Genomic DNA, 57,671 nt, shown 5'->3' with positions numbered 1-57,671 from the left:
GTGCTGACCTTCACCGCGCCCCGGACGGCACCCGGCCTCGGGCTCGGCGGGTCGATCGCCGTCAACGGCGTGTGCCTCACGGCCGTTGCCCTGGATGGCAGCCGGGTCAGCGTGGACGTGATGGGCGAGACGCTGACCCGCACCACCACCGGCTCGCTCCAGCCGGGGCAGACCGTCAACCTGGAACGCTGCGTGCCGGCCGGCGGGCGGTTGGACGGCCACGTGGTCCAAGGTCATGTGGACGGGGTGGGCGCGCTGGCTGAACGCGAGGACCTGGGCGACTGGGAACGGCTGCGCTTCACCGTTCCGCTGGAGCTGGCCCGCTACATCGCGGAGAAAGGGTCCATCGCCGTCGACGGCGTCTCGCTGACGGTCACCTCGGTCAGCGATGCCGCGGCGGAGACGCAGTTCTTCGAAGTCGGCCTGATTCCCACCACGCTGGCCGACACCGGACTGGGCGCCAAGCAGCCCGGCGACACGGTGAACCTGGAAGTGGATGTCCTGGCCAAGTACGCCGAGCGGCTGCTGGCCTTTACCCCGGGAGCCCGCTCATGAGCGCCGCGGTGGAGCCGCGGATCGCGCTGGACACCATCGAAGCAGCCGTGGCGGCGATCGCCGCGGGCCGCGCCGTCGTGGTTGTTGATGACGAGGACCGGGAAAACGAAGGCGACATCATCTTCGCCGCAGACGCCGCCACCCCGGAGCTGATGGGCTGGACCATCCGCTACACGTCGGGTGTCATCTGCGTGCCGCTCGCGGCGGCCCGCGCCGACGCACTCGGGCTGCCGCCGATGGTTGAGGTCAACCAGGACGCCAAGGGCACGGCCTACACGGTGTCCTGCGATGCCGCCGCCGGCGTGACCACCGGGATTAGTTCCGCGGACCGTGCACGCACCGCGTCGGTGCTCGCTGCGGCGGACAGCACCGCCGCGGACTTGACCCGGCCCGGCCATGTTTTTCCCCTGCGCGCGGTCGACGGCGGAGTGCTGGCGCGGCGCGGCCACACCGAGGCGGCCGTGGACCTGTGCCGCCTGGGCGGGCGGGCGCCGGTCGGTGTCATCGCCGAGCTGGTGCACGACGAGGGAGACATGATGCGGCTGCCGGCCCTGCGGGCATTCGCCGACGAGCACAACTGTCCGCTGGTCTCGATTGAGGACCTCGCGAACTACCTGTCCGCGGCACCGGCCCGGACGTCCCTCTCGAAGGCGGAGCACCGTGGCCACTGACGACATCCGCGAAAAGGCGCCGGCGGCAACGGTCGAGGCCGGCCCGTCGGTTCAGCTGCCCACCGGCTTCGGCAACTTCATGGCGCAGGCCTGGACGGATGCCGCCACCGGCGTGGAGCACCTGAGCATCACCTCCCCGGTCCGGCCGGCGGCCGAGCCGCTGGTCCGGTTGCACTCCGAATGCCTGACCGGGGATGTGTTCGCGTCCTACCGCTGCGACTGCGGCGAACAATTGGAACAGGCGCTGGCGCTGATCGGCGAACAAGGTGGAACCGTCCTGTACCTGCGCGGCCAGGAGGGGCGCGGCATCGGACTGGCCAACAAAATGCGGGCCTATGCCCTGCAGGAGGCCGGCGCCGACACCGTGGAGGCCAATGAGCAGTTGGGTCTGCCCGTGGATGCGCGGGACTATTCGGCCGCGGCCGCCATCCTGCGCGCCATGGGCATCGGCGCCATCCGGCTGCTGAGCAACAACCCGGCCAAGAGCGTGACGCTGGCAGCCCTGGGCATCGAGGTGGTGGAGATGGTGACCGCCGAAGTTCCCTTCCGCGAGCAGAACCGCCGCTACCTGGAGACCAAGCGGGACCGGATGGACCACCGGCTGGCCGTCCTGCAGACCACACCGGTGCAGCAGAGCTGACGCCTGCGCCCCGGCCACACATTCATTACCGACAAGACATTCACGAAGGAAGAACATGAGCGGACACGGAGCCCCAGTCATCGACATCACCGGCTTGCAGGAGGCGACCGGCGGGCTGAAGCTCGCCATCGTCGCAGCCAGCTGGCACACCCAGATCATGGACGGTCTGGTCGACGGCGCGCTGCGCGCGGCCGCCGAGGCGGGGATCGAGGACCCTGCCGTGGTCCGCGTGCCCGGCGCGTTCGAGCTGCCCGTGGCGGCCGCCCGCCTGGCTCCGCACTTTGACGCAGTGGTGGCGCTCGGCGTCGTGATCCGCGGGGGCACGCCGCACTTCGAGTACGTGTGCCAGGCCGCCACGGAGGGCCTGACCAATGTCAGCGTCCGGACCGGCAAGCCGGTGGGCTTCGGCGTGCTTACCTGCGATACGGAGCAGCAGGGCCTGGACCGTGCCGGCCTGGAGGACTCCACCGAGGACAAAGGGCACGAAGCGGTCACCGCGGCCCTGGCAACCGCGGCCACCCTCCGGGGCCTCGGCGTTTGAGCGGGAACTTTGAGCGGACGGCCCGGCGCGCCGGAGGGGTTCGTCACAATGGGGACGGCGGTTTGTCGCCGTCCCGCGCTCCTGACGTAGGCTAAAGGGCGTGAAATCCTTCGAATCCCTGTTTGCGGAACTGAGCGACAAGGCGCAGCAGCGCCCGGAGGGCTCCCGTACGGTAGCCGAGCTGGATTCCGGCATCCACGGGATCGGAAAAAAGGTCGTCGAAGAGGCCGCCGAAGTGTGGATGGCAGCCGAATACGAATCCGACGAAGCCGCCGCCGAGGAAATCTCCCAGCTGCTGTACCACCTGCAGGTCCTGATGATCGCCAAGGGACTGCAGCTGGAGGACGTCTACAAGCATCTGTAGCGGGACGCCGCCCTCGTCGGCGCCCCGCCCGGACCCAGGCCGAATCCATCCTTGAAGGCCGCGCTGCGGCCGAGCCGATTCCAGAAAGACTTTCACATGATCCGTGTAGCTGTTCCCAACAAGGGATCCCTGTCCGAGGCCGCCTCCGCCATGCTGGGGGAAGCCGGTTACCGCCAGCGCCGCGACACCCGCGAACTGGTCATGACCGACCCGGACAACGATATTGAGTTCTTTTTCCTGCGTCCCCGCGACATCGCCGTGTATGTGGGGTCCGGCACCCTGGACGTCGGCATCACCGGCCGCGACCTGTTCCTGGATGCCCAGGTGGAAGCCGTGGAGCTGATGAACCTCGGGTTCGGGACCTCCACGTTCCGCTTCGCCGGCCCGGTGGGGGAGTTCTCCCGCGCCGAGCAACTGAACGGCAAGCGCCTGGCCACCAGCTACGACGGGCTGCTGCGCAGCTACCTGTCCGAGCGCGGCATCGAAGCCTCCGTGGTCCGATTGGACGGAGCGGTTGAATCCTCCGTTCGCCTGGGCGTTGCCGATGCCATTGCCGATGTTGTGGAAACCGGCAACACCCTGCGCGCCGCAGGCATGGAGATCTTCGGCGACCCCATCCTGAAATCCGAGGCCGTGCTGATTGGCCGCTCCGGCGAGAACCCTCCGCCCGGACTGGACGTGCTGATGCGCCGGCTCCGCGGCGTCATTGTGGCCCGCGAATACGTGATGATGGACTACGACATCCGCAAGGACCTGGTGGATGCCGCCGCGACGCTGACCCCCGGCCTGGAATCGCCCACGGTCTCGCCGCTGCGCGACACCGGCTGGGTGGCCGTGCGTTCCATGGTCCGCCGGACCCAGACCAACCGGATCATGGACGAGCTCTATGATCTCGGCGCCCGGGCCATTCTGGTCAGCACCATCCACGCCTGCCGCATCTGACTGCTCCGGAGTAAGCCATGACTGTTGCCATCCGCGTGATCCCCTGCCTCGACGTCGACGCCGGACGTGTGGTCAAGGGAGTTAATTTCGAAGGCCTGCGCGACGCCGGTGATCCGGTGGAGCTGGCGCACCGGTACGACCTTGCCGGCGCCGACGAGCTGACGTTCCTGGACGTCACCGCTTCCTCCGGCAACCGCGAGACGACGTTCGACGTCGTGGCCCGCACCGCCGAGGAAGTCTTCATCCCGCTGACCGTGGGCGGCGGCGTGCGGGAAGTCGCCGACGTGGACAAGCTGCTGCGGTACGGAGCCGACAAGGCCGCGATCAATACCGCCGCGGTGGCCCGGCCCGACGTGATTGACGAAATCACCCGCCATTTTGGCTCCCAGGTGCTGGTGCTCTCGCTTGATGCCCGCCGCACCGACAACCCCTCGGTAGCCTCCGGGTTCGAAGTCACCACACACGGCGGCCGCAGGGGCACCGGGATCGACGCGGTGCAGTGGGCGAAGGAAGCAGCGGAGCGCGGCGTGGGGGAGTTGCTGCTCAACTCGATCGACGCCGACGGCACCAAGGACGGGTTCGACCTGGAAATGATCCGCGCCGTCCGCGCCGCCGTGAAAGTCCCGCTGATCGCTTCGGGCGGCGCCGGCAAGCCGGAGCATTTCCCGCCAGCCGTGGCCGCCGGAGCCGACGCCGTGCTGGCCGCCTCGGTGTTCCACTTTGGCCCCGACGACGCGATTGCCCAGGTCAAGCAGGCCATCCGGGACGCGGGCTACCCGGTCCGTTGAGACTTATCCGCTGAGTCTTAGAGGCCGATTTCGGCGCTCTCCAGCAGGGCCAACGCATCGGGCTGGCCCTCAAAGGTGACCAGGGCGTGCTTGGTGCGGCCGAAGGCATGCATCAGCAGTTCGCTCGGCTCTCCGACGATGGCCACCGAAACCGGCGCGCGCTTGGCCACGTGCCGCGGTCCGTCCGGACGCACCAGCACAATGCCCAGATCCACGCCCCGGTACAACAGCGCGGCACGCTTGACCAGGTCGTCCCACAGTGCCGATGAATAATCCTCGTCCAGGGCGCGCGGCGCCCAGCGGTCGGTGGCGCGGCGCACGTCCTCGGTATGGACGAAAAATTCCACCAGATTGGCCACGTTGTCCACGGCCGGGACTTTGAGCGGCGACATGGCCGGCGGCCCGGCGCGAAAGGCTTCCACCAGTTTGGCGTAGCCAGCTGTTGCCCGGGCCTTGTCCGCCGTCTTCCTGGTGGCGTCGTCGGAAATCTTGGCGAGCGGCTTAAAGGCCAGGCCGAGTGCGGCAGCCATCCGGTGTTCACGGATATACAGGTGTGCGGCCAGTTCCGCCGTTTTCCATCCCGCGCACAGGGTGGGCGAATCCGGCCCGGCAGCCAGCAAGGTCTCGGCCAGGACTTCACGGGACGGATTTACGTAATGCATCACTTCTGAACCTAGCACGAAGCCGCCGGTTTCGGGCCGCAAATCCTGTCCCTCCAAGCCGTCCTGGCGCGGGCAGGGGCCACCGGGACTTGGCACTAGACTTGTAGGGATGTCTTCCCAGCCTGAATCCCCGAATGCTATGCCGCCCGCCGCGGGTCCGGCGGCCCTCGAACCTGCCGTCGCCCAGCGGCTTAAGCGCGACTCCGCCGGCCTGGTGGCCGCGGTGGTCCAGCAGTTCGATTCGGGCGAGGTGCTGATGCTCGGCTGGATGGACGATGAGGCTCTGCACCGCACGTTAACCAGCGGCCGTGTGACGTTCTACTCACGCTCGCGGCAGGAATACTGGCGCAAGGGTGATACTTCCGGGCACGTGCAGTTCGTGAAGTCGGTGGCCCTGGACTGCGACGGCGATGCCCTGCTGGTCCGGGTGGACCAAGTGGGGGCGGCCTGCCACACCGGCACCCGCACCTGCTTTGACGGCCGCGACCTTGGTGCGGTTGCCGGTCACCGTCCGTCATCGGACGACGGACCAGCGCTGGACAGCTAAGAAGCTGCCGGCACCTTTCCCCAACCCCAGCTTGATCAGCGACTGAAGCGAAAGACGGATAACGCATGCAGGACCTCGGAGTCATCAGCCCCAGCCTGGAGGAATTCCGCACCTTGGCGCGGGACCGACGGGTGATCCCGGTGTCCGTCAAGGTGCTCGCCGATGACCAGACCCCGATTTCGATCTACCGCAAACTTGCGGCCGAGCGGCCGGGCACCTTCCTGCTGGAATCCGCCGCCGTGGGCGGCGTCTGGTCGCGCTATTCGTTTATCGGGGCCCATTCCCGGGCGACGCTGACCACCAAGGACGGGCAGGCGCACTGGCTGGGCGAGCCGCCGGTGGGCGTGCCGCGGGATGGCAATCCGGTGGAGGCGCTTCGGGCAACGGTGGAAGCGTTGCGCACCGAACGCTTCGAAGCGCTGCCGCCGCTGACCTCCGGGCTGGTCGGCTTTGTCGGCTGGGAAGCCGTGCGCCACTGGGAGAAGCTGACCTCTCCGCCGGAGGACGATCTGAACCTGCCCGAACTGGCCATGAATCTGGTCACCGATTTGGCCGTGCATGACAACGCCGAAGGCACGGTCACGCTGATAGCGAATGCGATCAACTTCGACAACCGCGACGAGCGCGTCGACGAGGCATGGCTGGATGCGGTCAAGCGGGCCAAGCACATGCTGGCCCAGCTGGCCGAGCCGCTGGCGCAGCAGGTGTCCGTGCTGGAAGACTCCGCGCTGGCGACCGATGACCTGATGAACAGCGTCACCCACCGCTGGGCCCGCGAAAAGTATCTGGCAGCCGTGGACCGCGGCAAGGAAGCAATTGTCGACGGCGAAGTGTTTCAGGTAGTGATCTCCCGCCGGTTCGAGGCCGACTGCTCGGCCTCGGCGCTGGACGTCTACCGGGTGCTGCGTCACCTCAACCCCAGCCCCTACATGTACCTATTCAGCCTGGAAGACTCCGACGGCGTGGGCTACTCGATCGTGGGGTCCTCTCCGGAAGCGCTGGTCACCGTGACCGGCGACGAAGTCATCACGCACCCGATCGCCGGATCGCGGCCGCGCGGGCACAGCGTGGAACATGACAAGGAACTGGCCGAGGAACTGTTGGCGGATAAGAAGGAACGCGCCGAGCACCTGATGCTGGTCGACCTGGCCCGCAACGACATCTCCAAGGTCTGCGAACCCGGCAGCGTCGACGTCACGCAGTTCATGGAAGTGGAAAAATTCAGCCACATCATGCACCTGGTCTCCACCGTGGTGGGCCGGCTGTCTCCGGACAAGACCGCCTACGACGTGCTGGCCGCGACGTTCCCGGCCGGGACGCTCTCCGGCGCCCCCAAACCGCGCGCGCTGCGGCTGCTGGATGAACTGGAACCACACCGCCGCGGCATCTACGGCGGCGTGGTGGGCTACCTGGACTTTGCCGGGGACATGGACATGGCCATCGCCATCCGGTCCGCGCTGCTGCGCGGCGGCACCGCCTATGTCCAGTCCGGAGGCGGGATCGTGGCCGACTCCCAGCCGGAGGCCGAGGCGCTCGAGACCGTTAACAAGGCGGCAGCTCCGCTACGGGCGGTGACGCTGGCGGCGCGGCTGCACCAGGCCAACCCGGCGCACGTGCCGGTGAAGGGGCAGCAATGAGCGAGGACAAGACCACGCCGGCCAAGGGCCAGGAACCGGAGCGGAGGACGGGCGGCTCGCGCTGGCAGCGCAAGGGTATGGTGGTGCTCGCCGCGGTGGCGGTCGCGCTGGCTGCCTTCGGGACAACGACGCAAACGTGGCTCACCGCCCACCTCCCGGGAACCAGGGTCCAGACACCGGACGTCAGCGTGGCCGGCAGCGACGCCGCCACCGCCGTGACGGCCCTGGCCCTGGTGGCGCTGGCCTCAGCATTGGCCGCGTCCATTGCCGGCAGGATTGCGCGCATCGTGATCGCCGTGCTGCTCGCAGCGGCCGGCATCGGCATTGCCGCAGCGAGCCTGGCCGTGATCGCCAATCCCGCAGCCGCCGCCTCGGCCGCGATCGGCGAGGCAACCGGCCAGATCGGGGGAGAGGCCGACGTCGTCGTCACTGTCTTTCCCTACCTCGCGGCCGTGGCCGGGATTTTGCTGGTGGCGACGGCCATCTGGCTGGTGCTGGCCGGCCGGTCATGGGCCGCATCGAAGAAGTACGTGCCGGCTGCTGAGCGACAGGCCGACGGCATGCCCTCCGACCGGGCCGGCAGTGTCGACGAAATCGACAGCTGGGACCAGCTCAGCCGCGGCGAGGATCCGACCGACTGAACCGCCGGAACCGGCTCCGGACGGAAGGCCGGGCCGCCGGTCAGCGTGTCACACTGGCCTGCCATGCCGCCAAACAATGGCAGAATGAAGTAGCAGAACCGTTTAGAGGGAGAAACATCATGGTCAACCACGCCACCGCCACCGAAACCGCAATGAAGACGGATCCGGCAGGCAGCATCCACGACGAAGTCATCGGCCACGGCAACAGCCCCGCCGCCTGGACCTGCGTGTTCATCATGATCGCCGGCTCCATCGTGTCCGGCATCGGTTTCGCCATGGCCTCGAACGTGGTTTTCTGGGCCGGCGTGGTGGTGATGTTCCTCGGCCTGATCGCCGGCTGGATCATGAAGAAGGCCGGCTACGGCGTGGACGGCAGCAAGATCCAGGGCAGCGGACACTAAGCGTGACCGTTCTCGACGACATCATCGTTGGGGTCCGGGAAGACCTCGAATCCCGGCGCGCCCAGGTGCCGCTCGCGGAGATCAAGCGACTGGCCGCCGAAGCGCCTGCAGCGCGTGACGCCTACGCTGCCTTGGGCGGCAACGATTCCCCCCGTGCCGCACTGAAGGTGATCGCCGAGGTCAAGCGCAAGAGCCCGTCGAAGGGAGAGCTTGCCTCGATCGCCGACCCCGCCGAACTCGGCGCCGCTTACGAACGCGGCGGCGCCGCCGTCATCAGCGTCTTGACCGAGCAGCGCAGGTTCAACGGCTCGCTGGCCGACTTCGACGCCGTGCGCGCCGTGGTTGACCTACCGCTGCTGCGCAAGGACTTCAACGTTGAGGAATACCAGATCTTCGAGGCCCGCGCCCACGGTGCAGACCTGGTGCTGCTGATCGTCGCCGCCTTGGACGATACCGATCTGAAAGCCTTGCTGGCCCTCACGCACGAACTGGGCATGAACGCCTTGGTGGAGACGCACACCGCCGAGGAAATCGACCGGGCCGTGGCCGTTGGCGCACGCATCATCGGAGTCAACGTCCGCAACCTCAAGACGCTGGACGTGGACCGCTCACTGTTCGCGGAGCTTGCGGGCAGGATCCCGGCCGGCGCAGTGGTGGTGGCGGAATCGGGTGTCCGATCGGTGGCAGATGTCCGCGACTACGCAAGCCAGGGTGCCAACGCCGTCCTGGTGGGCGAAGCGCTGGTCACGATGGGTGATCCGGAAGCAACCGTTGCCGAGTTCGGCGCGGCCGGCTCCGAAGCCGTTGCCGCCCGCCGCTGAGGCAACGGCCCGTACGACATAAGAATCCTTCAGGGGCAGGCAGCGGCCATCCGTGGCTCCGCGGCCTGCCCCCAGTACTAGACAGGACCGCCATGACGCAGAGCCCCGACACCCCGGCCGAGTCCGGAAACCCACAGGAAGCAGTCGACGCTTTCCTCGCCGGAAGCAGCCTGCGCCATGCCCCCGGGCCGTACTTCGGCGCCTTCGGCGGGCGCTGGATGCCCGAATCCCTGATTGCGGCGCTGGACGAACTGGAAGACACCTTCGAAAAGGCAAAAGCCGACCCCGAGTTCATCGCCCAGGTCGCCGAGCTGAACAAGAACTACTCGGGGCGGCCCTCGCTGCTGACCGAAGCCAAGCGCTTCTCCCAGCATGCCGGCGGCGCCCGGATCTTCCTCAAGCGCGAGGACCTGAACCACACCGGCTCGCACAAGATCAACAACGTGTTGGGCCAGGCCCTGTTGGCGCAGCGCATGGGCAAGACCCGGATCATCGCGGAGACCGGGGCCGGCCAGCACGGCGTGGCCAGCGCCACCGCGGCCGCCCTGCTCGGCTTGGAGTGCGTGGTCTACATGGGTGCGGAAGACACCCGCCGGCAGGCCCTGAATGTGGCCCGGATGGAACTGCTCGGAGCTACCGTCGTTCCGGTCACCGCCGGGTCGCAGACGCTCAAGGACGCGATTAACGAAGCCCTGCGTGACTGGGTAGCCAACGTGCACAACACCCACTACCTGCTGGGCACCGCGGCCGGTGCCCATCCCTTCCCCGCGCTGGTGCGCTACTTCCATGAGGTCATCGGCGAGGAGGCCCGCGCCCAGATCCTGGATCAAACCGGACGCCTGCCGGACGCAGTCTGTGCCTGCATCGGTGGCGGCTCCAACGCCATCGGCATCTTCCATGGCTTCCTGGACGACCGCCAGGTGGCGCTGTACGGCTTCGAAGCCGGCGGCGACGGTGTGGACACCGGCCGCCATGCCGCAACCATCACGTTGGGCCGGCCCGGTGTGCTGCACGGCGCACGCTCCTACCTGATGCAGGACGAGGACGGCCAGACCATCGAGTCGCATTCAATCTCCGCCGGACTCGATTACCCAGGCGTCGGACCCGAGCACTCCTACCTGGCGGACATTGGCAGGGCCAGTTACGAACCGGTCACCGACACCGAAGCCATGGATGCCTTCCGTCTGCTGTGCCGGACCGAGGGGATCATCCCCGCGATCGAATCGTCGCATGCCCTGGCCGGTGCGCTGCGGGTGGGCAAGCGCCTGACCGAGGGCAAAGACAATCCGCAGGACGTCATCATCGTGGTGAACCTGTCGGGCCGGGGCGACAAGGACGTGGCCACCGCCGCCGAGTGGTTCGGCCTGCTGCCGCAGGAATCACCCGAGGCCGGAATCGGCTCCGAAGGAGAGCAACTGTGAACAATACCGCTACCGCCAGCAAGTCGGCGGCCGCCATCGACCGCGCCCTGGCCGCGGGCCGGACCGCCCTGGTGGGCTACCTGCCCGCAGGGTACCCGGACGTCCAGACCACCATCGATGCCGCCGTCGCGCTGGCGGAGAACGGCACCGATGTCATCGAGATCGGCATTCCGTACTCCGACCCGGTGATGGACGGTGCGGTCATCCAGGCCGCCACGGTCCAGGCGCTGAAGGACGGCTTCCGGGTCAGCCAGGTGTTCGAGATTGTCGCCGGCATCACCGCCCGCTGCGACGCCGCCGTGCTGGTGATGACGTACTGGAACCCAGTCATGCGGATGGGAGTTGACGAATTCTCCCGCCGGTTGGCAGAGGCCGGCGGCGCCGGGCTGATCACGCCGGACCTGATTCCGGACGAGGCCGCCGAATGGTTCGAGGCTTCGGACAAGTACGGGTTGGACCGGGTGTTCCTGGTTGCTCCCTCGTCCTCGCCGGAACGGATGGCCATGACGGTTAAGGCCAGCCGCGGCTTTGTCTACGCGGTGTCGATCATGGGCGTCACCGGCGCCCGCGAGAATGTCTCCAGCGCAGCCGAGCAGGTGGTCAAGGCCGCCCACGAGGCCGGCGCCGAACGGGTGTGCGTCGGCCTGGGTGTCTCCAGCGCCGAGCACGTGCGGGAGATCGGCGCTTACGCCGAGGGCGCCATCGTGGGTACGGCGCTGGTGGCCGAACTCGGCCACTCCGGTGTGCAAGCACTGGGCGCACTGGCGGCGCGGCTGAGCGAAGGCACAGCCCGCGCCTGACAGAATGACCGGTGGGTCAGCGGCTCGCCCGCGGCCACGCCCCGACCTGCAAACTTCGGCCTAGAGGACGAATCTGGTGTACAGCACGACTATTGCAATGGCCGTCCCGGCATCCATCCCCAGCCCCGGCTGGTCCGGATTCAGCATCGGCCCGCTCACGATCCACGCTTATGCGCTGTGCATCCTGCTGGGCATTGTGGCGGCGCTGTGGCTCACCAGCCGCCGCTGGAAGGCCCGCGGCGGACCCGACGAATTCATCTGGGACGCGGCCATCTGGGCCATCCCGTTCGGCATCATCGGCGGCCGCCTCTACCACGTCTTCTCTTCGCCCGATGCGTACTTTGGGCCGAACGGCGACCTGGCCCTCATTCCGCAGATCTGGCGCGGCGGGCTGGGCATTTGGGGTGCGGTGGCCTTCGGCCTGCTGGGCGCCTGGATCGCGTGCCGCAGGGCCGGGATCAAGCTGCCGGCCTTCATGGACGCGGCCGCCCCCGGCGTGCTGCTGGCCCAGGCCATCGGGCGCTGGGGCAACTGGTTCAACCAGGAGCTCTTTGGCGCGCCCACCACGCTGCCCTGGGGTCTTCAGGTCGACGCGGACAGCCCCAACTTCCCGGCCGACGCGGCGCCGGGAACCTTGTTCCACCCCACCTTCCTGTATGAGTCGCTGTGGAACCTGGCCGGCGTGGCACTGCTGCTGCTGCTGGACAAACGCTTCAAGTTCCGCCGCGGCATGCTGTTCTGGTTGTACGTCGCGTTCTACACACTCGGCCGGATCTGGATCGAAATGCTGCGCATCGACGATGCAGAGATGATCACGATCCTGGGCATCACCCAGCGCCTGAACGTCTGGACATCGCTACTGCTGCTGGTCGCCGCCGTGGTGATCTTCATCGTGCTCGCGCGGCAGCCGCGCACCGCGGAGACCGATTCGGTGTACCTGCCGGGCCGGGCACCGACTGGCGACGCGAACAGCGTGGAACCGGCTGCGGAAACGGCCGAGGTGCGCCAGGACGCTTCCACGGACGACGACGGTGTCCCTGCCTCCCGTGACGATGCTGTTCCTGCCTCGCACGGCGAGGCCGCCACTGCCTCCCCTGGCGACGCCGAGTCCTCCCCGGCAGCGGGGGAGAAGAGCGGCGAAGCGCCCGCGGCGGAACCCGGCTCGGACAGCGAGCAGCCCGCCGCCGCAGACGCCCAGGGCACCACGAATCCGTTGAGGGCCGAAGGGGCGGAGAACAAGCGGGGCCAAGACTAGCGAGCCCGTGAAGCCGCCGGAACGAATGCACCCGCGTTCGTTCCGGCGGCTTTGTGCTTTCGTCTCAACGCACTGCTCAGAATCCGCTGTTAACAATCTGGAAAACCCTCGTTAAAAATCCGGAAAAATCTGGGTTACAGGGCGCCCGTCGTGCTATCGTCGCTCTACCGTAGAACTGACAGGTTCTGCGGATCGGTCGGCCCTCATCGGCAGACCGGAACGAACAGGTGCGCACCATCCCGGACTACCGCCCGGAGGCAGAAATGCAGCGTGCCGACCACACTGACGTGGATAATCCGCCGGTCAAGGCGCACCACCAGTGCGGTCCCCGGCGGTCGTGGCTGATCGACCGCACCGTTTATCCTTGCGGCCCCATCCGAACCCTGAACATCGAATGCGCTGTTCCGGGGGAGTATGCCACGGATTCCTCAGTGCATCACGGGCCGGCTTGTCCGCAAGCTGAACCGGGCGGGGCCAGTGCCGTCCCCTTCTCACGCACATCTAGGAGAAGGAAGTTCAGATGACTCCTCCATTCAAGGGGTCGAGTACCCCACGCATCCTCGGCGGCGGACACGGGCACCAGCACAGCACAGTGCAATCGCCGTTCAGTCGTTTCGCCGCCTACCCGGAACAGACCGGGCTGTACGATCCCGCTAACGAAAAGGATGCCTGCGGCCTGGCCGTGATCGCCACCCTCAGGGGCGAACCCGGGCATGACATTGTCGATTCGGCGCTGACGGCGCTGCGCAATCTGGAACACCGAGGCGCGGTCGGCGCCGACGAAGGAACCGGTGATGGCGCCGGGCTGCTCACCCAAATCCCCGACGAATTCTTCCGGGCAGTGGTGGGCTTCGAACTGCCCGAGCCGGGCCACTACGCGGCCGGAACCGCCTTCCTGCCCAGCGACGACGCCGAAGCCGCGGTAGCGCGGGACGGCGTGGAATCCCTGGCCGCCTCCGAAGGCCTCACCGTACTTGGCTGGCGCGAAGTGCCCGTGGTCGCCGAATTGGTCGGCGCCATGGCCCGGTCCTGCATGCCCCACTTTGTCCAGGTGTTCCTGGGGCTCGACGCCGGCAATGCCGGCGGAAACGATCTGGACGCCCGCGTTTTCCGGGTGCGCAAGCGCGCCCAAAACAAGTACGGGGTGTACTTCCCGTCGCTGTCATCGAAGACCATCGTGTACAAGGGCATGCTGACCACGGCCCAGCTGGAACCCTTCTACCCGGACCTCTCCGACCCCCGGTTCAAGACCAAGCTCGGCATTGTCCACTCCCGCTTCTCCACCAACACTTTCCCCTCCTGGCCGCTGGCCCAGCCGTTCCGCACCATCGCGCACAACGGCGAGATCAACACGGTCAAGGGCAACCGCAACTGGATGCGCGCCCGGCAGTCGCAGCTGAAGAGCCCGCTGCTGGGGGATACGCCGGAAGAGCTTTTCCCCATCTGCACCCCGGGTGCTTCCGACTCCGCCTCATTCGACGAAGTCGCTGAACTGCTGATGCTCTCCGGCCGGCCGATCACGCACGCCATCATGATGATGATCCCCGAGGCGTGGGAAAACCACGCCACGATGGATCCGGAGCGGCGCGCTTTCTACCAGTACCACTCCATGCTGATGGAGCCGTGGGACGGCCCCGCGGCCGTGTCCTTCACCGATGGCAAGCTCGTCGGGGCGGTGCTGGATCGCAACGGCCTGCGCCCGGCCCGTTACTGGGTGACCGATGACGGGCTGGTCGTGCTGGCCTCAGAAGTCGGCGTCGTCAACGTTGACCCGGCCAAGGTGGTCCGGAAGGGCCGGGTCTCGCCGGGCAAGATGTTCCTGGTGGACACCGAGGCAGGACGGCTGGTCGAAGACCAGGAAGTCAAGGCCGAGGTCGCGACGGCCAACCCGTGGGGCGAATGGCTCAAGGAGAACATGATCGGGCTGGAGGACCTGCCGGAGCGCGAGCACGTCGTGCATACCACGGCATCGGTGAACCGACGCCAGCAGACGTTCGGCTACACGCACGAGGAACTGCGCATCCTGCTGGGCCCGATGGCCCGCACCGGAGCCGAACCGCTGGGCGCCATGGGCACCGATACCCCGATCGCGGTGCTATCCAAGCGGCCCCGGCTGCTGTTCGACTACTTCGTGCAGTCTTTCGCCCAGGTGACCAACCCTCCGCTGGACGCAATCCGCGAGGAACTGGTGACGTCGCTGCGTTCATCGATCGGCCCGAACGGCAACCTGCTGGCCACCGGGCAAGTACGCACCACCCAGGTGGCCTTGAAGTTCCCGGTGGTCAATAACGACGAACTGGCCAAGATCACGGCGATGGAAGACGACGAGGGGAACCGCGTCACGCTGAAGGTGCGCGGCCTCTACCGGCCCGACGGCGGCGCTTCGGAACTGGCGGCCAGGCTGCAGGAAATCTGCGAAAAGGTTTCCGGCGCCGTCAACCGCGGCGTGAAATTCATTGTGCTCTCCGACCGGGACTCGAACGCCCAGTGGGCACCCATCCCGACGCTGCTGCTGACCAGCGCAGTGCACCACCACCTGCTCAAGAGTGCCAATCGGACCAAGATCTCGCTGCTGGTGGAAGCCGGCGACGTACGCGAGGTCCACCACGTTGCCGTGCTCATCGGGTTCGGCGCCTCCGCGGTGAACCCGTATTTGGCGATGGAAAGCTGCGAGGAACTGGTGCGCAACGGCCACCTCCAAGGCGTGACCGAGGCCCAGGCCGTGCAGAACCTGATCAAGGGCCTGGGCAAGGGCGTGCTGAAGATCATGTCCAAGATGGGCATCTCCACCGTCTCCTCCTACTGCGGCGCCCAGACGTTCGAAGCGATCGGCTTGTCCCAGTCGCTGGTGGACCAGTACTTCGCCGGAACGCAGTCCCTGTTGAGCGGCGTCGGCCTGGACGTGATCGCCGCAGAAGCCGCGGCCCGCCATGCCCAGGCGTACCCGTCCGACGGCATCGAGGACCCGCACCGGACGCTGGAGGCCGGCGGCGAGTACCAGTGGCGCCGGGAAGGACCGCCGCATCTGTTCAACCCGGAGACCGTGTTCCGGCTCCAGCATTCCACCCGGGAACGCCGCTACGACGTCTTCAAGGCCTATACCCGCGGCGTTGACGACCAGGCCAAGGAACTGATGACGCTGCGCGGCCTGCTGAAGTTCTCCTCCGGCGGCCGCCCGGCGGTTCCGCTGGAGGAGGTCGAGCCGGTTTCCAGCATCGTCAAACGGTTCTCCACCGGGGCGATGAGCTACGGCTCCATCTCGCAGGAGGCGCACGAGACACTGGCCATTGCCATGAACCGGCTCGGCGCCAAGTCGAATACCGGCGAAGGCGGCGAAGATGTGGATCGGTTGCTCGACCCGGAGCGCCGGTCGGCGACCAAGCAGGTGGCCTCCGGCCGGTTCGGCGTCACCAGCCTGTATCTGACGAACGCCACGGACATCCAGATCAAGATGGCCCAAGGTGCCAAGCCCGGCGAGGGCGGCCAGTTGATGAGCCAGAAGGTCTACCCCTGGGTGGCCCGGACCCGGCACTCAACGCCCGGGGTGGGCCTCATCTCGCCGCCGCCGCACCACGACATTTACTCGATTGAGGACTTGGCGCAGCTGATCTACGACCTGAAGCGCTCGAACCCTTCGGCACGCGTGCACGTGAAGCTGGTCTCCGAAGTCGGAATCGGCACCGTGGCTGCCGGCGTGACCAAGGCGAAGGCCGACGTCGTCCTCGTATCGGGGCACGACGGCGGAACCGGTGCCAGCCCGCTGAACTCGCTCAAGCATGCCGGCGCCCCCTGGGAAGTGGGGCTGGCCGAGACCCAGCAGACGCTGATCCTCAACGGTCTGCGCGACCGGGTGGTGGTGCAGGTGGACGGCCAGCTGAAGACCGGCCGCGACGTGATGATCGCAGCCCTGCTGGGCGGCGAGGAGTTCGGCTTCGCCACCGCGCCGCTGGTGGTTTCCGGCTGCATCATGATGCGCGTCTGCCACCTGGATACCTGCCCGGTGGGTGTTGCCACGCAGAACCCCGAGCTGCGCCGGCGTTTCACCGGCAAGCCCGAGTTTGTGGTGAATTTCTTCGAGTTCATCGCGGAGGAAGTGCGCGAGCTGCTGGCGGAACTGGGCTTCCGCAGCCTGGAAGAAGCCATCGGCCATGCCGAGCTGCTGGATACCCGCGAAGCGGTCGACCATTGGAAGGCCGACGACCTTGACCTGGCGCCGATCCTGCGCGGCTACGGCTCCGACGCCGATGTACCGCTGCGGAACCTGACCACGCAGAACCATGAACTGGACAAGCATTTCGACAACCAGCTGATCGCGATGAGCGCCGACGCGCTGACCCGGCGCGAGCCGGTCCGGATCAGCCTGGAAGTCATCAACACGGACCGGTCCGTGGGCACCATGCTGGGCCACGAAGTGACCAAGCGCTTCGGCATTCAGTCGCTGGCGGACGACACCATCGACGTCACGCTGACCGGCCAGGCCGGACAGTCGCTGGGCGCCTTTTTGCCGGCCGGTATCACCCTGCGGCTGCTGGGCGACTCCAACGACTATGTGGGCAAGGGGCTCTCCGGCGGCCGGATCATTGTGCGGCCGGACCGGGCCAACGCGTTCGCGTCCGAGCAGAACGTGATTGCGGGCAACGTCATCGGATACGGCGCCACCAGCGGGGAAATGTTCCTGCGCGGCCAGGTGGGCGAGCGGTTCCTTGTGCGGAACTCGGGCGCCACCGCCGTCGTCGAGGGAATCGGCGACCACGGCTGCGAGTACATGACCGGCGGCGTGGCCCTGGTCCTGGGCCCGACCGGCCGCAACTTCGGCGCGGGCATGTCCGGCGGCGTGGCCTACGTGCTGGATTTGGATCCCGCCCGGTTGAACACGCAGGGCGTGGACAGCGGGGAGCTGCAACTGCTGCGGCCGGACGCCGTGGACCAACAGTCCGTCGCCGCGCTGCTCAAGAAGCAGGCAGAGGAGACCGGTTCCCAGATGGCTGCCCAGCTACTTGAGGACCTCGAAGACACCCTGACCCGCATCACCAAGGTGCTGCCGCGCGATTACGCGGCCGTTCTGCAAGCCCGGGCGAACGCCGAAACCGAGGGGCTGGACCCCGACGGCGACGTTGTCTGGACCCGAATCCTGGAGGTAACCGGTGGCTGATCCACGCGGATTTTTGAAAGTACGTGAACGGGAGACCCAGCCGCGCCGTCCCGTCCCCGTGCGCATCATGGACTGGAAAGAAGTCTACGAGGCGCAGGAGAAGGGCGTGCTCCGCAGCCAGGCGGGCCGCTGCATGGACTGTGGCATCCCGTTCTGCCATCAGGGCTGCCCGCTGGGCAACCTGATCCCGGAGTGGAACGATCTGACCTGGCGCGACATGGGCCAGGAAGCGATTGAACGGCTGCACGCCACCAACAACTTCCCGGAATTCACCGGCCGGCTGTGCCCGGCACCCTGCGAGGCGTCCTGCGTACTGGGTATCAACCAGCCGGCAGTGACGATCAAGCAGGTGGAAGTCTCGGTGATCGAGGAAGCCTTCGACCAGGGCTGGGTCACGCCGCATGCCCCGGAACGGTTGAGCGGCCACACCATCGCCGTCGTCGGATCCGGTCCCGCAGGGCTCGCTGTGGCGCAGCAATTGACGCGGGCCGGCCACACCGTAGCGGTCTATGAACGCGACGACAAGATCGGCGGCTTGCTGCGTTACGGCATCCCGGACTTCAAGATGGAGAAGCAATATCTGGACCGCCGGCTGGACCAGATGCGCGCCGAGGGCACACGCTTCCGTACCGGGATCGAAGCGGGCAAGGACATCAGCTGGGATCAGCTGCGCCGCCGCTACGACGCCGTGGTGATCGCCACCGGCGCCACCGTGCCGCGAGACCTGCCGTTGCCCGGCCGTGAGCTGTCGGGCGTGCACTTCGCCATGGATTACCTGGTTCAGGCCAACCGGGTGGTGGCCGGGGAATCGATCCCCGATCAGATCGACGCGCGGGGAAAGCACGTGGTGATCCTCGGCGGCGGTGACACCGGCGCCGACTGCCTGGGCACGGCGCACCGACAGCAGGCCGCCTCGGTGACCACACTGGCCATTGGCAAGCAGCCGCCGGCCGAGCGTGCCGCACATCAGCCATGGCCGACGTTCCCCACGCTGTTCGAAGTGGCCAGCGCGCATGAGGAGGGCGGCGAACGGACCTACCTTGCCTCCACCGTTGAGTACGTGGGCGAGAACGGCGTGGTCACTGCCCTGAAGGTAGCCGAAACCGAGTACGTGGACGGCGGGCGGGTGCCCAAGCCCGGCACCGAACGGGAAATCCCGGCAGACCTGGTGCTCTTGTCGCTGGGCTTCACCGGGCCGGAGCAAACCGAGCTGGGCGAGCAGGTCGACGCGGCCTTCGACCAGCGCGGAAATGTCGGCCGGGACGGCAGATACATGACCAGTGCCGAGGGCATCTTTGTAGCCGGCGACGCCGGCCGCGGACAGTCCCTGATCGTGTGGGCCATCGCCGAAGGCCGCGCCTGTGCCGCTGCCGTCGACGAATGGCTGACCGGCACCACCCGGCTGCACGCCCCGGTTGCTCCGGAAGACCGGCCGATCGCGGTGCTGCCTTAGCATGCCATTGCCTGCGCGCCCGCCGCATTCTGATTAGGGTAGGGATATGAGACGCGCAAAAATCGTTGCAACCTTCGGCCCTGCCATCGCCAGCTATGAGAGCACCCTGGCCGTCCTGAAGGCCGGGGTGGACGTGGCCCGGATGAACATGAGCCATGGCGACTATGGCGTGCATCAGCAGACCTACGACAACGTCCGCAGGGCATCGGCCGAGCTGGGCAGGCCGGTGGGGATCTTCGCGGACCTGCAGGGCCCTAAGATCCGGCTGGGCAGGTTCGTGGACGGCCCCCACCACCTGGCGGTGGGGGACCGGTTCACCATCACCACCGAGGACGTGGAAGGAACCGCCGAAATCTGCTCGACGACGCACAAGGGCTTGCCCGGCGACGTCAAGGTGGGCGACTCCTTGCTGATCGACGACGGCAAGGTGGCGCTGAAGGCGATTGAAGTGGACGACGTCAAGGTGGTCACTGAAGTGACTGTGGCGGGCGCGGTGTCCAACAACAAGGGCATCAACCTGCCCGGCGTGGCCGTCAACGTCCCTGCCTTGAGCGAGAAGGACGAGGACGATCTGCGCTGGTCCCTCAAGACCGGCGTCGACATGGTGGCGTTGTCCTTTGTGCGCAACGCCGCCGACGTCCAGCGGGTCCACGAGATCATGGACGAAGAGGGCCGGCGGGTGCCGGTGATCGCCAAGATCGAGAAGCCGCAGGCAGTGGATGCGATCGAGGAGATCATCGACGCGTTCGATGCCATCATGGTGGCCCGCGGTGATCTGGGCGTGGAGTTGCCGCTCGAGGACGTGCCGCTGGTGCAGAAGCGCGCGATTGAACTTGCCCGCCGCTGGGCCAAGCCGGTGATTGTTGCCACCCAGGTGCTCGAATCGATGATCGACAACCCCCGGCCCACGCGGGCGGAAGCCTCGGACTGCGCCAACGCCGTACTCGACGGGGCCGACGCCGTCATGCTCTCCGGCGAAACCAGCGTGGGCAAGTACCCGCTGGAAACGGTCCAGACCATGGCGCGGATTATCGAGTCCACCGAGCAGCACGGCCTGGACCGCGTGCCGCCGCTGGGCAGCCAGCCAAAGACCCGCGGCGGCGCCATCACCCGGGCGGCCGTGCAGATTGCCGACCAGCTGGATGCCAAGTACATCTGTACCTTCACCCAGTCCGGCGACTCGGCGCGGCGGTTGAGCCGGCTGCGTCCCGGCCGGCCGGTGTACGCCTTCACCCCGCTGCAATCCACGCTGAACGTGCTCTCGCTGACGTGGGGGATCCAGCCGCTCGTCGTCGAATTCGTGGAGCACACCGATCAAATGACCGCCCAAGTGGACAGGATCCTGTACGAACGCGGCCTAGTGGAGATCGACGATCTGGTGGTCATCGCCGCCGGTTCGCCTCCCGGCAAGGCCGGCTCCACCAACTCGCTCAAGGTCCACCGGGTGGGAGACCTGGCCGATGCCGGCGAAGTGCTCAACGGACACTCGCACCCGCGCCCCGAAAAGGTCGGACCGTGGCCGGTCTCCTAGCTGCTCCATAGAGAAACGGGCTCCGGAAGATTTCCGGAGCCCGCCCGTTCACATCGGTGGTCAACCATGGCCGCCCGTTCACATCGGTGGTCGACCAAGGCCGCTCGTTCACATCGGTGGTCGACCAAGGCCGCCCGTTCACATCGGTGGTCGACCAAGGCCGCTCGCGGCCGCGTGGAGACCCGGCTAGTTCACCTGGTTGATAATCGTCTCGGCGACTTCGCGCATGCTCAGGCGGCGGTCCATCGACGTCTTCTGGATCCACCGGAACGCCTCCGGCTCGGTCAGACCCATCTTGGTGATCAGCAGGCTCTTAGCGCGTTCTACCAGCTTCCGAGTCTCGAACTGTTCCTGCAGGTCGGACACCTCGGATTCCAGCGCCGTGATTTCCTCGTGCCGGGACAGCGCGATCTCGATGGCCGGAATCAGATCAGCCGGCGTGAAGGGCTTCACCACGTAGGCCATGGCACCGGCGTCGCGGGCACGCTCCACCAGTTCCTTCTGGCTGAACGCGGTCAGCAGCACCACCGGGGCAATACGGGCCTTGACGATCTGCTCCGCGGCCGTGATCCCGTCCATCACCGGCATCTTCACATCCATCAGGACCAAGTCCGGCTTCAGCTCCTGGGCCAGTTCAACGGCCTTTTCGCCATTGTCGGCTTCGGCAACGACGTCGTAACCCTCACCGCGGAGGATCTCGACGATGTCCAAGCGGATCAGTGTCTCGTCCTCCGCTACGACGACGCGGCGAGCGGGGGCAGACTCGGTTTGTTCAGGCACTGGCGCTCCTAGACTGTTTCGTTGCCATTCACCATGGCGTCGGTTCCGTGAAATAGCCTATCTGCATGTAGAGTAGATTCGCGCACCAAGCAGCATGACGGTTTTCACAGTGTGGACGATCGACTTTTGCATCCGGTGCATGCCCGAGTGGCGGAACGGCAGACGCACCGCACTCAAAATGCGGCGGGGAAACTCGTGTGGGTTCGAATCCCACCTCGGGCACGTATTGTCTTTGTCTGGGCCCCATGGGGCCCATTTTTGTTGGCGGCCGCGGCTGTTGCCGCCCGGCCCTTCCACAGCTCCAAAAGCTTCGCCAGCGGCGGCCAAGAACGACACACCCGTGCTGGATCAGCTCGCCCGGCCACGTCGCCGCCAATCGACCTCGACGCGGCAGTGCATGAGTTCATTCAGTTCGACGTCCGCGCAGGCCGCCGGTGATTTTCCCTTCGATTTCACCCGCTTCGGGTGAAGGCAGCCACAAACCGGAACCGCTAGCTTGGCGAACAGGCCGACTGACCAGCCTCACTCGCGCGTGAGATCTGACTAACGGCTCCTGCCCTCTAGCGGACGGCCAGCGGAAGAAGAAGTGATGCTCAACTGTTCCCGGGGGCACACGGAAACCGTTCCCTCAGTCGTCTGCGCCCATTCGGCCCGAACCGGAGGGAGGACGCTCGGGGTGACCCGGATCGTCACTGGCGTGCCAGGGTGTCGGGCGTGAGCGAGCCAGCCGCGTCGCCGTCCGGTCTGGACCCGATGGTCGTGATTCGGTCCAGGCCGTACATTGCTGCGCTCGTGCTGGCGGCGGTCTTGGGTGTTCCCATCTCGGTCCTTGCGTACGGTTTTCTCGCTTTGGTCGCCGCAGTCCAGCAGTTCGTCTTCGTCGGGCTGCCAAATCAAGTCTTCGGGGGTCCGGCTCCCGCGTGGTGGCCGGTTCCGTGGTTGGTGCTGTGTGGGCTGTTGACCGCGTTGACCATCCGGTATCTGCCGGGAACCGGGGGCCACTCACCTGCCTTCGGATTTAAGACGGGCGGGAGCCCGCCCAGCGGGCGTGAGCTCGTGGGCATCGTCCTCGCGGCGCTGACCACGCTCAGCCTGGGCGCGGTGCTCGGGCCCGAGGGGCCGCTGATCGCGATAGGTGGTGGCCTCGGGGCGTTGGCGGTGCACCTGGTGAAGAAGGACGCCCCTCCGATGGCACTGACGATCATGGCGTCGGCTGGCAGTTTCGCGGCGATCAGTACCCTGCTCGGGTCTCCCGTGCTCGGCGCATTCCTGATCATGGAGGCCGCAGGGATCGGGGGAATGACGCTGAGCCTGATGGCCCTGCCCGGCCTGCTCGCATCCGGCGTCGGGGCACTGGTGTTCGTCGGCCTGGACGGCTGGACCGGGTTGGGCAGCTTCTCGCTGGCGCTGCCCGTGGTGCCGCCTGCGGTGCCGCCGACAGTGGCCACGTTGGGCTGGGCGGTGGTCATGGGCGCCGCCGGCGCGCTGTTGGGATGGCTGATCCGATGGGTCGGGCTGTCGCTTCGTCCTCTCGTGCACCTAAACCGGGTGTTGGTGACGTCTGCGCTCGGCTTGCTGATCGGACTGACCGCGATGGCGTACCAGTTGATCTCCGGGCAAAGCTTCACGCAGGTGCTGTTCTCCGGGCAGGACGCGCTTCCGGAACTGGTCGAACACGCCGCGGGCTACTCGCTTGCTGTGCTGGTCCTGCTGGTCGTTTGTAAGGCTTTGGTCTACGGGCTCTCGCTGAGTGCATTTCGTGGTGGGCCCGTGTTCCCTTCAATGTTCATCGGTGCGGCACTTGGTATTGCTGCGAGTGGGTTGCCCGGAATGAATCTCGCGGCAGGGATCGGCATGGGTATGGGAGCCATGTGCGCAGCCATGCTGCGGCTGCCATTGACGGCGACGCTGCTGGCCACGCTACTCCTGGGAGTGGACGGGGTGGCCGTAACACCCCAGGTGGTGGTTGCGGTGGCGGTGGCCTTCGTGATCACCAATGTGCTCCCGGTCCCGGCGCCGGGCTCGACGACGTCCGTTGTGCCTGGCGACGTAGGCAGCGTCCAACATCGGGATCCCTCGAGGGCCGACCATCCAACTGACAGCTCGAAGGCTGACCATTCGGCCCGGCGGGGCCGGTGGATCGCCTGGTTGTTCATCATCGGCTCAAGCCTGTTCGCCTTGGGGGCGGTGCCGTCATACGCCGAGGCCGTGGGCTTGCGCATGGGTGCAGCCACGTTTTTTGTCGGTTCGCTGTTCTTCACCAGCGCGGCGTTCCTGCAGTACCGCGAAGCCGTTGACGGGCTCCCGGCCCTGGATGCCGCGCGGCATTCGTTGTGGGTTTGGGCGCCGCGGAATCTCGGCTGGCTCGCTGGCGCGGTTCAACTCGCCGGCACGTTGTGGTTCAACTGGAGTACGGCAAACGCAATGTGGGTCAATCTCGGTGCGGAGCTGACCGACCAACGGGTGTGGCGACCCGACGCCTTGGGTTCAGCCGCCTTCCTCGTTGCAAGCGGCGTGGCGTTGCGGGATGCCGGTCGCGGCGCCCTTTCCGGCGGTCACAGGACTCGCGCATGGAAGATCGGGGTGATCAACATGGCCGGCTCTGTTGCGTTCGGCATCTCGGCGGCCGCGGCCTACGTCATACCGTCGAGCGGCGATATCTGGAACGCCCAGCTGTCCAATCTCGGCACACTCGTGGGAGCCCTCTGCTTCCTTACCGGCGCGATTTTGCTGCTGAACCCTGAATCCACCGACGCCTCGGTCCCGGCGGCCCGGAGAACTCCTCCGTAGCCGCGCTTCAACATCTGAAGGAGAAGATGATGTCAGCAAATTCCCAGCCGACGAACACCATCGTCGCCGGGCCCGGCCATTGACCAGTGCCACGGTGACGCACCCGCTCCGACTGCGTTTCCTTTGATGGTCTACGGTTTGGGCCGTTGTACCGTGGATCAACCGCAAGAACGCTCGTTGGTCCAAGACATCTCTTCAGGGGGAGCCATGCCGCATGTTGTCGACTTTAAGAACGTTTCTACTGTGGGGCTGGAATCGTCTCCGGTCGCCGAGGCACTTGCAGGGTTGCGTGCCAACGAGGCCCGCTACTACGGCAACAAGTACGACCATGTTTTCACGGTCAGCCCGGCAAACGAGGCTCCGGAGGTGATCGACCGGGTCAGCCGCATCCTCAAGGAAGAGCGCGACATCGTCATCGGCTCGCGCGTGCTCGAAGCAACTGGCTTCGAAGTCGACGGACTGCGGATGGATTACGTGTTCTACGAGTCGGGGCTCTCGATCAACGTCATGTACAGCATCGAGGACGGCGGGAAGCGAGCCGTCGGATTCAAACTGGCGGAAGGCATGGAAATTCCAGAGGAGCTCTCAGGGTTCAAGTTCGCCCGACAGAAATCAAAGCTGGCAGGCGTTATCCGCGGCTGCTACTTCGTGATCAAGGGCGAATACTGATCAGCTGACGTTCCGCACCACGTGCCTTGGCGTGCACCGGTGGCGCCGACTTGTGCGCCCATCCAAAGGTCGCCGAAGCCGCGGTTGTCGGCGCCCTGGACGAGACCACCGGGCAGGCCATCGCGCGGCCGCGGCAGATCATGTGGTGGCCGAGCTGCCTAAAACCCGTTCCGGCAAGATCATGCGCCGGCTCCTCAAGGACGTGGCGCAGGACAGGCCGATCGGAGATGTCACCACCCTGGCGGACTCGTCCGTCATGGAGCTGATCGAGGCTGGCATGCCGGGCGGCGCCGGTGGGCTGCTCTAGCCGGCGGCAGCGAAAAGCCTCGGCGCTGGCACCCGGCGCCCACTTGTTTGCACAGCGAAGCGGTCCAACCCTTGCCGCTGAACCCCTTCGTGGTGTCGAATCAGTTACAGCACGCGAGTGTGCAGGGACGAGGATGCCTACGACGCCAGGAGGCGCTCATGTCGGGGAAATCCGCCAACGGTTTGGCAAAGGGATCGGCGCGGAGCACCGATCTGCGGCGCGCGGAGGGTTCTGCCTCGGCCACGGTCTCCCGGCCCGAGCAAATCCGCAACGTGGTGTTGGTAGGGCACTCCGGGTCCGGCAAAACAATGCTCGCCGAGGCCATGCTCGTGGCAACGGCCGCCACCAACCGGATGGGCTCGATTCTGGAGGGCACCACCGTCAGCGATTCGGATCCGTCAGAGATCCACCAGCAGCGTTCCGTGGTGCTGTCCGTTCTCCCTTTTATGTACGACGACGTCAAGATCAACCTCCTCGACACCCCAGGCTACTCGGACTTCACGGGTGAACTGCGGGCCGGTCTCCGCGCCGCTGACGGCGCGCTGTTCGTGGTGTCCGCCGTCGATCGCATCGATGCGGCGACCGTCGCGCTGTGGGAAGAATGCTCCGCCGTCGGGATGCCGAGGGCTGTGACGATCAGCCGACTGGACCACCCACGTGCCAACTTCGAAGCGGCGCTGGCCGACTGCCGCCGCGCGTTCGGCGAGTCGGTGCAACCGCTGTACCTGCCGGTGCGGAGCGGGGCTGCGGTTTCCGGGCTGCATGGGCTGCTTTCCGGAACCGTGTCGGAGTACCCGGAAGGGGAACGTCAACCGGTCTTCCGCCCCGCAGACGCTGGGGAGTTGGCGGCTGCCGAGGAGGCCCGCAGCGCGCTGATCGAAGGCATCATCGCGGAGAGCGAAGACGAGTCCCTGATGGACCGCTATCTCGGCGGCGAGGACATTGGGCTTGATGTTCTCTTGTCCGACGTGGAGACTGCCGTCGCCCGAGGCTCGTTCTACCCGGTGCTGGCCACCTCATCGGAAACGGGACTGGGCGTTGCCGAATTGCTGGAGATGCTCCGGCGGGCCTTCCCATCCCCGCTGGAACGTCCCGCGCCGCCAGTGACGGGCCTTTACGGTTCGCCAAGCACCCCGCTGCGCTGTGATCCGGACGGACCGCTCGCCGGCGAAATCGTACGCACCAGCACAGATCCATTCCTGGGCCGGGTATCCCTAGTGCGGGTGTTCTCCGGAACCCTGCGGGATGATTCGGCCATCCACGTCTCCGGGCATGGGCTCGCCGACCGCGGCCATGCCGACCATGACAGTGACGAGAGGGTCACCCATCTGCACGCCCCGGCCGCCGCGACCTTGCGGGCGGTGTCCTGCTGCGTCGCCGGAGACATCTGCGCGTTGACGAAGATCGGCACCGCCGAGACCGGGGACACCGTGTCCGGGAGAGATCACCCGATGCTGATCCAGCCGTGGGCGATGCCGGAGCCGCTGTTGCCCGTGGCGGTCGAGGCTGCCACACGCAACGATGAAGCCGCGTTGGCAAAGAGCCTGGCCAAGGTGTCCGCGGGTGATCCGACGCTGCGGGTGGAGCGCCACGCGGAGACGCACCAGCTCATCCTGTGGTGCATGGGCGAATCCCACGCCGAGGTGGTGCTCGACCGGCTGCGCGGACAGGGCGTGAAGGTGCAGACGGTAGACGTGGTCACGCCGCTGCGGGAAACGTTCGCGGCGGCGGCCCCCGGGCACGGACGCTACGTCAAGCAATCCGGCGGGCACGGCCAGTTCGCCATCTGCGACATCGAGGTCGAACCGCTCCGCCAGGGTGGCGGGTTCGAGTTCGTGAACAAGATCGTCGGGGGAGTGATCCCCGGCCAGTACATCGCAGCGGTAGAAAAAGGTGTGCGGTCGCAGATGGAAAAGGGTGTCTGGGCAGGGTTCCCCGTGGTCGACATCCGCGTGACGCTGGTGGGTGGCAAGACCCACAGCGTCGATTCCTCCGACGCTGCCTTCCAGTCTGCCGGGGCCCTGGCTTTGCGCGAGGCCGCTGCTGCGGCGCGCATCCAGTTGCTCGAGCCGGTTTCCGCCGTGACCATCACGGTTCCCGACGACTATGTGGGGACGGTCATGAGCGACCTGTCCGCGCGGCGCGGCCGGTTGACCGGATCGGACTCAGCGGACGGGGAGGGCACCGAAATCAGCGCCGAGGTTCCCGAGCAGGAGTTGCTGCGCTACGCCATCGAGCTTCGGGCGCTGACCGGCGGCACCGGACGTTTCCGGCGCGACTACCTGCGCCACGACCCGGTGCCCTCAAGTGCCACGGGCGAGAAGTCGCAACGGTAGGGCGCAGCCGGAAGGGATTACGCGCCGGAGCGGACGGCCTGCGCGAGCTTCCCGAGGGCGTCCGTCCAGCCGGCCCGATGCAGGGCGATCCGTTCGTCGGTTGCGAATTCGCCCTGGGCGAGTCTGATCCACGTGTGGCCGCCCCGGGGGTCAAGGGAAAGCGTGACGATCGTTTCTCGGTCGTCGGGCGCTGGTTCCTCCCACCGGAAGGTGTAGACGAGGCGGCGCGGCGGATCGATCTCGAGGAACTCACCGGCGAGGTGGAACGGCTCGCCGTCGGGCGGCTGCATGGTCAGGCGGTAGCTGCCGCCTGGTCGTGGGTCGAGCGTGGCCTCGGGCGTGGTGAAGCCCTCGGGTCCCCACCATTTCGCCAGCTCGGCCGGTTCCGTCAGCATGCGGAAGACCCGCTCGCATGGTGCTTCCAGCATGGTTTCCAACTCCAGCGTGTGTCCGCTGCTTCGCTCGGTCATCGGAACCTTCCTCAGGGACACGCTGCGCCAAGGGACCGAAGGCATCGCGCCCTCTGCCTGCCCAGCGTAGTCCCCGGACTAGGCCCCGGCTAGGAGACCTGCTTCGGCCGTGCGCTCGCCGAGCGTGCGGGGAAGACCATCCGGATTGGCGTTCCGCCGCTGGCAGCGAGGCGCCTCATCGGCGGAGGCAGCATCCGCGCCGGAGTGATGGGCGTGTCTGGGTGGCCGGTGAGACCATGACCGTGTCAACGGCCCACCAGCGCCGACGGCCTTGGGCCGGAGGCGCTAGCTGTACTGACCAGAGACGTTGGTTAAGCGGCTGATGGGTGGCTGGTTCCCGGTTGCGGTGTGGGGCCGATGATGATTGTACTCATGGATCCACGTCGGCAGGGCCTCGCGGCGGACGGTCTCGCTGCCGTAGAACTTGGCGTAGGCCCATCCGTCGTTCAGGGTCCGGTGGAATCGCTCGATCTTGCCGTTGGTTTGGGGCCGGTAGGGCCGGGTCCGCTTGGGTGTGAGCCCAGCTCGGTGCAGGCATCGCGCCAGGCATGGGAGCGATAAGCGGACCCGTTATCGCTCAAAACCCGCTCCACGGTGGCGTCCCTGGCCGCGAACCAGGCCACGGCTCGCTCGAGCACGGCGATGGCCGTCAATGACTTCTCGTCGTCGTGGATCTCGGCGTAGGCGACACGCGAGTGGTCATCGATCACTGTGTGCACGAAGGCGGTGCCCATCTTCGGGTTGTGGTGGGCGCTGCGGGGTTTCCCGGGTGTCGCCACACGGTTCTTTTCCCCCTGCTCCCGGCCGACGAACCGGTGGCCGCCGCCGTCGGGGATGTTGCCGAACTTGGTGACATCCACGTGGATCATCGCCCCGGGATAAGGATGTTCGTAGCGGCGGATCGGCTCGCCAGTGACGCGGTCGATGTAGCGCAGCCGGTTGATCCGGCACCGCACCAGCACCGCGTGCACGGTTGACGCGGGCAGACCGAGACGGTAGGCGATCTGGACCGGGCCCAGGCGCTTGCGCCAGCGCAGGGCCACGATCTTCTTGACCACGGCCTGTGGGGTGCGGTTTGGGCTGGTGCGGGGCCGGCTGGGCCTGTCGGCCATGCCGTCCTTGCCGTGGGCGCGGTAGCGCTCTGCCCAGCGTTTGGCCGTGGGCCAGGAGACCATGTACTGCTTTGCCGCGGTAGCCACGCTCCATCCCTGGTCGACGATGAGCCTGGCGAGTTTCAAACGTGCTTTAGGGGTCAATGCTGCATTAGCGTGGGACATGAAGGCCTCCTGTTTGTGAAGCGGTTTCTTAGACAGCTCCACTCCACATCAGGGGGCCTTCGTCATCCCATCAATTCAGATCGTGTCGTCACACGAATTCAACCAACCTGCCTGGTCAGTACAGCTAGTAGGAGGAATCATGTCTTGGTCCGGTCTTGATCCGATCGTTGAGCGCTACCATCACGCCTTGGATGCGTTCGTCCGGGGGGACCCTGCGCTCCAGGAGGAACTGTTTTCGAGCCAGGACGACGTGACGCTCGCAAATCCGCTTGGCCCTCCCGCCCGGGGCAGGGACCAGATCGAGCAGACCATGGAGCGTGCGGCTTCCTTGCTCAGGGAGGGCGAACCCAACCGGTTCGAGCGGGTGACCGCGTACGCCGGGACGGACTTGGCCTACATGGTGGAAATCGAGCGGACCCGCGCGAAGGTCGGCGGCTCCGGGGATATGCTCCCGGTATCACTGCGGGTCACGACGGTGTTCCGGAAGGAGGACGGCCAGTGGAAGGTTGCCCACCGTCATGCGGATCCAATAACCTCCCCGCGGACGATCGACACCATTGTCGATATCGATCAGTCGTAGCCCCGGCTGTGTGCTGAAGACGGTCCGGGTGCCGCTGAACGTCAGCGGTGTGAGCGCAGGAATTCCGTCACGGGCGCCGCCAAGGAGGCGCCGACGTCGTCCGCTGAACGTTTGAGGCCCTTCACGCTGAAGGAATGGTCGCCGCCTTCCTGCCAGTCCAGAACTGCGTTCGGCCCGATCCGGTCGACGACGGATTCGAGCAGTTCGCGGGTGGCGAAGGTGTCCCGGGTGCCCTGCAGGAAGAGCATCGGCAGCGTCAGGCCGTACAGGTGTTCGTCGCGGAGCTTCTCCGGCTTCCCCGGCGGGTGCAGCGGATAGCCCAGGTAGACCAGGCCGGCGGCGGGCATGCCCTCCGCCACGGCCATGGACGCCATCCGGCCGCCGAAGGATTTCCCGGCCGCCCACAGCGGCTCGCCGTCGGAACGTGCGGCAGCTTCCTGCATGGCCGCGCGCCACGCCTCGATGGCGGCCGGCGGCCGGTCAGGGAACCGCTTGCCGGCCTCCCGGTAGGGGAAATTGAAGCGCAAAGTGGCAACGCCGTCGTCGTTCAATGCGCGGGTGAAGCCGGACAGGAACGGGTGATCCATGCCGGCACCGGCGCCGTGGGCCACCACCAATGTGGCCACCGGGGCATCCGGCCGGGCATAGACGCCGGAGACGGTGCTCTGGCCGACGTCGATGGACACATGTGACTCGCGGACTTGCATGCTCCCATCATGCCCTCGCCAGAAGACACATGTGTATGTTTAGGTGTTCCCATGGCCAGCGAACAAACAACGCTGACGGTCGATGGACCGCACGGTGAGCGTGAGGTACGCATCTCCAGCCCGAGCCGCGTGATGTGGCCCGACCTCGGCATCACCAAACTGGATCTGGCGCGCTACATCGCCGAGGTGGGGGAGGCATTCATCCGCGCCAACGGCGACCGCCCGGTGTCCCTGCAACGGTTCTCCGACGGGATCGACGGCGAGCAGTTCTTCTCCAAGAATCCGCCCAAGGGTGCTCCGGACTTTGTCCGTTCGGTGATGGTGGTTTATCCGAGCGCCCGATCGCACCCGCAACTGGTGCTCGATGAGCCTGCCGCCGCCGTCTGGGCGGTCCAGATGAACACCGTGGTGTTCCATCCGTGGCCTTCCCGGGCCGAGGACTCCGACAACCCCGATCAGCTGCGCATCGACCTCGATCCCCAGCCGGGGACGTCCTTCGACGATGCCATCCCGGTGGCCATCGAGCTGAGGTCGGTGCTGGCCGAGGCCGGACTTGAGGCCTTCATCAAGACGTCCGGCAACCGCGGGCTGCATATGTTCGCCCCGATTGAACCAACGCACGAATTCCTAGATGTGCGCCACGCCGTTATTGCGGCCGCGCGCGAGATTGAGCGGCGGATGCCGAAGCAGGTGACCACCTCCTGGTGGAAGGAGGAGCGCGGCGAGCGGATCTTCGTGGACTTCAACCAGGCCAACCGCGACCGGACCATGGCCGGTGCCTACAGCCCGCGGGCGCTGCCACACGCCTCGGTTTCCTGTCCGATCGACTGGGACGAGCTGGAGACGGCGGACCCGAAGAATTTCACCATTGCCACGGTGCCGGACCGCCTGAAGTCAACCGGTGACCCCTGGGCGAAAATGCACGATAACCCGGGCAAGATCGACGTCCTGCTGCAGTGGTGGGAACGCGACCTCGCCGCCGGACTGGGGGAGATGCCGTTCCCGCCGGACTATCCGAAGATGCCGGGCGAGCCACCGCGGGTCCAGCCCAGCAGGGCGCGCAAGAAGGACTGACCCGGCCTACTCGAACCGGGACGGGTCGCCGGCGCCGTGGCGGACCACCTCGGCGGCGCCGCTGGAGAAGTCGACGACGGTGGACGGTTCGGAGCCGCAGTCGCCGGCGTCCACTACCGCGTCCACCACATGCTCCAGCCGCTCCTTGATCTCCCAGCCCTGGGTCATCGGTTCGTCCTCGCCTGGCAGCAGCAGCGTGCTGGAAAGCAGCGGCTCGCCCAGTTCCGTCAGGATGGCCTGGACTACGTTGTTGGCCGGAATACGGACACCGACCGTCTTTTTCTTCGGGTGCAGCAACCGGCGGGGAACTTCCTTGGTGGCCGGCAGGATGAAGGTGTAGCTGCCGGGCGTGGCCGCCTTGATACTGCGGAAGACCTTGTTGTCGATGTGCACGAACTGGCCCAGTTGGGCAAAGTCCTTGCAGACAAGGGTGAAGTGGTGCTTGCCGTCCAGTTGGCGGATGGTCCGGATCCGGTCCAGGGCGTCCCGGTTGCCCAACTGGGCACCGAACGCATAACAGGAGTCGGTCGGATACACGATCAAAGCGTCGGACCGGACAAGGTCCACAATCTGGCCTATCGACCGGGGTTGTGGGTTCTGTGGGTGGACGTCGAAGTATCTCGCCATTCCCCGAGCTTACGACCCCGGGCGCTGGTTGATCCACGAGTTGATCCACGAGCAGTTGGTGCACGGGGTGATTCCACGGGCTGCGGCCGGCTCGACCGTACGGCGTCAGGAGGCGTTCGACTGGTCCATCCACCACTCGGTGAAATGCGTCGCGTGGCCTTCGCCGTCGAGGCGGATCACCCACAGATTGCTGTACGTGGGTCCATCCCGATACACCGTCGTTCCCTCCACCACGGAAACGCCGTCGGCCACCGCGACTTCGTGCCACTCGAAGGTCGCGGCGTCGGGTTCGTCCTTGCGTGCCAGCCACTCCCGGACAATGTTGTCCCGACCGCGCCACGGCGCCGTCCACGGGTCGGGCCGGTACTCGGCGTCGGTGGTGAACAAGGCTCCGATCTGGTCCGGATCGTTGGTCTCCCACGCCTGCCGGTAGGCCGTGATCCACGTCGCAGTTTTCGCGTCCATCCCACCGTTGTACTGCGGCGCTCCGAGGCGGGCAAGCCCAAGCGGACCCGGCCCGGTTTGCGAGGCCTCGGCAGCGCTCTACAATCGGAAGGCGGCTCGCCGATAGGTTGCGTTCACAACCCCGGCCCGGTGAACTGACGATGAATTCTTCCAACAAGATTGGGTAACTAGGTGGACCTCACCTTCATAGTCGCGCTCGTCGTCGTGCTGGCGCTGTTCTTCGATTTCACCAACGGCTTCCACGACACGGCGAACGCGATGGCCACGCCGATTGCCACCGGGGCAATCAAACCCAAGACCGCCGTGGCACTGGCAGCCGTGTTGAACCTGGTGGGCGCGTTCCTCTCCACGGAAGTGGCCAAGACCGTGTCGGGCGGACTCATCCGCGAGGGCGAGGGCGGCATTCAAATCACGCCGCTGATGATCTTTGCCGGGCTGATCGGTGCGATCGTGTGGAACATCATCACGTGGCTGCTGGGCCTGCCGTCAAGTTCCTCGCATGCCCTCTTCGGCGGGCTGATCGGTGCTGCCATCGTCGGCGCCGGCTTCCAAGCGGTGGACTACGGCGTTGTGGTGTCCAAGGTGCTGCTGCCGGCCATCCTGGCGCCGCTGATTGCCGGAACCGTGGCGTATCTGGCGACCAAACTCGCCTACTGGATCACCAAACGGGACGAGAGCGCCTCCAGCCCCAAACGCGGCGGTTTCCGCTACGGCCAGATCTTCTCCTCTTCGCTGGTGGCCCTGGCACACGGAACCAACGACGCGCAGAAGACCATGGGCGTCATCACCCTGGTGCTGATCGCGGGCGGTTTCCAGGCCGCAGGCACCGGCCCGGAGTTTTGGGTCATCCTGTCCTGTGCACTCGCCATCGCCATCGGCACCTACTCCGGCGGGTGGCGGATCATCCGCACCATGGGTTCCGGCTTGACCGAGGTCAAGCCCGCCCAGGGCTTCGCCGCGGAGTCCTCCACGGCGTCGGCCATCTTGGCCTCGTCCCATCTGGGCTTCGCGCTCTCGACCACCCAGGTAGCCTCCGGTTCGGTGATCGGGTCCGGGCTGGGCCGCAAGGGTGCGAAGGTCCGCTGGGACACCGCCGGGCGCATTGGCATTGGCTGGCTGCTGACCCTGCCGGCGGCCGGCGGCATCGGCGCGCTGGCCGCGTTCATTGCGCACCTGGGGATGGTTGGCGTCGTGATTGACGCCGTTGCCGGCGCGGTGGTGATCGGCCTGATGTACATAAGGTCCAAGCGCAACCAGATCGGTCATGACAACGCCATCAGCGACGTCGATCAGGCCGGTGAAGTCGTCAGGATCAAGCGGAAGAAGAAGCGCAAGGCCACCGCCAAGAAGCGGGCCAAACAGCTGGCCGCACTTTCGGCAGGACCCCTCGAGCCGACGGCTAGTCCCGAAGAGGCAGGCCGACCCGATCAGGTAGCCGGCCGGAAGCAAGCGGGCCGGAAGCAAGCTACGGCGGCCGCCGCTCGGCCCGCCAAGATAGGGACCACAAGCAACCAAGACGGCACCGATGTAGGGGTGGAACGATGAACATCGACTGGCTGGCATTTCTGATTGTTGCCGTCGCGACCCTCGTTTCGGCACTGCTCGTGGTCGGTTCCTACGGCCTCGGCGTTCGCCTGCTGGCCGTGGCATCCGACGCGCCCGAGTCGCGCCGCCCCGCCTACCGCGGACTGGCTTACCTGAGCTTCGCGGTGGCTGCCGTGGCTGTGGGCTACGGCATCTACTTGATCGTGCCCGCCTTTCACTAGGCCCTCCCGCTGGCTAGCATGGGCCCATGGCCCGGACTATCTACTATGTCGGCAGCTCGATGGACGGGTATATTGCCGACCGCAGGAACAAGCTTGACTGGCTGATGCAGTTCAACGACGCCGCCGGCGTCCAGGACAGCATCGAAACGTTTATGGAGCGCGTCGGCGTGATTGTGATGGGCTCCGAGACGTACAAATTCCTGCTGGAACAGGCGCCGGATGCCTGGGCCTACGGCTCAACTCCCACGTGGGTTTTCACACACCATGAACTGCCGGGCATTAGCGGGGCTGACATCACGTTTGTGCGCGGTGACGTCGATATCTTCCATCCGAGCATCTGCGCCGACGCAGGGGAGAAAGACATCTGGCTGATAGGCGGCGGTCAGCTCGCTGCCCAATACGCGTCCGCCGGGCTTCTCGATGAACTGATTCTCACCCTGGTCCCGGTCGCGCTGGGCGGCGGCCAGCCGCTACTACCTGTCTCACGCACGACGGCGCCGGCCCGGCTTCGTGCCACCCGCGCCTTGGGCGATTTGGTGGAGTTGCACTACGACCTCACGCCCGCCAGCAGTTGAGCTGTGCTGGTCGCTCAGGTGAAACCTAAGGTTCCGCTGCCTGCGGGCGAGGTTCTCTCTCGGGCGCACCCATGCCGATGAGGTTTGCCGGTCCTGTCCCGGGATCTGAAACAGGTAGTGCCGGTACATAGCGTGGCCTGCGCATGGATCCCGGCTGCCCCCGCTCCAGCCTCTTCCACTGCAGTTCCGCCCGGACCCGAGAATGTCCGACCCGGCTTATAGGCTGTTTTCAGTAGCAGTTCAGTACCAAACGTTGGCCACCGGGCAGGTTTTCCTGGTGGCGTCTGCGGGCTTTGTTCCGCGACCGTTCGTAGTCGATGCCGCGCCTCTTTAGGGCGCGCTGAAGATTGAGACGCACTCATGGTTGATCCGGCAGCACTTGAACCACCCGCAGCGGGCAACGGCTCGGCGATCGCGTTGCCGCCGGTCGATCTGGAGGCGCCTGCGGCCGGGTTGGTGGACCAGATCACCGCCAGGGAGAACGCGAAGGACGCGATCGCCGCGGAGCAGGCCAGGCTCATGGTCGCCCTGGATCAGCGGATCCGGGCCGAGCGGGCCGCCAAGGGCGTGCCCGCCGCCCGGCAGGGCGAGGGGATCGCCAAGCAGGTCGGGTTGGCGCGCCGGGAGTCACCGAACTACGGCGCTTTGCTGCTGGGCCGGGCCAAGGTGCTGGTCAACCAGATGCCGCACACGCTCCAGGCACTCGGGGCGGGGAGACTGAACGAGCATCGGGCGGCGATCCTGGTCAGGGAAACCGACTGCCTGAACCTGGAACACCGGGCGGTGGTGGATGAGGAACTGGCCGGGAACCCGGACCGCCTGCACGGGCTCGGGAACCGGCAGTTGGAAGCCGAAGCCAAACGCGCCGCCTGCCGGTTGGACCCGCACGCGGTGGTGAAGCGGGCCGCGAAGGCCGAAGCGGACCGGTATGTCTCCTCCCGGCCCGAACCGGATGTGATGGTCTCGGTCCGGACCCTGTTGCCGGTGGTGCAGGGGGTCGCGGTGATGGCCGCGCTGCAGCAGGAAGCGGACCGGCTGGCCAACGCCGGGGACCCGCGGACCCGCGGCCAGGTGATGGCCGATACCGTGTTTGAACGCGTCACCGGCCGTTCCACCGCCGACCCCGCCGCCCTGGAACTGCAGCTGGTGATGACCGACCGGGCGCTGCTGCAGGGCGAGAGGGAACCGGCCTGGCTCACCGGGTACGGCATCGTCCCGGCGCAGTACGCCCGCGACCTGATCCGCCTGCCCCAGGACCCGCAGGAGCTGGCCACTGCCGCTACCGGTGGGAATCAAGCCGGCCAAAGCCCACCGCCTCGGAACCCGTCCGGTCCACCGGGCAGCGGCTTCGGGCAGAAGGCTCCGCCTGGTGCGGGAACCGGGCAGAAGGCACCGCCGGCCGGGACGGAGCCGGGCTGGAAGACCGCCCGCGAGCAGGCCCGGCTGGTCAGGCTGCGGAACCTGAAGGTCGGCGGTGTGGAGGATGTCTGGATCCGGCGGCTGTATACCGCGCCGGGGACGGGGCAGTTGCTGGGCATGGACTCGAAGGCGCGGAAGTTCCCGGACGGGATCCGGCGGATGGTCATGGCCCGGGACGCGTTCTGCGGCGGTCCCTGGTGCGACGCGCCGATCCGGCACATCGACCACATCGTCGCCTGGTCCGAGGGCGGACCCACCACCCTGGCCAACGGGCAGGGGCTGTGTGAGCGCTGCAACCACGCCAAGGAAGCCGACGGCTGGTCCACCAAACCCATCGACGCACCCCGGCACAGCGTGGAAACCACCACCCCGACCGGCCACACCTACACCTCCACCGCACCACCCCTACCCGGCACGCTAGGGGCCGTCCCCGAAACCGGTGGCATGGACGCGCCGGAAGGCACCGAGCCGCGAGCTATCCAGGCGGTCCGTCACGCCTTGGCGGTGGTCAATGTCGCCATGCGACAAATGAATGCCGCGGACGATCCCCGCCCCGGCGTCAACGCTGAGAAGGGATGGGCCGTTGTTCGAAGTCCGTGGGGCCACATCGTCGGCGAAGCAGCCTGACTGCGGAGCACATCGTCACATGCGCATTCCCGGGGCGCTTGCGTCAGCGGTTATCGCGGATCATATTGGTGATCCGTGCCGTGGAGAGGCGACGTCCCTCGTCGTCGGTCATCACCACTTCATGGACTGTGAGGGATTGGCCCAGTTGGATCGCCGTCGCCGTTCCAGTGACCAGCCCGGACGAAACAGACCGGTGATGGCTGGCACCAACTTCAATCCCGACGGCGTGGCGCCCGGCGCCTGCGTGCAGCGCCGCGGCGAAGGAACCGAGCGTTTCGGCCAGCACAACGTGGGCGCCGCCGTGCAGGATGCCCGCCACCTGGGTATTTCCCTCCACCGGCATGCTGGCGACGATGCGCTGTGGTGTCATTTCGCTGAAAACGATGCCCATCTTGACCACCAGCGGACCGACGCCGGTATGCACGAGCCACCGGTGCAGGTGTTCCGGAACGCCGGCGTCGACGAGTTCTGCGATCGTCGCCCCAGCGGAGGCCTGCACGTGTTCGGGCACACCGCCGTCGGGTGTGAATTTGTCGCTCATGGGAACTAGGCTGGCAGGTGTGAGTGAATCTAACAAACCGGACGCAGCGACAGCCACTTTGGACACCGGCGGGGCCCCCGTGACCGGAGTAGAGGGCGAGTCTTCCGGCCCTCACCGCCTGTTGCTGATCGATGGACATTCCATGGCGTTCCGCGCCTTCTACGCGCTGCCGGTGGAGAACTTCTCCACGGATACCGGCCAGCACACGAATGCGGTCTATGGTTTCACTTCCATGCTGATCAAGATGATCGAGCAGCGCGAACCTACCCACGTTGCGGTGGCCTTCGACCTGGACACCCCCACATTCCGCACACAGGAGTATGCCGAGTACAAGGGTGGCCGGAACAAGACACCGGAGGAATTCCACGGCCAGGTGGACCTGATCGTCAAGGTGATGGAGGCGATGCAGATTCCCACCGTCACCCTTGACGGCTACGAAGCCGATGACATCATCGCAACGCTCAGCAGCCAGGCTGAAGACGCTGGGTGGGAAGTCATGGTGGTCTCCGGCGACCGCGATGCCTTCCAGCTGATCACCGACAAGGTCACCGTGCTGTACCCGAAGAAGGGCATCAGCGACATCCCGCCGATGGACAGCGCCGCGGTGGAGGCCAAATATTTCGTCCCGCCAAAGCGCTACTCCGACCTGGCCGCCCTGGTCGGCGAAACGGCCGACAACTTGCCCGGCGTTCCGGGTGTGGGTCCCAAAACCGCTGCCAAGTGGATCAACTTGTACGGCGGGGTGGACGGCATCCTGGAGAATCTGGATTCCATCGGCGGCAAGGTCGGCGAATCCCTGCGCGCCAATGTTGACTCGGTCAAGCGCAACCGGCGGCTTAACCACCTGCTGCGGGATCTGGAGCTGCCGGTGGAGCTGGAGCACATGGTGCTGCAGCACCCCGACCGCGCCGCCATCGAGGAACTCTTCGATGCGCTGCAGTTCAACACCCTGCGTAAGCGACTCTTCGACCTCTTCGGCGAGGAAGACGCCGTTCGTGAGACGGAGGTGAATGCCCCGGCTCATCAGGTGGTTTCGGAAGCGGCTGCGCTCAAGGAGTGGTTGGCGGAGTCCAACCAGCTGAACGTCGCCCTGCAGCTCGTGGCGGAAACCGCGGAAGGCGGGGACGACGCCGTCGGGCTGGCTTTGGTGGCGCACGCACGAGCGGCCTATGTGCCGCTGGCCTCGCTGGACGCCGAGGCCGAGCAGCTGCTGGCACACTGGCTGTCCGACCTGGACGCACCGAAGATCGTCCACGACTTCAAGTACGCCTACAAGGTTCTCTCGCGGCGAGGATTCGAGTTGCTGGGGGTGGTGGATGACACCGCCATTTCGGCCTATCTCATTCAGCCCGACCGCCGCAGCTACGAACTGGCTGACCTGGCTCAGTACCACCTGAAGATGTCCGTGGCGGCCCCCGATGCTGCCGCGAGCGGACAGCTGGAGCTTGGCCTGACCGAGGATGACAAGGCCGGTCCAGCCGTGGTCCAGGCGTTCGCAGCGCTGCAACTGAGCGAGCATTTCGCCGGACAATTGGTCGAGCGCGGCGCCAACCAGCTGATGGGCGGGCTGGACCTGCCGCTGTCGTTGGTACTGGCGCGGATGGAACTGGCTGGCATTGCGATGGACGCCGGCGCGCTGGACCGGCTGGTGGACGACTTCACGGTCACCATCGACGCCGCCAGCTCGGCGGCCTTCGGCATCATCGGCAAGGAAATCAATCTGGGCTCGCCCAAGCAGTTGCAGGCCGTGCTATTCGATGACCTGGGCCTGCCCAAGACCAAGAAGATCAAGACCGGTTATTCGACCGATGCCGACGCACTCAACGATCTGTTTGCCAAGACCGGCAATGAGTTCCTGGTCCAACTGCTGACCTACCGCGATGCCACGAAGCTGCGGCAGACGGTGGAAGGCCTGCGCAAGACGGTGGCGGACGATGGGCGGATCCACACCACCTATGCCCAGACGGTGGCCGCCACCGGACGGCTCTCCTCGATCAACCCGAACCTGCAGAACATTCCGGTCCGTTCGGAAGAAGGCCGGCGCATCCGGGAAGCTTTCGTCGTCGGCGAGGGCTACGAGACGCTGTTGACCGCGGACTACTCGCAGATCGAAATGCGGATCATGGCCCACCTGTCCGGCGACGAAGGCCTGATCGAAGCCTTCCGCTCCGGCGAGGACCTGCACCGGTTTGTCGGCGCACACATTTTCGGAGTCGCGCCCGAGGACGTGACCAGCGAGATGCGCGCCAAGGTCAAGGCCATGTCCTACGGCCTGGTGTATGGACTGAGTTCGTTCGGGTTGTCCAAGCAGCTGAACATCTCGGTGGACGAGGCCCGGACGCTGATGAAGGACTACTTCTCCCGGTTCGGGGCCGTCCGCGACTATCTGCGTGGCGTGGTGGACCAGGCCAGGGTTGACGGGTTCACCTCGACGATCGAAGGCCGGCGCCGGTACCTGCCGGATCTGGCCAGCGACAACCGGCAATTGCGGGAGATGTCGGAACGGGCGGCCCTCAACGCACCGATCCAGGGCTCCGCCGCGGACATCATCAAGAAGGCGATGCTCGGCGTCGCCCAAGAGCTGGAAAGTCAGGGGCTGAAGTCACGGATGCTGCTGCAGGTCCACGATGAACTGGTGCTGGAAGTGGCACCGGGGGAGCGGGAGCAGGTGGAGAAATTGGTGCGGGCCCAGATGGGCGGCGCAGCGGACCTGTCTGTGCCGCTGGATGTTTCGGTGGGCGTGGGCGCCAACTGGCAGGAAGCCGGCCACTAGCCGGCCTGATTCATGCGGGTGTGGCGAGGCGGCCGAGCAGGCCGCCCTCGGTCAGGTACGCCGTGACGGCAACCGCTATGGCTTCGGCCGCGAGCAGTGACACCAGAGGGCAACGTGACCGTCTTGCACCTCGGGCTTGTAGACATGGCACCTTCGGAGCACGGTGTGCTCTGGCGGAGCGGGGGACGTGCCGCTAGGCTCACAAACCGTGACCACCCACATGCAGGACAACCGACAGGACCTCCGCATCGAGCGATTTGCCGCCGGACTGGACGGCGATGCACCGGATGCCAGGACGCTCGGCTGGTTCGAGGCCGTCAGCTTCGGCTTCTACGACAAGAAGCCGGATCCGGCTGACGTCGCCGCCTACACGAAGGCCTACGGCGCCGATCGGCGTGTCCTCTGGGGCGCCTACGACGATTCGCCGCGCCCCGGCGTGTGGGACAACCAGGTACCCGTCGCCACCTACGCCACCATGGTCAACACCCTCAATGTGGGCGGCGGGCGGCTGATGGACACGCACCTCATTACCGCCGTGACCGTCCGGGCAACGCACCGGCGCCGCGGTCTGCTGCGGCGGATGATCACCGACGACCTGAAACACGCGGCCGACCAGGGGCTGGCGATGGCGGCCCTGACGGTATCCGAGGCCACCATCTACGGGCGGTTCGGTTTCGGTGCCGCCACGTTCACCCGTGAAGTGGAGATCGACGTCAGGGAGCGGTTCGGACTGCGTGCCCCGGCGACGGGCTCGATGGAGCTGGCCGAACCGGCTTCGCTCCAGGAGCTGGCGCCGGAACTGTTCAACCGGTTCCACATCCGCGTCCCGGGTTCCATTGGCCGTCAAGCCAGCTACGCCCTGCGCGTCTCGGGCCGCTGGAGCCAGGACAGCGCGGCGGAGGACAAGGCGCTGCGCGCGGCAGTCCATTACGACGGCGATGGCCGCCCGGACGGCTACGTCAGTTATCGCTTCGCCGGCTGGGAGAACAAGCCTTACACCGTGAAAGTGATTGATCTGGTGGCTGCCAGCCAGGCCGCCTACTTGGAACTGTGGCGCTATCTCGGATCGCTGGACCTGATGGAGCGGATCCAGTTCCCGCTCTGCCCGGAGCAAGATCCGCTGGCCTGGGGGCTGACGGACAGCCGAGGCTATGAGGTGAAGGCTGGGGAGGACGTCTTGTGGCTGCGCGTGCTGGACCCGGTGACGGTCCTGCAAACCAGGCCGTACGTTCACGACGGCGCCTGCACGGTGCGGATTAGCGATCCGTTGGACATCTGCGGCGGCGTCTACCGGCTCACCGTGCAGGACGGCCGCGGAACAGTCGACCGGCTGGCCTCGGACGCCGACGTCGACGCCGTCGTGCCGGTGGATTCGCTCGGCTCTCTCTTCCTCGGCGGGGTCCGGGCCAGGACGCTGGCGGCGGCCGGGCACTTCTCCGGGGCATCCGAGGAAACGGTCGACCGTCTGGACAGCCTGTTCGCCACGGACACCGCCCCGTACTGCATCACGCATTTCTGACGCGCTTTGCCCGAATTGGGGTAACCGGCTAGACTTATTGGGCGCGTAATGCGTATGGAGAGCCCCTTCCAACGGAGGGCAGGCTCCATGAGCTTCACCAAAATACATCAGTCCGTTTCCGTAAACGGCAATGCATCCCAGGGGCAGCAGCGGTTGAGTGCCGTTGTGCGCCGGGAGGCAGGGCAGTCACGGAACTTTCGAAAACTATCCACATCGGAGCCCCTACTACATGACCATCACCTCCACCGAGAAGCCCGGTACCCCGCAGGTCGCCATCAACGACATCGGTACCGCTGAAGACTTCCTCGCAGCCGTCGACGCAACCATCAAGTACTTCAATGATGGCGATCTGGTCGAAGGCACTGTCGTCAAGGTTGACCGCGACGAAGTCCTGCTCGACATCGGTTACAAGACCGAAGGTGTCATCCCCTCCCGCGAGCTTTCCATCAAGCACGACGTCGACCCGGGCGATGTAGTCGCCGTCGGTGACGAGGTCGAAGCCTTGGTGCTGACCAAGGAAGACAAGGAAGGCCGCCTGATCCTGTCCAAGAAGCGTGCTCAGTACGAGCGCGCTTGGGGCGACATCGAGAAGGTCAAGGAAGAGGACGGTGTTGTTACCGGCACCGTCATCGAGGTTGTCAAGGGTGGCCTGATCCTCGACATCGGCCTGCGCGGCTTCCTGCCCGCGTCCCTGGTCGAAATGCGCCGCGTGCGCGACCTGGCTCCGTACATCGGCCAGCAGATCGAAGCGAAGATCATCGAGCTGGACAAGAACCGCAACAACGTGGTGCTGTCCCGTCGTGCATGGCTTGAGCAGACCCAGTCCGAGGTCCGTTCCACCTTCCTCAACAAGCTGGAGAAGGGCCAGGTCCGTCCGGGCGTCGTCTCCTCGATCGTCAACTTCGGTGCCTTCGTGGACCTGGGCGGCGTCGACGGCCTGGTGCACGTCTCCGAGCTGTCCTGGAAGCACATCGACCACCCCTCCGAGGTCGTCGAGGTTGGCCAGGAAGTCACCGTCGAGGTGCTCGAGGTGGACTTGGACCGCGAGCGCGTGTCCCTGTCGCTGAAGGCCACCCAGGAAGATCCGTGGCAGACCTTCGCCCGCACCCATGCCCTGGGCCAGATCGTCCCGGGCAAGGTCACCAAGCTGGTGCCGTTCGGTGCGTTCGTTCGCGTCGAAGACGGCATCGAGGGCCTGGTGCACATCTCCGAGCTGGCCGTGCGCCACGTGGAGCTGGCCGAGCAGGTTGTCTCCGTCAATGACGAGGTCTTCGTGAAGGTCATCGACATCGACCTGGAGCGCCGCCGCATCTCGCTGTCGCTGAAGCAGGCCAACGAGGGTGTAGACCCCGAGGGCACCGAGTTCGATCCCGCTCTGTACGGCATGGCTGCCGAGTACGACGAGCAGGGGAACTACAAGTACCCGGAGGGCTTCGACCCGGAGACCAACGAGTGGCTCGAAGGCTACGAAGCACAGCGCGCCGCATGGGAGCAGCAGTACGCTGACGCCCAGGCTCGCTGGGAAGCGCACAAGAAGCAGGTTACTGCTTCGCTGGCTGAGGAAGCCCAGGCTCCGGGCGAGTCCGAGGCCGCACCGACCAGCTACTCCTCCGACGCCCCGGCGGCTCCGGCCTCCACCGGCGGCACCCTGGCTTCCGACGAAGCCCTGGCTGCACTGCGTGAGAAGCTGACCGGCGCGTAACAACTGCGTCAACGGCGTCGGAACCATCCGGCGCTCACGGAACCCCCGTACCTCTCAGGTGCGGGGGTTCCGTGCCGTTGGGCCCAGCTCGACGGGGCCGGACCCACGTTACAAAGAGACCAGGACCCAGCCCCGTCCCGCCGGCGGTTATTTCGGGCAACTAGTTCTTCCCGCGCGGGACCCGCAGGGCGTAGCATGAGCCCACCAGCGTCCAGGACGCAGACTTGGGGGAGCCCACATGCGTGGTGCAGCATCCGTACCGCCGCGTTTCCAGAACCATCCTCATCGAGGCACCCGGCTATGGGCCGTTGCGCTGTGCGCGGCACTGGTCGGCGGCGTTGCCGCCTGTTCAGACGAGCCGCGGCCGCCTGTGCAGGTGGATACCCCGCCGGACCCGTCTTTCGTGCGCGAGGTGGTAAAGCCCAGTGCGCTGAGGCGGCACCTGGAGGCGCTGCAGGCGGCGGCAGATGCGAACGGCGGGAACCGGGCCGATGCCACCGGGGGCTACGAGGCATCCGCGGCGTACGTCGAGGAGCAGCTGCGCGCGGCGGGGTACGAACCGCGGCGGCAGGAGTTCAGCTACGGCCGGCGCAACCCCGTGGACGCGTTCAACATCCTGGCCGACACCGACACCGGCAGCGGCACCGGCAGCGGCTCAGGGGGCGTGCTGGTGCTCGGCGCGCACCTGGATTCGGTGGAGGAGGGGCCCGGACTCAACGACAACGGCAGCGGGGTCGCCGCAGTGCTCGAGGTCGCGCTGCGGCTCGCGGAGCAGGGCGCCGTGTCGCGGGATCGGATCCGATTCGCGTTCTGGGGCGGTGAGGAAGACGGAATGCACGGCTCGGAACACTACGTCGAGGAGCTCTCCGGCGCGGAGTCCGCCGCACACGTCGCGTACCTGAACGTCGACGTGGTGGGCTCGCCGAACGGGGTCGTGTTCGTGTATGACGGCGACGCCTCGGACAGCGAGGAGGCCGGGCCCGAGGGGTCGGGCGCCGTCGAACAGGTCTTCCTCGACATCCTGAGCGCCGAGGGGGTCGAGGCGCTGCCGTTTGGGTTCATCGAGGATTCGGACTACGACGCGTTCGTACAGGGCGGTATCCCGGCCGGGGGCCTGTTCACCGGCGATGCGGGGACCAAGAGCGAGGCCGAGGCGCTCACGTTCGGCGGGCAGGCCGGGGATCAGTACGACGAGTGCTACCACCAGGCCTGCGACACCATCGACAACGTGGACATGGCCGTGCTGGAGCAGATGACCGAGACCCTCATCAGCGCGACGGTCTCGCTCGGCGGCATCGAGGGAGGCCTCGCCGAGGGCACGCCAACGGAGCAGGGCGCCGGCTGAGGTGCCGCGGACTCAGGCCTTCACGAGAGCCGGCGCCTCATCGTTGGCGGCGGTGCGGGAGTCGAGGTAGCGCTCGATGCTGACGGGGCAGTTGCCAAGCCCGCCGCCCTGCCCCCGACCGCGGAAATTGATCACCTGGCCGGTTCGCCCGCAGCCGCAGGTGCCGGTCTCGACGTCGCCCACGTCGTCGGTGAGCAGGAAACCGGGGTAGCTGGTGTTGAGGGCGTCCAGTATGGCGATGGTGCCGGAGCCCCCCGGAGCGAGCTCCTTGCCGACCTGGCCTGGGTCCCGGATGGAGATGTAGCACCACGGCGGGACGTGCTTGCGATGCAGGTGGCATTCGACAGCGAGCATGTTCGACTCGATCATCCCGTACATGTCGCGCACGTTCCCCGGGCGCACGGCGAGCAGGTCGTGGCACCGCTGACGGAAGTCTTCGGCAGGGATGGCATCTGCCGTGTGCCGCTTCCAACCGCCGAGAGTAATGATCATGCTGTACGGGTCCAAGCGCATGGTGATTCTCTCCTGCTCGAGGAACCGGAGAAGCCGGCCGATGAGGAACGGCGGACCGATGATGTGCCGGGTCATATGGCCCTTCCACCGGCTCAGGTGCTCCAGGGCCGCCCTGGCATCGAACGCTTGGTCGGCAACGAGGTAGGCGTGGTGGTCGAAGACGCTGTTGAGGATGTTGAAGTCCTTGAGCAGACCCATCTCCGAGGCTTCGGCGTCCGTCGGGTTCAAGAAAAGGCCCGCGCCCCCTGACAAGTTGAAGAACTCCCGATAGGTCCCGATCAGGCCAACCAGCGCCCGGGTCATGGTCTCGCTGTTGCGGCGGGCGACGGACTGGACACCGTGGGTTCCGCTGGATTGGGTCTCGGTCTCGACGTCGGCCAGGGAGCAGGTAAGCAGCACCTGGGCGTCGGGACGCTTAAACATGCCGACCGGCAACAGGGGCAGGTCTTGCAGGTCGTTAATGTCGTTGATCGCGGCGGGATCGACTCCCAACGCATCACACTGGGCACGGTAGAAGCCGTTTCTCGCTTGGTGGTAGATCGCGGCGTCCCGCAGGACATCTGTGACCGATAGTGCCCAGTCATCAGGGGACTGGACGTGTGCCTGGGACACATTCCCCAGCATCTGCGCTAACGAGAGCATTGTGTCACTCCTCGGTGGGTGCGAATCGATGAACGTGGTTGGCCGCCGGGTCAGCCGTACCTACGCAGTTCGGAAAAGAAGTCCTCGACTACTCGGAGCTGCCCCCTGCTGGCAAGTTCGTCGTAGACGTACTTGCCCACCGCCAAGTCGAGTACGCCCAAGCCGAACGGCGAGAACACCACGGGGCGGTCGTCCGCCGGTGAGACCTTTCCTTCCATGACGTCGGCCAAGGTGCCGTCGACGAAGTCCCGGTGGCCGACCATCTGCTCCACGAGATGGGCCGACGTCCCGGCTTTCAAGCAGTGGTCGACGTCGTCGAGGATGTTGGTCGACGCCAACAGGATCTCCGGGGCAAGGTCGCGCAGGGACACGTGCAGCACCAGCGGATTGTGCGCGAACCATGTGGGGTCTTGCACGTGCGGCTGGCCCGCCACCGTGGCGAAAACGACGAGGTCGCTGCTTTTGATCAGCTGCTCGGGGCCTTCGTGCACGGTCACCCGGGCTTGGGTGCCGCTGCGTTCGAGATAGCCCTTGAAACCCTCCGCGCTCTCGGCCGAGAGATCGAACACCCCGATCTCGTCGAAGGACCAGTCGGTCGCGTTCAGGAAGGTGTGGATGTAGCGGGCAATGAGGCCAACGCCGAAGAACCCGATGCGTCTTGGACGCCCGCGGCCCCGGCTGAGCCAGTCCGCGGCCGCGGCGGCCGATGCGGCCGTCCTGGAGGCGCTGATAATGGAGCTCTCCATGCACGCGAAGGGGTAGCCCGTCGCCCGGTCGTTGAGGATCAATACCGCCGAGGCCCGCGGAATCCCCGATGCCACGTTGTCCGGGAAGCTGGAGACCCACTTGATGCCGTCAACCTCCACCTCTCCGCCGACCGAGGCGGGCAGGGCGATGATGCGCGAGGTGGGCCGGTCCGGGAATTGCAGGAAGTAGGACGGGGGGTTTACCGAGTCCCCGGCTGCATGCACCCGGTAGGTCTGCTCGACCAGCTCGACGACCTGCTTCTCCCGCCCCTGGAGCACCTGCTGCACCTGGGCCCCCGCAATGACCGCGAAAGGCGGAACCGTCTTCGGCTCTACGGCCGCTGTGACTGGGGGAGTGGCGAATTCTGTCATGGTGCACCGTCCTGGGCGTGGGGATCGAGATCGAATACGTTGCGGGGCTCGGCCATGCCGACGAGGATCTCCCGAGGTCCCTCGTACGCCTCGCGGCTGTGGGCCATGCGGACGTTGTCGACCAGCATGAGGTCCCCCATCTCCCAGGGGGTTCGCAGGGTGTGGACCTCGTAGATCTCGTTGAGGAGGGCGACGATGTCCTCGCCGATCGGTTCGCCGTCGCCGAAGTGCGTGTTGAACGGCAGTCCGTCGGGACCGTAGACGTCCACCAGGTACTCCCGCACCTCGGGCGCGATCGTCCATTCACTGAGGAAGGCTATCTGGTTGAACCAACAGCGTTGGCCGGTCGCCGGGTGCCGGACCACGGCCGGGCGCCGTTGCCGGGTGCGCAGCTCTCCGTCGGGCTGCCACTCGAACTCGATCTCGTGCGCCCGGCAGTAGCTCTCGACGTCGGCGCGGTCGGAGACCCCGAAGGCCTCCTCGTAGGAGGCGCCGATGTCCTGGTTGTAGCTGCGGGCGAGCAGCCATCCCTCGCTTTCGAACCGCCGGACGATGTCCGGGGGGATGGCGTCGAGCACGGCGCGGGCGTCCGCCACGCCGGTCACCCCACCGACTTGGGGTGCCTGGAGGCAGGCGAAGAGCATCAGTCCGGGGAACTCAAGCGCATAGCTCAGCTCGTGGTGCATGCACATAGGCTGGTTCGCGGGCCACGTGAGGGATGAGTACACGCCGTCCAAGTAGGGCTGCCTGGTGGCGAAAGCCTCCCTGTCCGGCATGAGGCCGCTTGGAACCAGTCGCTGGAAGGCATCAGCCACTTCGGCCGGATCGCGGAGGTTCAAACCGCGGACCAGGACGGCGCCGTGCTCATCCACCGTTGCACGCAGCGACTCACGGTTCTGTTCGGCCCACCGTACGGGGTCGGGCCCGTCCTCGACCGTGAGCATCGGCGCGCGGCCGGCTTGGCGTTCCACGTCGAACTGGATCCTGGGTGTTTGAGACGACATCAGAGGTCCTTTCGTTTCACGGGTAGCGGGGAGTGGCCAACCTGTCCTGCCACAGGGGCCATGGAGTGGGGCTCCGCGCCGGCTTCCGCCAGCCGCGGGGCGGGCGGAATGGCGGCGTCCGCCGGCGACGAGGCCTCGAGCAGAGTCGCCAGGTCCGCCAGGACGGGCGTCTGCATGATGTCCTTGATCGATACCGCGCGCTTGAGCAGGACGGCGAGCTTCACCGCGGACAGCGAGGTCCCGCCCAGTGCAAAGAAGGAGTCCTGCCCGCCGATCCGGTCTGCCGGGAGGCCGAGCACCGTCGCCCAGGCCTCGGCGAGCCGCTGCTCGGTGACCGAGAGCGCTTCCGTGGCGGTGCCGGACTCGGGAGCGACTTCCCGCGCCAAGCGGGTCAAGACCTTCCGGTCGATCTTCCCGTTGCCGGTCAGGGGCAGGCTCTCCTGCCACCTGTAGGCCGACGGAACCATGTAGCCCGGCACCCGCGCGGCCAGCTCGTTGCGGATTTCGTCGACCTCGAGCGACCGGTTGCCGGAGTAGAACGCCACGAGGAACTTGGACTGCCCGGCGCCCTCGCCGACGACGACGGCGCCGTCGCGGACGCCGGGAACCCGCAACAGCGCGTTCTCGATGTCGCCGATCTCGATGCGGAACCCGGAGATCTTGACCTGGTTGTCCCGCCGGCCCAGGTACTCCAGCTTGCCGTCCGGGGACCAGCGGCCGTAGTCGCCAGCCCGGTAGAGCCGCGCGCCGTCCACGTAGGGGTCGGTGGAGTACGCCTGCTCCGTCCGCTCCGGGTCGTTGATGTAGCCGCGGCCCACGCAGACCCCGGAGAAGGCGATCTCGCCCGGCGCTCCGAGCGGCACGAGCCGCTGCCGCTCGTCGAGGATGTGGATCCGCACGTTCGGGATCGGCGGGCCCAGTGGCACGGAGCCGCCCGCGGGCGCTGCGCTCATCACCTCGTGGTTCGTGTCGTCCGAGGTCTCCGTCAGTCCGTAGGCGTTGACCAGTTTGACGTCCGGCATCACGTCGAACCAGCGGCGGACCAGCTCACGTTTCAGGGCCTCCCCGGTCGCCGAGACGCAGCGGAGGTGTGGCAGGGCGCGGGGTTTGCCGCCCAAGTATGCCACCACCGCGTCCAGATACGACGGGACGACCTGGAAGACGGCCACCGCGCCCCGTTCCACCGTGTCGATAAACCGCTCGACGTCGAGGATACGGTCCTGCCCGACGATGTGTGTGCGGCCGCCGACGAGCAGCGCCGAGACCAGTTGCCACAACGAGATGTCGAAACATTGGGGCGCGCTCTGGGCGACGACGTCGCCGGGGGTGATCCCCAGGTCCTCGATCTTGGCGTACAGGTGGTTCACCATCCCGTCGTGCTCGCACATGGCACCCTTCGGCTCGCCGGTGGAACCCGAGGTGAAGTAGACGTAGGCGAGTTGGTCTGGCCGCACCTCCACGCCGGGATCGTCGTCGGCGTGCCCCTCGGCCTCAACGTCCTCGAAGAGGAGCTTTGTGACCGAAGGCATTCCGTCGAGTGCCTCGTCGAGCGTGGCGGTGCTGCCGCCTTCGGTCAGCACCACATGGCACCCGGCCCGGGTGAGGGTTCTGGCGATCCGATCAGCGGGGAAGTGCGGTTCGATCGGCAGGTACGCACCTCCGGCCTTGAAGACGCCGATGACGGCGGCCATCCACTCCAGATCCCTTTCGGCGACGACTGCCACGATGTCCTCCGCCCGCAGGTCGCGTGCGAGCAGGGCGCGGGCGATCCGATTGGCGCGGGCGTTCAGCTCCGAGTACGTCCACTCGCGCTCATCCTGGACTGCCGCGATGCGTTCGGGATGCTGCCGGACACGCTCCTCGAACAGCTCGTGGAAGCGCCGCTGGGGCCGGGGCCGCTCGGGTCCGGCCAGCTGTTCCAGTTGCAGCAAGCGCTCGTCGGGATCGACGAGGTCGGCGTCGGCGGGTTCCGCCTCGGGGTCGGCGACCAGATGGCGGAGTGCGGCGAGGTGGTAGCCGGCGATCCGGAGGGCCGCGTCCTCGTCGAGGACGTCGCGCCGGTAGTGCAGGCGCAACGCGTCGCCGCCTGCGGCGTCGCGGAGGGACACGCCCAGGACGAGGCCCTCCTCGAGTTCGGGGTCGTCGTCCTGATCGGTGCTGAGCAGCACCTCATACCCAGCGGAAGCCGGCGGCTGCCCCGCCTGCGGTCCACCGGCTCGATCGGCGTGGGCCTGAGCCTTCCGGATGTGCGCCGCGGCGACCAGCGCCCGCCACGACCCTTGTCCCAGATCGAGTTCGCAGGGCCAGGTTCCCGCTGCGTCCCTGCAGCCGGTGGTGACCTCTGTTTCGCCGGACAGCGCCTGGAGCACCCGTGCGTGGGCCGCCAGCCAGATCGATGCAGGGGTCGCTTTCAGCGTGCGGGACAGCGTCCGCACAGCTTGGCGCAGGTCTTCGGGAACCGCCACCTCGACCCGCCCCTGACCGGGCTGGCGGTCCTGCGTCCACCTGGGAATCGCCGTCGGCGCGGCACCCGTGGGGGCGGTCCGGTCGTTGCCCAGGCCCGACGGGTGGTCGGCGACGGTGCGGCAGGTCAGCGCAGAGGTGGTGGTCATGACACGGGCCTTTCCATTGCGACGGGCGACGTGGCGGCGACTTGGGCCTCTTCGGCCGGGTTGCCGCCCCAGAGGGTTCCCCGAGGGAGTGTCGTCCCCTTCATCACGAAGGAGTCGGCGGTGACAACGGCACCGTCTTCAACGGTCACGCCGTAGTGGATAAAGGCGGCGACGCCGAGCGTGACGTCGTCCCCGACGACGTTGTAGTCGGACTTAAACATCCCGTCCTCTTGGGAATGGGACTGGATGGTGGTGCCGTTGTTCATCGTGCAGCGGGAGCCGATCGTCACCAGGGACCGCTCGACGATCCCGAGGCCGTCGTCGAAGACCCGGGAGCCGATCCGCACGCCCAGCAGACGCCAGACCATTGGCTTGAACGGCGTTCCATTGAAGAGAGCCAGATACCGGCTCTGGGCCTGCAGCTTCCAGTACCGCTCGTGCCACCAGAAGTAAGGGTTGTAGATGGAGCACAACTGGGGCCGGAGCCGCCGGAACCCTGTCGCGACGTGCTGGAGGCCGACGGGGACCAGCACGCCGAGTACGAGCATCAGGACGAACGACGCGCTGATCGCAAGGAAACCGAATTGGTCGGACAGTTCGAGGCCGGCGAACATCGCCAGCAGGGCCACCATGGCGTTGAACCACCGCGCCAGCATCAAGAGGGCCATGGTCCGCAGGTTGTGGCCGTTCTTGGCCGCCAGGTCACGGCGGAGGTCGGCGCGGCTCCGTTGCTCCTCGGGGAGGGTGTCCCGCAGCACCGAGCGGGGGATCTCGAACGCCGGGGATCCGAGCAGGCCCACGCCCTGGCGCACCGGCCCGTCGACGGGGACCATGACCTTGGTCGCGAGCAGACAGTTGTCCCCCGTCTTGGCTTCGGCCGGGTACAGAACGGCGTTGCCCAGGAAGTTGCGAGCACCGATCGCCACCTCACTGATTTTGAACGACGTCGCGGAGTAGTCAGTGTTCATGAACGACACCCCGTCGGCGATCATCGTGCCGGTGCCGATGGTCGAGAGGAACGGGTTGTCGTGCTTGAACCCCGTGCCGAAATTTGAGCCGGTCTGTTCGACCTGCGGCTGGCGGTATCCGATGGCCCGCACGTAGTTCACGATGTAGGAGCTGTCGCCGAACAACTGCCCGAGCATCGGACTGTTGGTCATCTTGGACACAGCCCGTGCCGCCCCGTCACGCAGCCCGAACAGCGGATACACCCTGTCCGGCTTCAGCGCGAGTTGGAGCAGACGCGGCAGGGTCGTGATGAGGACCAACGCCACGAGCGTTCCACCGATGATGCCCAGGCCGGCGTAGACGGCGGCGTCGGCGTAGAAGACCCAGTCGGTGAACGCCAGCTCCTGCGGCTCCAGAAGGGCCGCGATGTTCGGGTTCGCCAGGATGACCAGCGCGATCGCCAGTCCCCACATGGTGCGGCCCAGCCCGACCGTGCCCAGGAGCTGGGAAACGGCGAACCATCCACGGCGCGACGGCCGGTAGGGCGTCGGCTCGACCGTGGCGTAGTCCGCAGCCCCGGGCCTGCCCGGCGAGCCGTGCCACCGCTCGCCCTCGGGCACGGCTTGGCCGGTGTAGAGCGTGGACCTGTGGCCCAGCTGCGAGCGGTCACCCATCACCGTGTCAATGTCCAGGACGCTCCCCTCGCCGATGATCACGTCCCGGCCCAGCGTGACCCCACCCAATTGGATGACGCCGCCGTGGGCACGGTATCCGTTGAGCATGGCGTCCTTGCGGATCACGGTCCCCTCGCCGATCGTCAGCAGGTCGGTGCAGATCGGCAGCCGATTGGTCATGATCATCACGTTGCGGCCGACCTTCGCCCCCATGGCCCTCAGATAGAAGGTCGTCAGCGGCGAACCGGCCATCAGCGAGAGGGGAGAGGTGCGCATTAACGCCTTGACCAACCAGAACCGAAAGTAGGCCAGACTCCAGATGCGGATCTCCCTGGGCCGGAAGCGGCCGACGAAAATCCACTTGGCGGCCACCGGCAGGATGCACATCACTACGAACGTCGCGGCGGTGTATGCGATCGACCGCAGGTAGAGTTCCCAAAAGGGCGTCCCGTGGGTCAACCAGTCGTGGTTGCCCGACCCTGCGGCCGGGAATAGCCACAGGTACCCCACGACCGTGATCAGGCCGGCAAGCAGGCAGTAGCCGATGTAGACGAGCACCTGCAGGGCGCCGCAGGCGACATACTCCCAGGTCCGCGCGTCCATCGGCGGAGGCGTCTCCGGCACGGAGGCCACGGTCGGCGAGGGTTCCGTCTCCTTGTCCTGCGGCGGAGGAACCTGCAGGGCCGCCGCCAATGCGGTGATATTCGGGTTGCTGTAGATCTCCTTCATGGATATCTGGGGCAGCTCCGGCTGCTTGCGCACGCGGGCGCAGAACCGCGCCATCACCAGCGAGTCGGCGCCCAGATCGTGGAAGAAGTCGGCGTCCGCCGGCACCTGCTCGATGTCCAGCACACCGGCGAGCACCTCGGTCAACCTCTCCTGCAACTGTGCTTGCGCCGTCGCCTCTTCCGCCGGTGCCAGGGCCGCGGCCAGCGCCGCGATCGTTGGGTTCTGGTAGATGTCCTTGATCGACACGGCAGGAAGGTCCGGCTGCTTGCGCACGCGGGCGCAGAACTGGGCCATCACCAGCGAGTCGGCGCCCAGATCGTGGAAGAAGTCGGCGTCCGCCGACACGTGCTCGACGCCGAGCACGCCGGCAAGCAGTTCCGTTAACCTTTCCTGCAACTGTGCTTGCGCCGTCGCCTCTTCCGCCGGTGCCAGGGCCGCGGCAAGCGCCGCGATGGTTGGGTTCTGGTAGATGTCCTTGATCGACACGGCAGGAAGGTCCGGCTGCTTGCGCACGCGGGCGCAGAACTGGGCCATCACCAGCGAGTCCGCGCCCAGCTCCAAGAAAAAGTTGGCGTCCACGGGGACATCGTCCTTCTTCACCACCGATGCGAGAAGTTCCGCCAGCCGGCGCTCCAAGGCAACGCGCGCACCAGAGGCCGGCGTGCCGGGGGAGCCGTTCCCGGCCGGAGCCGCGGGTGCCTCAGGGGTCGGGGGACTCGTCGGAGTTGTGGAACGCGGTGACCCTTTCAGGTCGTCGACGGGCAGTTTCACTGCACAAAACTCCTTAGCGAGGCGGTGGCGACGGGATCGGCCGCGGGTGCCGTGTGCCGACGTCCCGACGCCGGGTCGGACCGTTGGTCCGGAGCCGCCGTCACGTCGGCGGTTGCGAGCGCTTCGGCCCCGAAGTGGTCGAGCACCCAGTCGGGGTCGTAGACGGTTTCCAGATACGGGCGGCCCAGATCCGGGGAGATGGCCACCGCCGTGGCGTCTTGGGCGTCGTGGTCGGCGAGCCAGGACAGGGCGCCGTGGACCACGGTCCCGGTGGAGCCACCGAGCAGGAACCCGCCCGCCGCGAGGCGGTGGCAGGCGCGCACCGTGTCGAGCTCCTCGACCATCACCACGTCATCGATCAAGGACTCGTCGAGCTGCGGAGGCCGCACGCTCATGCCCAGACCCGGGATCAGGCGGGTGGCCGGCTGGCCGCCGAAAGAGACCGATCCTGCGGCGTCGACCGCGACAATCCGGACATCGGGCCGGTGCTCGCGGAAGTACCTTGCGCAACCCATCAGGGTTCCCGTTGTCCCGGCTCCCACGAACAGCACGTCCAGTTCGGGGAATTGATGGGAGATCTCGGGGGCAGTCCAGCGGTAGTGCGCTCCCCAGTTGCCGGGATTGGTGTACTGGTTGAGCCAGATGTACCGCTCGTCGGACTCGCACAGGTCCCGGACGTGGTTGAGCCTGGCCCCGAGGAAGCCGTCGACGGGGTCCGGTTCGGTGACCAAATCCACCTGTGCCCCGAGCGACTCCATGAGTTGCCGTGTGGCCGGGTTGCAGCGCGGATCGATCACGCACACGAACCGGTATCCCTTGCTGGCGGCGATCATGCTGAGCGCGACGCCGAGGTTGCCCGAAGAGGACTCCACCAGGGTGGAGCCGGGGCCGATCAATCCCTCCCGCTCGGCGCGCTCCACCATCTCCCGCGCGGGCTTGAGCTTGATCGAGCCAGCGAAGTTGAAGCCCTCGATCTTCAGGTAGAGGCGGCGGCCCAGCACCGCTTCCAAGTCGACGAACAGACTTTGCTCGTTGAACAGGTACGGATCCTTAATGATCGGCATGATATCCCTCGTTCTCTTGCCATGAGCTTGGTCACGAGGGTCGCCAGAGAATGGCGGTTTGGATCAGTGAGCATCGCTGTTCTCCCCAAGAACCCCATGAAGCTGCAAGTGTGCAATGCCCTTCCAGTGAACCCCCGACCCCGTTATCGCGCCGTTATTGCGCCGTTATTGCACACGTTGGGGATTGTCCGGAACCGAGGTCTGGGGAGGGAGGATTCGACCCGGGACGCCCACTGTGGGCTTAGGCCTGGCGGACAGCTACGAAAAAGTTCGAGCCGTTAGACGGGGCCCGGATTGATCAACACGACGTGTTCGTCGCCTATAGCCACCACACCATCAAAGACTCGCCCTCGCCGGCGGCCGCCGAAGGCCTGACTACTGAGGAAGAGGCCGAGCTGCGCCGCTACTACGGCACCGAGCGCTACGCCCCGTCAGCCCCTTGTGCTAACGGTGACCGTGAATTTGGGGTTGCGCGCCACCTGGCGGGTGGGCCCCACCAACCGGTTTAACGCCGGTTTGTAGGCCAAATGGCTATTCCAAACCGTCCACAATTCTCCGCCGGGGGCGAGTACCCGGCCGGCGTCGGCGAAAAGCTTCAGCGCAATGCCGGCATGGACGGTGTTTCCTATATGGAACGGTGGGTTGAGCACAACCAGCTGCTCGGAAGCCGCGGGCAGCGAGGACAGGGCGTCATCCCGCCGCACCTCCACCCGGTCCGCAACCGCATTCGCCTCGGCGGTGGCACGCGCTGATCTGACGGCTGAGGCCGACTGGTCCATAGCCAGCACCCGCATTCCGCCGTGGGCCAGGGCCAGGTAGGCGGCGATCGTGCCGTTGCCGCAACCAAGATCCACCGCCCGGTCGGCCTGCCGGGCACCGGCGAGCAAAGGGAGCAGGAACCGGGTGCCCGGGTCCACCTTGGGCCCACCAAAGGTGCCGCCGAAGGCGACCAACCGCAGCGGAGCCGGGAGGCCGACGTCGTGCTCTTCGGCGCGCGGGGAGCGCCCACGCGCCGACGGCAGCGGACCGGAGGCGGTCAGGATCCGTGCTTTCTGACGTGCCAGGCCGGCGGTCACAGTGGAGAACGATGCGCCCAGCACGGAGTTCATTGCGGTGCTCATGTGCTTGACGCGGCCGCCAGCCAGCAGCGTGACATCGGGGGAAGCCGCCGCGGCGATACAGCCGGCAATCTCCTCCAGCGCGTCGAGCGAGCGCGGCAGCTGAAGAAGTACCAGCCGGGTACCTTCAAATGCGGCGGGCTCCAGCAGGCGGTGGCGGTAGCCCGCCAACCCCAGCCGGGAGGCATTATTGTCCAGCGCCCGCTCGGAGCTGAGGGCGTCCTGCACCACTCGGACTCCCCGCTGACCGGCAGCGGCCAGGGCCAGCGTGAGCGCCCCGTAGTGGTCGTTGACCACCGCGATCCGGCTTCCCTCCAAGCCGGCGGCCAGGGGCTGGGCAGTGTCCAGCAGGAGCTTGTCGGCGGCGTCGTGGGCGAACAGGTTGTCCGCTTCCACATCCGGCCAGCGCCGGAGCGCGGCAAAGTCGAAGGCATGCTGGATGCGCCCGGTATCGGCGGCGTCGTCGCGATGTTCAGCCACGGTCCACCCACTCCGTCCCCAGCTCAATGGGCGCGGGACCGCCCGATGTCAGCGCCGCCAGCCGCTCCCTGAATCGTTCGATCACTTCCGGAGTGTCCTCCAGGGCCAGCCGGATCCGCACGTCGGCGGCACCATAGTCGCTGCCCAGCACAACGGTTCCCGACGCCCGCAGGTCATTCTCCAACCGGCCGGCGTCCGCGTGCATCGTCGGCGCCGCGAACAATCGCATCCGGCGCCGCTGCACCAGCTCGGCGGTGGCAACGGCCTGTGACACCGATTCCGAATAGGCCCGCACCAGGCCGCCTGCGCCCAGCAGAATCCCGCCGAAGTAACGCACGACGACGGCGGCGACGTCGCTCAGATCCGTCACCCCGGGTGCCGTCTCACGTTTGATCAGGGCTTCCAGCATGGGGATGCCGGCCGTGCCGGAGGGCTCGCCGTCGTCGTTGGAACGCTGGACGGCACGATCGGGGCCCAGCACGAAGGCGCTGCAATGGTGCCTGGCGTCGTGGAATTCGCGGCGCAGATCCGTCACCAGGCTCCGGGCCTCTTCCTCGGTCTCTGCACGGCGCAGCACCGCGATGAACCGCGACCGCTTAATCTCGATCTCGTGACGGTGTTCGCCGGCGATCGTGGTGTAGCTGCTGGCATGGGACGGATGAGGCACATCTTCCAGCCTAATCGCCTTCCTGACGGGCCGGAGCCGGAGCCCACCGTTGTCCACGCGCCCCTGCCGGTGGGAAGATGTCACCCGTGGGCCGAAGACCCAGGGGGTGGCCTGGCGCGTGGTATTACAGTTCCATTTGTTCGGAGAGGCCAGACTGGTT

General features: G+C 66.7%; 46 protein-coding genes, 1 tRNA gene and 2 pseudogenes (1 of these 49 cut by a window edge). 33 read left to right on the top strand and 16 right to left on the bottom strand.

All coding sequences use genetic code 11. The features are described from left to right. From MNQ99_RS11385 to hisF, 7 genes are all read left to right on the top strand, one after another. Window positions 1-555, top strand: the 3' portion of a protein-coding gene (locus tag MNQ99_RS11385; RefSeq protein WP_127514689.1) for a riboflavin synthase. It extends 72 nt beyond the left edge of the window; only the last 555 of its 627 coding nucleotides appear in the window; its start codon lies off the left edge, out of view; its stop codon occupies window positions 553-555. Continuing rightward, complete coding sequence (ribB, locus tag MNQ99_RS11380; RefSeq protein ID WP_241913022.1) at window positions 552-1,226, top strand: 3,4-dihydroxy-2-butanone-4-phosphate synthase; 675 nt, start codon at window positions 552-554, stop codon at window positions 1,224-1,226. The genes MNQ99_RS11385 and ribB overlap by 4 nt, the downstream gene beginning before the upstream one ends. Continuing rightward, window positions 1,216-1,866, top strand: coding sequence for a GTP cyclohydrolase II (gene ribA, locus MNQ99_RS11375; RefSeq protein WP_241913021.1), 651 nt, complete (start codon window positions 1,216-1,218; stop codon window positions 1,864-1,866). The genes ribB and ribA overlap by 11 nt, the downstream gene beginning before the upstream one ends. Before the next feature lie 55 nt (window positions 1,867-1,921). Next, window positions 1,922-2,407 carry a 6,7-dimethyl-8-ribityllumazine synthase gene (ribH, locus tag MNQ99_RS11370; RefSeq protein ID WP_241913020.1) on the top strand — a complete coding sequence of 162 codons (486 nt, stop codon included), beginning with the start codon at window positions 1,922-1,924 and terminating at the stop codon, window positions 2,405-2,407. Between the two features lie 100 nt (window positions 2,408-2,507). Then, window positions 2,508-2,771: a phosphoribosyl-ATP diphosphatase gene (locus MNQ99_RS11365; protein ID WP_127514683.1), complete on the top strand. Its 264-nt coding sequence runs from the start codon at window positions 2,508-2,510 to the stop codon at window positions 2,769-2,771. Window positions 2,772-2,867: 96 nt separating this feature from the next. Then, window positions 2,868-3,713, top strand: a complete 846-nt coding sequence (gene hisG / locus MNQ99_RS11360; protein ID WP_127514681.1) for an ATP phosphoribosyltransferase — start codon at window positions 2,868-2,870, stop codon at window positions 3,711-3,713. Window positions 3,714-3,730: 17 nt separating this feature from the next. Beyond that, complete coding sequence (gene hisF, locus MNQ99_RS11355; RefSeq protein WP_241913019.1) at window positions 3,731-4,501, top strand: imidazole glycerol phosphate synthase subunit HisF; 771 nt, start codon at window positions 3,731-3,733, stop codon at window positions 4,499-4,501. 17 nt (window positions 4,502-4,518) lie between these two features. Here hisF and MNQ99_RS11350 read toward each other — a convergent pair whose 3' ends face one another. Further along, the gene (locus tag MNQ99_RS11350) at window positions 4,519-5,163 is read right to left on the bottom strand and encodes a TIGR03085 family metal-binding protein (RefSeq protein ID WP_241915341.1); all 645 of its coding nucleotides are present in this window, start codon (window positions 5,161-5,163) and stop codon (window positions 4,519-4,521) included. A gap of 109 nt (window positions 5,164-5,272) precedes the next feature. Between MNQ99_RS11350 and hisI the strand changes: the two genes are divergently transcribed. From hisI to pyk, 11 genes are all read left to right on the top strand, one after another. Further along, window positions 5,273-5,710 carry a phosphoribosyl-AMP cyclohydrolase gene (gene hisI, locus MNQ99_RS11345; RefSeq protein ID WP_422387447.1) on the top strand — a complete coding sequence of 146 codons (438 nt, stop codon included), beginning with the start codon at window positions 5,273-5,275 and terminating at the stop codon, window positions 5,708-5,710. A gap of 65 nt (window positions 5,711-5,775) precedes the next feature. Continuing rightward, window positions 5,776-7,347, top strand: a complete 1,572-nt coding sequence (locus MNQ99_RS11340) for an anthranilate synthase component I (protein ID WP_241913018.1) — start codon at window positions 5,776-5,778, stop codon at window positions 7,345-7,347. Next, entirely contained in the window at window positions 7,344-7,988 is a 645-nt protein-coding gene (locus tag MNQ99_RS11335; RefSeq protein ID WP_241913017.1) for a Trp biosynthesis-associated membrane protein, read from the top strand. Before MNQ99_RS11340 ends, MNQ99_RS11335 begins: the two co-directional genes overlap by 4 nt. 119 nt (window positions 7,989-8,107) lie before the next feature. Next, window positions 8,108-8,389: an HGxxPAAW family protein gene (locus MNQ99_RS11330; protein ID WP_241913016.1), complete on the top strand. Its 282-nt coding sequence runs from the start codon at window positions 8,108-8,110 to the stop codon at window positions 8,387-8,389. 2 nt (window positions 8,390-8,391) lie between these two features. Then, window positions 8,392-9,210 (top strand): indole-3-glycerol phosphate synthase TrpC, encoded by an 819-nt coding sequence (gene trpC, locus MNQ99_RS11325; protein WP_127514670.1) that lies wholly within the window; start codon window positions 8,392-8,394, stop codon window positions 9,208-9,210. A gap of 92 nt (window positions 9,211-9,302) precedes the next feature. Then, entirely contained in the window at window positions 9,303-10,631 is a 1,329-nt protein-coding gene (gene trpB / locus MNQ99_RS11320; protein WP_127514668.1) for a tryptophan synthase subunit beta, read from the top strand. Further along, a complete protein-coding gene (trpA, locus tag MNQ99_RS11315) occupies window positions 10,628-11,431 on the top strand; it encodes a tryptophan synthase subunit alpha (RefSeq protein WP_127514666.1) in 804 nt (267 codons plus the stop codon). Before trpB ends, trpA begins: the two co-directional genes overlap by 4 nt. A gap of 97 nt (window positions 11,432-11,528) precedes the next feature. After that, window positions 11,529-12,686 carry a prolipoprotein diacylglyceryl transferase gene (lgt, locus tag MNQ99_RS11310; protein WP_241915339.1) on the top strand — a complete coding sequence of 386 codons (1,158 nt, stop codon included), beginning with the start codon at window positions 11,529-11,531 and terminating at the stop codon, window positions 12,684-12,686. A gap of 520 nt (window positions 12,687-13,206) precedes the next feature. Then, window positions 13,207-17,838, top strand: a complete 4,632-nt coding sequence (gene gltB, locus MNQ99_RS11305; protein WP_241913015.1) for a glutamate synthase large subunit — start codon at window positions 13,207-13,209, stop codon at window positions 17,836-17,838. Then, window positions 17,831-19,291, top strand: a complete 1,461-nt coding sequence (locus tag MNQ99_RS11300) for a glutamate synthase subunit beta (protein ID WP_241913014.1) — start codon at window positions 17,831-17,833, stop codon at window positions 19,289-19,291. Before gltB ends, MNQ99_RS11300 begins: the two co-directional genes overlap by 8 nt. 46 nt (window positions 19,292-19,337) lie before the next feature. After that, window positions 19,338-20,822, top strand: coding sequence for a pyruvate kinase (gene pyk, locus MNQ99_RS11295; protein ID WP_127514659.1), 1,485 nt, complete (start codon window positions 19,338-19,340; stop codon window positions 20,820-20,822). A gap of 186 nt (window positions 20,823-21,008) precedes the next feature. Here the strand turns inward: pyk and MNQ99_RS11290 are convergent, their stop codons facing one another. Further along, on the bottom strand, window positions 21,009-21,602 hold the full coding sequence (locus MNQ99_RS11290; RefSeq protein ID WP_241913013.1) for an ANTAR domain-containing response regulator: 594 nt from the start codon (window positions 21,600-21,602) through the stop codon (window positions 21,009-21,011). 141 nt (window positions 21,603-21,743) lie between these two features. Here MNQ99_RS11290 and MNQ99_RS11285 point away from each other — a divergent pair. The 5 genes and pseudogenes from MNQ99_RS11285 to MNQ99_RS11265 all read left to right on the top strand — a co-directional run bounded on the left by MNQ99_RS11285 (window position 21,744) and on the right by MNQ99_RS11265 (window position 27,704). Further along, a tRNA-Leu gene (locus tag MNQ99_RS11285) sits at window positions 21,744-21,824 on the top strand. Between the two features lie 492 nt (window positions 21,825-22,316). Further along, window positions 22,317-24,392 carry a chloride channel protein gene (locus MNQ99_RS11280; RefSeq protein WP_241913012.1) on the top strand — a complete coding sequence of 692 codons (2,076 nt, stop codon included), beginning with the start codon at window positions 22,317-22,319 and terminating at the stop codon, window positions 24,390-24,392. 207 nt (window positions 24,393-24,599) lie between these two features. Then, window positions 24,600-25,061, top strand: coding sequence for a phage tail protein (locus MNQ99_RS11275; RefSeq protein WP_241915338.1), 462 nt, complete (start codon window positions 24,600-24,602; stop codon window positions 25,059-25,061). A gap of 50 nt (window positions 25,062-25,111) precedes the next feature. Next, window positions 25,112-25,368: pseudogene (locus MNQ99_RS11270) on the top strand (acetyl-coenzyme A synthetase); the annotation flags it as partial. Window positions 25,369-25,526: 158 nt separating this feature from the next. Beyond that, complete coding sequence (locus tag MNQ99_RS11265; RefSeq protein ID WP_241913011.1) at window positions 25,527-27,704, top strand: elongation factor G-like protein EF-G2; 2,178 nt, start codon at window positions 25,527-25,529, stop codon at window positions 27,702-27,704. 17 nt (window positions 27,705-27,721) lie between these two features. On the opposite strand, the gene MNQ99_RS11260 is transcribed toward MNQ99_RS11265, so the two are convergent. Then, window positions 27,722-28,174, bottom strand: a complete 453-nt coding sequence (locus MNQ99_RS11260) for an SRPBCC family protein (protein WP_241913010.1) — start codon at window positions 28,172-28,174, stop codon at window positions 27,722-27,724. Window positions 28,175-28,459: 285 nt separating this feature from the next. Next, a pseudogene (locus MNQ99_RS11255) lies at window positions 28,460-29,451 on the bottom strand (IS481 family transposase). Between the two features lie 139 nt (window positions 29,452-29,590). On the opposite strand from MNQ99_RS11255, the gene MNQ99_RS11250 reads away from it, so the two are divergent. Next, complete coding sequence (locus MNQ99_RS11250; protein ID WP_241913009.1) at window positions 29,591-30,031, top strand: YybH family protein; 441 nt, start codon at window positions 29,591-29,593, stop codon at window positions 30,029-30,031. Between the two features lie 41 nt (window positions 30,032-30,072). On the opposite strand, the gene MNQ99_RS11245 is transcribed toward MNQ99_RS11250, so the two are convergent. Continuing rightward, a complete protein-coding gene (locus MNQ99_RS11245; RefSeq protein ID WP_241913008.1) occupies window positions 30,073-30,738 on the bottom strand; it encodes an alpha/beta hydrolase family protein in 666 nt (221 codons plus the stop codon). 51 nt (window positions 30,739-30,789) lie between these two features. Between MNQ99_RS11245 and ligD the strand changes: the two genes are divergently transcribed. Next, the gene (gene ligD / locus MNQ99_RS11240; RefSeq protein ID WP_127514632.1) at window positions 30,790-31,812 is read left to right on the top strand and encodes a non-homologous end-joining DNA ligase; all 1,023 of its coding nucleotides are present in this window, start codon (window positions 30,790-30,792) and stop codon (window positions 31,810-31,812) included. A gap of 6 nt (window positions 31,813-31,818) precedes the next feature. Here the strand turns inward: ligD and MNQ99_RS11235 are convergent, their stop codons facing one another. Continuing rightward, window positions 31,819-32,439, bottom strand: coding sequence for an L-threonylcarbamoyladenylate synthase (locus MNQ99_RS11235; RefSeq protein WP_241913007.1), 621 nt, complete (start codon window positions 32,437-32,439; stop codon window positions 31,819-31,821). A gap of 105 nt (window positions 32,440-32,544) precedes the next feature. Further along, window positions 32,545-32,904, bottom strand: a complete 360-nt coding sequence (locus MNQ99_RS11230; RefSeq protein ID WP_127514627.1) for a nuclear transport factor 2 family protein — start codon at window positions 32,902-32,904, stop codon at window positions 32,545-32,547. Between the two features lie 171 nt (window positions 32,905-33,075). On the opposite strand from MNQ99_RS11230, the gene MNQ99_RS11225 reads away from it, so the two are divergent. From MNQ99_RS11225 to MNQ99_RS11210, 4 genes are all read left to right on the top strand, one after another. Continuing rightward, window positions 33,076-34,449 (top strand): inorganic phosphate transporter, encoded by a 1,374-nt coding sequence (locus tag MNQ99_RS11225; RefSeq protein WP_241913006.1) that lies wholly within the window; start codon window positions 33,076-33,078, stop codon window positions 34,447-34,449. After that, window positions 34,446-34,670 (top strand): hypothetical protein, encoded by a 225-nt coding sequence (locus tag MNQ99_RS11220; RefSeq protein ID WP_127514623.1) that lies wholly within the window; start codon window positions 34,446-34,448, stop codon window positions 34,668-34,670. Before MNQ99_RS11225 ends, MNQ99_RS11220 begins: the two co-directional genes overlap by 4 nt. 26 nt (window positions 34,671-34,696) lie before the next feature. After that, on the top strand, window positions 34,697-35,245 hold the full coding sequence (locus MNQ99_RS11215) for a dihydrofolate reductase family protein (RefSeq protein ID WP_241913005.1): 549 nt from the start codon (window positions 34,697-34,699) through the stop codon (window positions 35,243-35,245). A 360-nt stretch (window positions 35,246-35,605) separates the two neighbouring features. Continuing rightward, on the top strand, window positions 35,606-37,291 hold the full coding sequence (locus tag MNQ99_RS11210; RefSeq protein WP_241913004.1) for an HNH endonuclease: 1,686 nt from the start codon (window positions 35,606-35,608) through the stop codon (window positions 37,289-37,291). Window positions 37,292-37,334: 43 nt separating this feature from the next. Here the strand turns inward: MNQ99_RS11210 and MNQ99_RS11205 are convergent, their stop codons facing one another. Continuing rightward, window positions 37,335-37,832: a hotdog fold thioesterase gene (locus tag MNQ99_RS11205; RefSeq protein ID WP_127514619.1), complete on the bottom strand. Its 498-nt coding sequence runs from the start codon at window positions 37,830-37,832 to the stop codon at window positions 37,335-37,337. Between MNQ99_RS11205 and polA the strand changes: the two genes are divergently transcribed. From polA to MNQ99_RS11185, 4 genes are all read left to right on the top strand, one after another. Then, window positions 37,831-40,605, top strand: coding sequence for a DNA polymerase I (gene polA / locus MNQ99_RS11200; RefSeq protein WP_277883543.1), 2,775 nt, complete (start codon window positions 37,831-37,833; stop codon window positions 40,603-40,605). The two genes, MNQ99_RS11205 and polA, sit on opposite strands and share 2 nt — an antisense overlap. A 208-nt stretch (window positions 40,606-40,813) precedes the next feature. After that, window positions 40,814-42,124, top strand: a complete 1,311-nt coding sequence (locus tag MNQ99_RS11195) for a GNAT family N-acetyltransferase (RefSeq protein WP_241913003.1) — start codon at window positions 40,814-40,816, stop codon at window positions 42,122-42,124. A gap of 229 nt (window positions 42,125-42,353) precedes the next feature. Beyond that, window positions 42,354-43,826, top strand: coding sequence for a 30S ribosomal protein S1 (gene rpsA, locus MNQ99_RS11190; RefSeq protein WP_241913002.1), 1,473 nt, complete (start codon window positions 42,354-42,356; stop codon window positions 43,824-43,826). 238 nt (window positions 43,827-44,064) lie between these two features. Beyond that, window positions 44,065-45,171 carry a M20/M25/M40 family metallo-hydrolase gene (locus tag MNQ99_RS11185; protein ID WP_241913001.1) on the top strand — a complete coding sequence of 369 codons (1,107 nt, stop codon included), beginning with the start codon at window positions 44,065-44,067 and terminating at the stop codon, window positions 45,169-45,171. A gap of 12 nt (window positions 45,172-45,183) precedes the next feature. On the opposite strand, the gene MNQ99_RS11180 is transcribed toward MNQ99_RS11185, so the two are convergent. The 8 genes from MNQ99_RS11180 to MNQ99_RS11145 all read right to left on the bottom strand — a co-directional run bounded on the left by MNQ99_RS11180 (window position 45,184) and on the right by MNQ99_RS11145 (window position 57,520). Continuing rightward, complete coding sequence (locus MNQ99_RS11180) at window positions 45,184-46,326, bottom strand: LuxE/PaaK family acyltransferase (protein ID WP_241913000.1); 1,143 nt, start codon at window positions 46,324-46,326, stop codon at window positions 45,184-45,186. A gap of 50 nt (window positions 46,327-46,376) precedes the next feature. Next, window positions 46,377-47,444 (bottom strand): 2,3-diaminopropionate biosynthesis protein SbnB, encoded by a 1,068-nt coding sequence (gene sbnB / locus MNQ99_RS11175; RefSeq protein WP_241912999.1) that lies wholly within the window; start codon window positions 47,442-47,444, stop codon window positions 46,377-46,379. After that, window positions 47,441-48,448: a TauD/TfdA family dioxygenase gene (locus MNQ99_RS11170; RefSeq protein ID WP_241912998.1), complete on the bottom strand. Its 1,008-nt coding sequence runs from the start codon at window positions 48,446-48,448 to the stop codon at window positions 47,441-47,443. The genes sbnB and MNQ99_RS11170 overlap by 4 nt, the downstream gene beginning before the upstream one ends. Continuing rightward, window positions 48,448-51,060, bottom strand: a complete 2,613-nt coding sequence (locus MNQ99_RS11165; protein ID WP_241912997.1) for a non-ribosomal peptide synthetase — start codon at window positions 51,058-51,060, stop codon at window positions 48,448-48,450. The genes MNQ99_RS11170 and MNQ99_RS11165 overlap by 1 nt, the downstream gene beginning before the upstream one ends. Then, the gene (locus tag MNQ99_RS11160; RefSeq protein WP_241912996.1) at window positions 51,057-54,182 is read right to left on the bottom strand and encodes a Pls/PosA family non-ribosomal peptide synthetase; all 3,126 of its coding nucleotides are present in this window, start codon (window positions 54,180-54,182) and stop codon (window positions 51,057-51,059) included. Before MNQ99_RS11160 ends, MNQ99_RS11165 begins: the two co-directional genes overlap by 4 nt. Beyond that, window positions 54,179-55,246: a 2,3-diaminopropionate biosynthesis protein SbnA gene (gene sbnA / locus MNQ99_RS11155; RefSeq protein WP_241912995.1), complete on the bottom strand. Its 1,068-nt coding sequence runs from the start codon at window positions 55,244-55,246 to the stop codon at window positions 54,179-54,181. The genes MNQ99_RS11160 and sbnA overlap by 4 nt, the downstream gene beginning before the upstream one ends. Before the next feature lie 431 nt (window positions 55,247-55,677). Beyond that, entirely contained in the window at window positions 55,678-56,844 is a 1,167-nt protein-coding gene (locus MNQ99_RS11150) for a class I SAM-dependent methyltransferase (RefSeq protein ID WP_241912994.1), read from the bottom strand. Beyond that, window positions 56,837-57,520, bottom strand: coding sequence for an IMPACT family protein (locus MNQ99_RS11145; protein WP_422387533.1), 684 nt, complete (start codon window positions 57,518-57,520; stop codon window positions 56,837-56,839). The genes MNQ99_RS11150 and MNQ99_RS11145 overlap by 8 nt, the downstream gene beginning before the upstream one ends. Between the last annotated feature and the right edge of the window lie 151 nt (window positions 57,521-57,671).

Source organism: Arthrobacter sulfonylureivorans (assembly GCF_022637435.1).
Classification (GTDB): domain Bacteria; phylum Actinomycetota; class Actinomycetes; order Actinomycetales; family Micrococcaceae; genus Crystallibacter; species Crystallibacter sulfonylureivorans.
Note: the sequence above shows the minus strand (reverse complement) of the source record. Positions and strands in the feature narration are given on the sequence as shown.

Coding starts and splice junctions, on each gene's coding strand:
- ribB (WP_241913022.1), top strand. CDS start 552: ATGAGCGCCGCGGTGGAGCCGCGGATCGCGCTGGACACCATCGAAGCA.
- ribH (WP_241913020.1), top strand. CDS start 1,922: ATGAGCGGACACGGAGCCCCAGTCATCGACATCACCGGCTTGCAGGAG.
- hisG (WP_127514681.1), top strand. CDS start 2,868: ATGATCCGTGTAGCTGTTCCCAACAAGGGATCCCTGTCCGAGGCCGCC.
- hisF (WP_241913019.1), top strand. CDS start 3,731: ATGACTGTTGCCATCCGCGTGATCCCCTGCCTCGACGTCGACGCCGGA.
- MNQ99_RS11350 (WP_241915341.1), bottom strand. CDS start 5,163: ATGCATTACGTAAATCCGTCCCGTGAAGTCCTGGCCGAGACCTTGCTG.
- hisI (WP_422387447.1), top strand. CDS start 5,273: ATGTCTTCCCAGCCTGAATCCCCGAATGCTATGCCGCCCGCCGCGGGT.
- MNQ99_RS11340 (WP_241913018.1), top strand. CDS start 5,776: ATGCAGGACCTCGGAGTCATCAGCCCCAGCCTGGAGGAATTCCGCACC.
- MNQ99_RS11335 (WP_241913017.1), top strand. CDS start 7,344: ATGAGCGAGGACAAGACCACGCCGGCCAAGGGCCAGGAACCGGAGCGG.
- MNQ99_RS11330 (WP_241913016.1), top strand. CDS start 8,108: ATGGTCAACCACGCCACCGCCACCGAAACCGCAATGAAGACGGATCCG.
- trpB (WP_127514668.1), top strand. CDS start 9,303: ATGACGCAGAGCCCCGACACCCCGGCCGAGTCCGGAAACCCACAGGAA.
- lgt (WP_241915339.1), top strand. CDS start 11,529: ATGGCCGTCCCGGCATCCATCCCCAGCCCCGGCTGGTCCGGATTCAGC.
- gltB (WP_241913015.1), top strand. CDS start 13,207: ATGACTCCTCCATTCAAGGGGTCGAGTACCCCACGCATCCTCGGCGGC.
- pyk (WP_127514659.1), top strand. CDS start 19,338: ATGAGACGCGCAAAAATCGTTGCAACCTTCGGCCCTGCCATCGCCAGC.
- MNQ99_RS11275 (WP_241915338.1), top strand. CDS start 24,600: ATGCCGCATGTTGTCGACTTTAAGAACGTTTCTACTGTGGGGCTGGAA.
- MNQ99_RS11265 (WP_241913011.1), top strand. CDS start 25,527: ATGTCGGGGAAATCCGCCAACGGTTTGGCAAAGGGATCGGCGCGGAGC.
- MNQ99_RS11260 (WP_241913010.1), bottom strand. CDS start 28,174: ATGACCGAGCGAAGCAGCGGACACACGCTGGAGTTGGAAACCATGCTG.
- MNQ99_RS11250 (WP_241913009.1), top strand. CDS start 29,591: ATGTCTTGGTCCGGTCTTGATCCGATCGTTGAGCGCTACCATCACGCC.
- MNQ99_RS11245 (WP_241913008.1), bottom strand. CDS start 30,738: ATGCAAGTCCGCGAGTCACATGTGTCCATCGACGTCGGCCAGAGCACC.
- ligD (WP_127514632.1), top strand. CDS start 30,790: ATGGCCAGCGAACAAACAACGCTGACGGTCGATGGACCGCACGGTGAG.
- MNQ99_RS11235 (WP_241913007.1), bottom strand. CDS start 32,439: ATGGCGAGATACTTCGACGTCCACCCACAGAACCCACAACCCCGGTCG.
- MNQ99_RS11230 (WP_127514627.1), bottom strand. CDS start 32,904: ATGGACGCGAAAACTGCGACGTGGATCACGGCCTACCGGCAGGCGTGG.
- MNQ99_RS11220 (WP_127514623.1), top strand. CDS start 34,446: ATGAACATCGACTGGCTGGCATTTCTGATTGTTGCCGTCGCGACCCTC.
- MNQ99_RS11215 (WP_241913005.1), top strand. CDS start 34,697: ATGGCCCGGACTATCTACTATGTCGGCAGCTCGATGGACGGGTATATT.
- MNQ99_RS11210 (WP_241913004.1), top strand. CDS start 35,606: ATGGTTGATCCGGCAGCACTTGAACCACCCGCAGCGGGCAACGGCTCG.
- polA (WP_277883543.1), top strand. CDS start 37,831: ATGGGAACTAGGCTGGCAGGTGTGAGTGAATCTAACAAACCGGACGCA.
- MNQ99_RS11205 (WP_127514619.1), bottom strand. CDS start 37,832: ATGAGCGACAAATTCACACCCGACGGCGGTGTGCCCGAACACGTGCAG.
- rpsA (WP_241913002.1), top strand. CDS start 42,354: ATGACCATCACCTCCACCGAGAAGCCCGGTACCCCGCAGGTCGCCATC.
- MNQ99_RS11185 (WP_241913001.1), top strand. CDS start 44,065: ATGCGTGGTGCAGCATCCGTACCGCCGCGTTTCCAGAACCATCCTCAT.
- MNQ99_RS11180 (WP_241913000.1), bottom strand. CDS start 46,326: ATGCTCTCGTTAGCGCAGATGCTGGGGAATGTGTCCCAGGCACACGTC.
- sbnB (WP_241912999.1), bottom strand. CDS start 47,444: ATGACAGAATTCGCCACTCCCCCAGTCACAGCGGCCGTAGAGCCGAAG.
- MNQ99_RS11170 (WP_241912998.1), bottom strand. CDS start 48,448: ATGTCGTCTCAAACACCCAGGATCCAGTTCGACGTGGAACGCCAAGCC.
- MNQ99_RS11165 (WP_241912997.1), bottom strand. CDS start 51,060: ATGACCACCACCTCTGCGCTGACCTGCCGCACCGTCGCCGACCACCCG.
- sbnA (WP_241912995.1), bottom strand. CDS start 55,246: ATGCCGATCATTAAGGATCCGTACCTGTTCAACGAGCAAAGTCTGTTC.